The sequence below is a fragment of the Meridianimarinicoccus zhengii genome, assembly GCF_003254465.1.
Taxonomy (GTDB): domain Bacteria; phylum Pseudomonadota; class Alphaproteobacteria; order Rhodobacterales; family Rhodobacteraceae; genus Meridianimarinicoccus; species Meridianimarinicoccus zhengii.
On the sequence record NZ_QDFI01000012.1, the window covers coordinates 1 to 57,671 of the forward strand.

49 protein-coding genes (1 of these 49 running past the window's edge) are annotated in these 57,671 nt (G+C 65.9%); 35 read left to right on the forward strand and 14 right to left on the reverse strand.

What is annotated here, in order from left to right:
• Nucleotides 1–130 precede the first annotated feature (130 nt).
• The 4 genes from DDE13_RS05715 to DDE13_RS05730 all read right to left on the reverse strand — a co-directional run bounded on the left by DDE13_RS05715 (nt 131) and on the right by DDE13_RS05730 (nt 7,508).
• Complete coding sequence (locus tag DDE13_RS05715) at nt 131–1,186, reverse strand: hypothetical protein (protein WP_111402348.1); 1,056 nt, start codon at nt 1,184–1,186, stop codon at nt 131–133.
• Nucleotides 1,161–2,567 (reverse strand): MBOAT family O-acyltransferase, encoded by a 1,407-nt coding sequence (locus tag DDE13_RS05720; protein ID WP_111402350.1) that lies wholly within the window; start codon nt 2,565–2,567, stop codon nt 1,161–1,163. The genes DDE13_RS05715 and DDE13_RS05720 overlap by 26 nt, the downstream gene beginning before the upstream one ends.
• A gap of 624 nt (nt 2,568–3,191) precedes the next feature.
• Complete coding sequence (locus tag DDE13_RS05725; RefSeq protein ID WP_111402352.1) at nt 3,192–6,347, reverse strand: efflux RND transporter permease subunit; 3,156 nt, start codon at nt 6,345–6,347, stop codon at nt 3,192–3,194.
• Between the two features lie 12 nt (nt 6,348–6,359).
• Nucleotides 6,360–7,508 (reverse strand): efflux RND transporter periplasmic adaptor subunit, encoded by a 1,149-nt coding sequence (locus DDE13_RS05730; RefSeq protein ID WP_111402354.1) that lies wholly within the window; start codon nt 7,506–7,508, stop codon nt 6,360–6,362.
• 125 nt (nt 7,509–7,633) lie between these two features.
• On the opposite strand from DDE13_RS05730, the gene DDE13_RS05735 reads away from it, so the two are divergent.
• Nucleotides 7,634–8,299: a TetR/AcrR family transcriptional regulator gene (locus tag DDE13_RS05735; RefSeq protein WP_111402356.1), complete on the forward strand. Its 666-nt coding sequence runs from the start codon at nt 7,634–7,636 to the stop codon at nt 8,297–8,299.
• Nucleotides 8,300–8,433: 134 nt separating this feature from the next.
• Here DDE13_RS05735 and guaD read toward each other — a convergent pair whose 3' ends face one another.
• From guaD to xdhA, 5 genes are all read right to left on the reverse strand, one after another.
• Complete coding sequence (gene guaD / locus DDE13_RS05740; RefSeq protein ID WP_111402358.1) at nt 8,434–9,771, reverse strand: guanine deaminase; 1,338 nt, start codon at nt 9,769–9,771, stop codon at nt 8,434–8,436.
• A 68-nt stretch (nt 9,772–9,839) separates the two neighbouring features.
• Nucleotides 9,840–11,441 (reverse strand): xanthine/uracil/vitamin C permease, encoded by a 1,602-nt coding sequence (locus DDE13_RS05745; protein WP_111402360.1) that lies wholly within the window; start codon nt 11,439–11,441, stop codon nt 9,840–9,842.
• Between the two features lie 45 nt (nt 11,442–11,486).
• Nucleotides 11,487–12,368 carry a xanthine dehydrogenase accessory protein XdhC gene (gene xdhC, locus DDE13_RS05750; protein ID WP_111402362.1) on the reverse strand — a complete coding sequence of 294 codons (882 nt, stop codon included), beginning with the start codon at nt 12,366–12,368 and terminating at the stop codon, nt 11,487–11,489.
• 4 nt (nt 12,369–12,372) lie between these two features.
• The gene (gene xdhB / locus DDE13_RS05755; protein ID WP_111402364.1) at nt 12,373–14,691 is read right to left on the reverse strand and encodes a xanthine dehydrogenase molybdopterin binding subunit; all 2,319 of its coding nucleotides are present in this window, start codon (nt 14,689–14,691) and stop codon (nt 12,373–12,375) included.
• Nucleotides 14,692–14,710: 19 nt separating this feature from the next.
• Nucleotides 14,711–16,174, reverse strand: a complete 1,464-nt coding sequence (gene xdhA, locus DDE13_RS05760; RefSeq protein WP_111402366.1) for a xanthine dehydrogenase small subunit — start codon at nt 16,172–16,174, stop codon at nt 14,711–14,713.
• Nucleotides 16,175–16,340: 166 nt separating this feature from the next.
• Between xdhA and DDE13_RS05765 the strand changes: the two genes are divergently transcribed.
• Nucleotides 16,341–17,243, forward strand: a complete 903-nt coding sequence (locus DDE13_RS05765) for a LysR family transcriptional regulator (RefSeq protein WP_111402368.1) — start codon at nt 16,341–16,343, stop codon at nt 17,241–17,243.
• Between the two features lie 87 nt (nt 17,244–17,330).
• Here DDE13_RS05765 and DDE13_RS05770 read toward each other — a convergent pair whose 3' ends face one another.
• Nucleotides 17,331–18,248: a PfkB family carbohydrate kinase gene (locus tag DDE13_RS05770; RefSeq protein ID WP_111402370.1), complete on the reverse strand. Its 918-nt coding sequence runs from the start codon at nt 18,246–18,248 to the stop codon at nt 17,331–17,333.
• A gap of 179 nt (nt 18,249–18,427) precedes the next feature.
• Here DDE13_RS05770 and DDE13_RS05775 point away from each other — a divergent pair, with 179 nt between their 5' ends.
• The 16 genes from DDE13_RS05775 to DDE13_RS05850 all read left to right on the forward strand — a co-directional run bounded on the left by DDE13_RS05775 (nt 18,428) and on the right by DDE13_RS05850 (nt 34,807).
• Nucleotides 18,428–19,489: a LacI family DNA-binding transcriptional regulator gene (locus DDE13_RS05775; protein ID WP_111402372.1), complete on the forward strand. Its 1,062-nt coding sequence runs from the start codon at nt 18,428–18,430 to the stop codon at nt 19,487–19,489.
• Nucleotides 19,486–20,418 carry a substrate-binding domain-containing protein gene (locus tag DDE13_RS05780; RefSeq protein WP_111402374.1) on the forward strand — a complete coding sequence of 311 codons (933 nt, stop codon included), beginning with the start codon at nt 19,486–19,488 and terminating at the stop codon, nt 20,416–20,418. The genes DDE13_RS05775 and DDE13_RS05780 overlap by 4 nt, the downstream gene beginning before the upstream one ends.
• Nucleotides 20,419–20,495: 77 nt before the next feature.
• Nucleotides 20,496–21,230 (forward strand): ATP-binding cassette domain-containing protein, encoded by a 735-nt coding sequence (locus tag DDE13_RS05785; RefSeq protein ID WP_235868603.1) that lies wholly within the window; start codon nt 20,496–20,498, stop codon nt 21,228–21,230.
• Nucleotides 21,227–22,240, forward strand: coding sequence for an ABC transporter permease (locus DDE13_RS05790; RefSeq protein ID WP_111402378.1), 1,014 nt, complete (start codon nt 21,227–21,229; stop codon nt 22,238–22,240). The genes DDE13_RS05785 and DDE13_RS05790 overlap by 4 nt, the downstream gene beginning before the upstream one ends.
• A 2-nt stretch (nt 22,241–22,242) precedes the next feature.
• Nucleotides 22,243–23,088 (forward strand): BtpA/SgcQ family protein, encoded by an 846-nt coding sequence (locus DDE13_RS05795; protein WP_111402380.1) that lies wholly within the window; start codon nt 22,243–22,245, stop codon nt 23,086–23,088.
• Complete coding sequence (locus tag DDE13_RS05800) at nt 23,085–23,735, forward strand: TenA family protein (protein WP_111402382.1); 651 nt, start codon at nt 23,085–23,087, stop codon at nt 23,733–23,735. Before DDE13_RS05795 ends, DDE13_RS05800 begins: the two co-directional genes overlap by 4 nt.
• Nucleotides 23,728–24,795: a phosphotriesterase family protein gene (locus DDE13_RS05805; RefSeq protein WP_111402384.1), complete on the forward strand. Its 1,068-nt coding sequence runs from the start codon at nt 23,728–23,730 to the stop codon at nt 24,793–24,795. The genes DDE13_RS05800 and DDE13_RS05805 overlap by 8 nt, the downstream gene beginning before the upstream one ends.
• The gene (locus DDE13_RS05810) at nt 24,792–25,556 is read left to right on the forward strand and encodes a glutamine amidotransferase (protein WP_111402386.1); all 765 of its coding nucleotides are present in this window, start codon (nt 24,792–24,794) and stop codon (nt 25,554–25,556) included. Before DDE13_RS05805 ends, DDE13_RS05810 begins: the two co-directional genes overlap by 4 nt.
• 229 nt (nt 25,557–25,785) lie before the next feature.
• Nucleotides 25,786–26,919, forward strand: a complete 1,134-nt coding sequence (locus tag DDE13_RS05815) for a transporter substrate-binding protein (RefSeq protein WP_111402388.1) — start codon at nt 25,786–25,788, stop codon at nt 26,917–26,919.
• Nucleotides 26,916–27,506 (forward strand): transcriptional antiterminator, encoded by a 591-nt coding sequence (locus DDE13_RS05820; protein WP_111402390.1) that lies wholly within the window; start codon nt 26,916–26,918, stop codon nt 27,504–27,506. The genes DDE13_RS05815 and DDE13_RS05820 overlap by 4 nt, the downstream gene beginning before the upstream one ends.
• Complete coding sequence (locus tag DDE13_RS05825; protein ID WP_111402392.1) at nt 27,503–28,399, forward strand: ABC transporter permease; 897 nt, start codon at nt 27,503–27,505, stop codon at nt 28,397–28,399. The genes DDE13_RS05820 and DDE13_RS05825 overlap by 4 nt, the downstream gene beginning before the upstream one ends.
• The gene (locus DDE13_RS05830; protein WP_111402394.1) at nt 28,396–29,316 is read left to right on the forward strand and encodes an ABC transporter permease; all 921 of its coding nucleotides are present in this window, start codon (nt 28,396–28,398) and stop codon (nt 29,314–29,316) included. Before DDE13_RS05825 ends, DDE13_RS05830 begins: the two co-directional genes overlap by 4 nt.
• Before the next feature lie 38 nt (nt 29,317–29,354).
• Nucleotides 29,355–30,977: an ABC transporter substrate-binding protein gene (locus DDE13_RS05835; RefSeq protein ID WP_447248480.1), complete on the forward strand. Its 1,623-nt coding sequence runs from the start codon at nt 29,355–29,357 to the stop codon at nt 30,975–30,977.
• 3 nt (nt 30,978–30,980) lie between these two features.
• Nucleotides 30,981–31,922 carry an acetamidase/formamidase family protein gene (locus tag DDE13_RS05840; RefSeq protein WP_111402396.1) on the forward strand — a complete coding sequence of 314 codons (942 nt, stop codon included), beginning with the start codon at nt 30,981–30,983 and terminating at the stop codon, nt 31,920–31,922.
• Complete coding sequence (locus DDE13_RS05845; RefSeq protein WP_111402398.1) at nt 31,919–33,685, forward strand: ABC transporter ATP-binding protein; 1,767 nt, start codon at nt 31,919–31,921, stop codon at nt 33,683–33,685. Before DDE13_RS05840 ends, DDE13_RS05845 begins: the two co-directional genes overlap by 4 nt.
• A 465-nt stretch (nt 33,686–34,150) precedes the next feature.
• On the forward strand, nt 34,151–34,807 hold the full coding sequence (locus tag DDE13_RS05850) for a FadR/GntR family transcriptional regulator (protein ID WP_162630874.1): 657 nt from the start codon (nt 34,151–34,153) through the stop codon (nt 34,805–34,807).
• Between the two features lie 2 nt (nt 34,808–34,809).
• On the opposite strand, the gene DDE13_RS05855 is transcribed toward DDE13_RS05850, so the two are convergent.
• Genes DDE13_RS05855 through DDE13_RS05865 form a run of 3 tightly spaced genes read right to left on the reverse strand, consistent with a single transcriptional unit; the run spans nt 34,810 to nt 38,407 of the window.
• The gene (locus tag DDE13_RS05855) at nt 34,810–35,820 is read right to left on the reverse strand and encodes an ABC transporter ATP-binding protein (RefSeq protein WP_111402402.1); all 1,011 of its coding nucleotides are present in this window, start codon (nt 35,818–35,820) and stop codon (nt 34,810–34,812) included.
• Nucleotides 35,820–36,827, reverse strand: a complete 1,008-nt coding sequence (locus DDE13_RS05860; RefSeq protein ID WP_111402404.1) for an ABC transporter ATP-binding protein — start codon at nt 36,825–36,827, stop codon at nt 35,820–35,822. The genes DDE13_RS05855 and DDE13_RS05860 overlap by 1 nt, the downstream gene beginning before the upstream one ends.
• Complete coding sequence (locus DDE13_RS05865) at nt 36,824–38,407, reverse strand: ABC transporter substrate-binding protein (protein ID WP_162630875.1); 1,584 nt, start codon at nt 38,405–38,407, stop codon at nt 36,824–36,826. Before DDE13_RS05865 ends, DDE13_RS05860 begins: the two co-directional genes overlap by 4 nt.
• Nucleotides 38,408–39,110: 703 nt before the next feature.
• Between DDE13_RS05865 and DDE13_RS05870 the strand changes: the two genes are divergently transcribed.
• A complete protein-coding gene (locus DDE13_RS05870) occupies nt 39,111–39,398 on the forward strand; it encodes a hypothetical protein (protein WP_111402408.1) in 288 nt (95 codons plus the stop codon).
• Nucleotides 39,395–39,733, forward strand: coding sequence for a type II toxin-antitoxin system RelE/ParE family toxin (locus tag DDE13_RS05875; protein WP_235868604.1), 339 nt, complete (start codon nt 39,395–39,397; stop codon nt 39,731–39,733). The genes DDE13_RS05870 and DDE13_RS05875 overlap by 4 nt, the downstream gene beginning before the upstream one ends.
• 160 nt (nt 39,734–39,893) lie before the next feature.
• Here DDE13_RS05875 and DDE13_RS05880 read toward each other — a convergent pair whose 3' ends face one another.
• The gene (locus DDE13_RS05880) at nt 39,894–40,172 is read right to left on the reverse strand and encodes a hypothetical protein (RefSeq protein WP_111402410.1); all 279 of its coding nucleotides are present in this window, start codon (nt 40,170–40,172) and stop codon (nt 39,894–39,896) included.
• 289 nt (nt 40,173–40,461) lie between these two features.
• On the opposite strand from DDE13_RS05880, the gene tssA reads away from it, so the two are divergent.
• The 15 genes from tssA to icmH form a co-directional block, all read left to right on the forward strand.
• Nucleotides 40,462–41,478 (forward strand): type VI secretion system protein TssA, encoded by a 1,017-nt coding sequence (gene tssA, locus DDE13_RS05885; protein ID WP_235868605.1) that lies wholly within the window; start codon nt 40,462–40,464, stop codon nt 41,476–41,478.
• A 62-nt stretch (nt 41,479–41,540) separates the two neighbouring features.
• The gene (tssB, locus tag DDE13_RS05890; protein WP_111402414.1) at nt 41,541–42,056 is read left to right on the forward strand and encodes a type VI secretion system contractile sheath small subunit; all 516 of its coding nucleotides are present in this window, start codon (nt 41,541–41,543) and stop codon (nt 42,054–42,056) included.
• Nucleotides 42,057–42,058: 2 nt separating this feature from the next.
• Nucleotides 42,059–43,552 carry a type VI secretion system contractile sheath large subunit gene (tssC, locus tag DDE13_RS05895; protein WP_111402416.1) on the forward strand — a complete coding sequence of 498 codons (1,494 nt, stop codon included), beginning with the start codon at nt 42,059–42,061 and terminating at the stop codon, nt 43,550–43,552.
• A gap of 84 nt (nt 43,553–43,636) precedes the next feature.
• Nucleotides 43,637–44,128 (forward strand): Hcp family type VI secretion system effector, encoded by a 492-nt coding sequence (locus DDE13_RS05900; RefSeq protein ID WP_111402418.1) that lies wholly within the window; start codon nt 43,637–43,639, stop codon nt 44,126–44,128.
• 71 nt (nt 44,129–44,199) lie between these two features.
• Complete coding sequence (locus DDE13_RS05905) at nt 44,200–45,027, forward strand: type VI secretion system accessory protein TagJ (RefSeq protein WP_111402420.1); 828 nt, start codon at nt 44,200–44,202, stop codon at nt 45,025–45,027.
• Entirely contained in the window at nt 45,020–45,517 is a 498-nt protein-coding gene (tssE, locus tag DDE13_RS05910; RefSeq protein ID WP_111402422.1) for a type VI secretion system baseplate subunit TssE, read from the forward strand. The genes DDE13_RS05905 and tssE overlap by 8 nt, the downstream gene beginning before the upstream one ends.
• Before the next feature lie 6 nt (nt 45,518–45,523).
• Nucleotides 45,524–47,398 (forward strand): type VI secretion system baseplate subunit TssF, encoded by a 1,875-nt coding sequence (gene tssF, locus DDE13_RS05915; RefSeq protein ID WP_111402424.1) that lies wholly within the window; start codon nt 45,524–45,526, stop codon nt 47,396–47,398.
• Entirely contained in the window at nt 47,362–48,447 is a 1,086-nt protein-coding gene (tssG, locus tag DDE13_RS05920; RefSeq protein WP_111402426.1) for a type VI secretion system baseplate subunit TssG, read from the forward strand. The genes tssF and tssG overlap by 37 nt, the downstream gene beginning before the upstream one ends.
• Nucleotides 48,444–51,155 carry a type VI secretion system ATPase TssH gene (tssH, locus tag DDE13_RS05925; RefSeq protein ID WP_111402428.1) on the forward strand — a complete coding sequence of 904 codons (2,712 nt, stop codon included), beginning with the start codon at nt 48,444–48,446 and terminating at the stop codon, nt 51,153–51,155. Before tssG ends, tssH begins: the two co-directional genes overlap by 4 nt.
• 97 nt (nt 51,156–51,252) lie before the next feature.
• Entirely contained in the window at nt 51,253–53,397 is a 2,145-nt protein-coding gene (locus DDE13_RS05930) for a type VI secretion system Vgr family protein (RefSeq protein WP_111402430.1), read from the forward strand.
• A gap of 10 nt (nt 53,398–53,407) precedes the next feature.
• Nucleotides 53,408–54,022 (forward strand): DUF6931 family protein, encoded by a 615-nt coding sequence (locus tag DDE13_RS05935; RefSeq protein WP_111402474.1) that lies wholly within the window; start codon nt 53,408–53,410, stop codon nt 54,020–54,022.
• Complete coding sequence (locus DDE13_RS05940) at nt 54,019–54,309, forward strand: PAAR domain-containing protein (protein ID WP_111402432.1); 291 nt, start codon at nt 54,019–54,021, stop codon at nt 54,307–54,309. Before DDE13_RS05935 ends, DDE13_RS05940 begins: the two co-directional genes overlap by 4 nt.
• Nucleotides 54,309–55,727: a type VI secretion system-associated FHA domain protein TagH gene (gene tagH, locus DDE13_RS05945; protein ID WP_111402434.1), complete on the forward strand. Its 1,419-nt coding sequence runs from the start codon at nt 54,309–54,311 to the stop codon at nt 55,725–55,727. Before DDE13_RS05940 ends, tagH begins: the two co-directional genes overlap by 1 nt.
• A 22-nt stretch (nt 55,728–55,749) precedes the next feature.
• Nucleotides 55,750–57,090 carry a type VI secretion system baseplate subunit TssK gene (gene tssK / locus DDE13_RS05950; protein ID WP_111402436.1) on the forward strand — a complete coding sequence of 447 codons (1,341 nt, stop codon included), beginning with the start codon at nt 55,750–55,752 and terminating at the stop codon, nt 57,088–57,090.
• A 19-nt stretch (nt 57,091–57,109) separates the two neighbouring features.
• A protein-coding gene (icmH, locus tag DDE13_RS05955; RefSeq protein ID WP_111402438.1) for a type IVB secretion system protein IcmH/DotU crosses the window boundary here: on the forward strand, nt 57,110–57,671 show its beginning. The gene runs 836 nt beyond the window's last position; the window shows 562 of its 1,398 coding nt (coding positions 1–562); it begins with the start codon at nt 57,110–57,112; its stop codon lies beyond the right edge, outside the window.

Below are 57,671 nucleotides of genomic sequence, written 5' to 3' on the forward strand. Positions count from 1 at the left end.
GCTGAAAACTGTCGCGGCAATCGTCAGAGCGGCCAGCCAGAAGTTTGTTCAGCCTGAACTACCGCGGGCCGACGGCAAGTGCCGAAATCCCAGGCATGCCGATTTGGCCCGGCCTTTCAGGGGCCGCCCGTCAAGGCAGGGACAGGAAGGGCATGAGACGGCGGGTAAAGACCTCTGCCCCATGTGCGTTGAGATGCCGATTGTCAGCGAACCAGTCCAGGCGCTTTCCGTCAACGTCCCTGTCCCACACCGCCGATCGCGGGATCACCAGAGCACCCGCATTCCCGAGCGCTTCGATTGCTCGGTCAAGTGCGAAGTCTCTGTCAATAATCGAAGACAGGCCGGCCGCACGTGTCGCGTTGTCCAACGCGTCTTCATAGGGCGGGACGAAAGGCGCCCCCGCAATCACGATCAGTTCGACCTTCGACCCGGACGCCAGGACCGCGATCCGCTGCAAGGCAGCAATCGAACGATCCAGAATTTCAGGATCTTGATCGACTGCCACCTTGACCAGACGCATGATGAAATCCGTCACTTGTTGAATCTCCTCGACTCCGGCTGGATCAGGAAGTTGCGGAAATTCGAACTGCGCCCAGGGCGACCGTCCCGGCGGATCAAGGACGTTCATTACAGCCGCATGAAACGCTCTTGAATTGGACGAAAGGGGTATCTTGCGAGGGGGGAGGAAGTTGGCTTCCATCCATCCCCAGATGTCGCCGTCTATCAGGGCAAATGGAGAGCTGCTTGTCGTGAGTATGTAGGCCGCATCGCGGGGCGCCGGGTTGACCGCCTTGAAATCCTGCCGTGCACCGTTGTCCTGATAGAGCTGGTTCGCATCAAGTACCATGAATACGTATTCCGGAGAACCACCACGACGCAAGAACTGCTCAAAGATCTCCGCGGCCTCGAAAAGATCAGCCGCCGGGAGCCACAAGGGGACATGCGTGAGCCCGAGCAGGCCAAAATCGATATCGACGTTGTAGGATGCCCCGATCGTGACAGCGGACACATCGAGGCGATCCGCCGATTGGATAGAATTAAGTCTGTTGGGCATGATGGGGAACACGGTGTCCCGATAAAACCAAATCAGCGACTTGAGTGCCGCAAGCAGGACCACCGCGAACAGGATCGTGCGGAACGGCGAGAACGACCTGGCGGCTTCAGAACTGAAAATAGACAAAGGCATCGCTCTCTCCCTTTTCGTTCGAAAACGCGACTATGAACAGAATTAGTCCAAGATAGAGCAGCCAACGCCACACAACAGATGGGGGAACCTCGTCCAGCAAAGTGGGCCTCAGTCGGTGACCGAACCATAGCAGGGTCCCAAGAAACGCAGAAAAAAGCTCGGGCTTGTGACGAATTTCATCGGAGAGGATGTCATCAAGGCTTAACTGCAAGAGTTGCCCATATACGTTCAAAGCATGCGAAACCGATGGAGAAAGAAAGAGCGTTCCGAAAATCGCGCCGAGAAAAAGGGTTCGACCAATCCGCACCAGTCTCCAGAAATCTCCGGATGGCAGGGTCCAACCGTTCCGTGCACACAGGGTTTCGATTACAATGGTCAGGCCGTGCAGGAAGCCGAAGAGGATGAATGTGATATTGGCGCCATGCCAAAGCCCCACTATGATGAAAGTAAATAATATCAGACCGTATCGGCCCGCCCGGGACGACACAAGATTTGCAAGCGGTGCATGGAGATAGTCGAAAATCCACTTTGTCAGCGTCAAGTGCCAGCGCTGCCAGAAGTCGCGAATGGTCGTCGCAGTCATTGGAGACCGGAAATTATGGGACAGCTCTATGCCAATTAGGCGGGAGGAACCGCGCGCAAGATCCGTATAGCCAGAAAAATCGGCATAGATATAGAAGATCGACAACGCAGCGGCGATGATGAGACTGATCGCATTCGCACTCGGGTCGCCTTCATACACCTCGGCAAAAAATGGTGTCAGACCGGCCACGATTACAAGTTTCTTCACAAGTCCGGATAGGATCAGCAGGCAACCACTTCGGAATCTCGTCCAGTCGAACGGGCGTTGTGCGCGAAGCTGGGGCAACAGATCCCGAGCCCGTTCGATAGGTCCGGCGATCAGCTGCGGAAAATAGGCAACGTAAAGGAAAAAGTAACCCGGATGTCGTTCCGGGAGCTGCTTTCCCCGGAAAACATCGATCGTATAACCCATTGACTGAAGGGTGAAAAAGGATATCCCGATTGGCAGTATGAACTGGTCTGCCGTGGTCACGAAGCCACCACTGGTCAGATAGCCAAGGCCATCCTGAAATAGGATGCGATACTTGAAATATCCCAGCAGAATGAGATTTGTGGCGATACTTGTCGTCAACAGTCCGACGCGGAGAGCCTTGCGTCTTGTGTAAAACAGAGAAAGCCCGCTCACATAGTCGACGGTTCCGGACACAAGTAGGAGCCAGACCAGACCGAACTGGGACGTCGCATAAAAGATATAGCTTGCGGAGACCAGAACGATCCAGCGGGTCCATACCGGCAGCAAGAGATACGACAGGAAGACGACACAAAGCAGGATGGCATATTCATATGTGTGAAACAGCATGCGGCGCCCCTGACTGAAAATTCCTCTTCAACAAAGGACAGCCATCCTCCGGGATGCGCGAAGTCATGCCAATTTTTTGCGAAGGTGAATACGGCATTAGGTACGGTCAGTGGAAGTCATACAAGACGGTTCGCGTGCGCGAACGTTGACCGTCGTGTGCCATCACAAACGGGCATTCACAACTCCATCTATGCGGGATCTATCCTGCGCGGCGTACGCGACGATATCTCCCGAGTGCACCATAATGGCCTGAGGCCATGTCTCGCAACGTCCATTCCGCAGGCAACGTTCCGAACATTCTGGCGCGTTTCCGCGAACCACCGCCACTTCTGAACAGTGCAACGCCGGGTGCGCTGTAGCTGGACAGCGAGCCTGAGCGCAAGCATCCTGTCCGAAGCATCTATCTCCTGGTCCAAAAAGCTGCCGATCGCGTCTCTGCTGAATCCACCACCCACGACGAATGACCTGGCTAAGCGTGACACAGGTCAACTTGCCGCTCGGCTTCTCGTTTCACCGGGTTTAGGGCCAGACGGTCCCCATGGATTCGATCCGTGGACATAACCTGGTTTCGGAACGAAGCACTGACGCGTCCAGCATCGGGAACCCGGATTCCTTTGGTCAACGCTAGGAGAGCGAGTCCCGATGCTGGCGTTCTTCACCCGCGGTGGCGTCCGCGGTGCGATCCTCTCCGGCGCGCCGGAACATCCGGGTGACGATCACGAAGAAAAGCGGCACGAAGACGATGCCAAGCACGGTCGCCGAGATCGTACCGCCCAGTACGCCTGCCCCGATGGCGGTGCGCCCGCCGGCGCCCGCGCCGCTGCTCAGCACCAGCGGAAGCACGCCCAGCGAGAACGCCATCGACGTCATCACGATGGGCCGGAAGCGCTGGCGCGCGGCCTCCACCACGGCGTGGATGACGCGCTCGCCCTGCTCGTGGCGGTCGCGCGCGAACTCGACGATCAGGATCGCGTTCTTGCCGGTCAGGCCGATCACGGTCAGCAGGCCTACCTGGAAGAAGACCCCGTTCTCGAACCCGCCCAGCCACGCGCCGATCAAAGCGCCGAGCACGCCGATGGGCATGGCGAACATCACCGCGAAGGGGATCGACCAGCTTTCGTAGAGTGCCGCGAGCGACAGGAATACCGCCGCCAGCGACAGCGCATAGAGCAGCGGCGCCTGGTTGCCGGACTGCCGTTCTTCCAACGACAGGCCCGTCCACGCAATGTTGTAACCGCCGCCAAGATCGGCAACGAGCCGCTCCATTTCTGCCATCGCCTCCCCGGTGGAGACGCCGGGCGCAGGCGAGCCCTGGATCTGGATCGCAGGAATGCCGTTGTATCGGTAAAGGCCCTGCGCGCCGTAATCCCACGACCCGGTGGCGAAGTTCGAGAACGGCACGAGCCCGCCCGAGGCGTTGCGCACCCGCCATTTCTCGATGTCGGACGGGGTCGCTCGTGCCCCGGCCGCACCCTGCACGTACACGCGCTTGATGCGGCCCTGGTCGAGGAAGTCGTTGACATAGGCACCGGCCCAGGCGACGCGCAGCAGGTCGCCCACGTCGGTCGGCGTCACGCCCATCGCGCCGGCCTTGCGCCAGTCGATGTCCAGGTTGAATTGCGCCGCATCTTCCAGCCCGCTGGGCCGGGCCGAGGCGATCAGCGCGCTTCGCGACGCGGCCCCCAGAAGCTGGTTGCGCGCCGCCACGAGTTCCTCGTGGCTTTGCCCTCCACGTGCCTGAAGGTAAAAGTCGAAGCCCGAGACATTGCCAAGCTCGATCACCGAAGGCGGCACGATCGGGAACACCATGGCGTCGCGGATCTGGCTGAATGCGCCAAAGGCGCGACCGGCGAGCGCCTGCACACTTTCGTCCGGCTCGGTGCGTTCCGACCAGTCCTTCAGCTGCACGAAGGCCAGGCCCATGTTCTGGCCCTGCCCCGCGAAACTGAATCCGACGACACCGAACATGCTGTCGACGACGCCGTCTTCCTGCGAAAGGTAATAGGCTTCCACCTCTTCCAGCACATCGAGCGTGCGCTGTGCGGTCGCGCCGGTCGGCGCCTGGATCAGGGTGAAGAGGATTCCCTGGTCCTCTTCCGGCAGAAAACCTGTCGGCGTGCGCGCGAACAGCAACGCCATCCCCGCGGCCAGCAGCAGGTAGACCACGCCGACGCGGACGGGGCGGTTGACGCTCCACCGCACGGTGGCGGCATAGCCCGCCAGAACCGCGCCGAAGCCGTGGTTGAACCATCCGAAGGGCCCGCGGCGGGCGGCGTGGACCTTGGGCTGGAGGATCGAGGCGCACAGCGCCGGGGTCAGGGTGATCGCCACGACCACCGACAGCGCCATTGCCGACACGATGGTGATCGCGAATTGCTGGTAGATCACGCCGGTTGATCCGGGAAAGAACGCCATCGGCACGAACACCGCCGACAGCACCAGCGCGATGCCGACCAGCGCGCCGGTGATCTGGCCCATCGACTTGTGGGTCGCCTCGCGGGGGCCAAGCCCCTCTTCCTCCATGATCCTCTCGACGTTCTCGACCACCACGATGGCGTCGTCCACCAGCAGGCCGATCGCCAGCACCATGGCCAGCATGGTCAGCGTGTTGATGGTGAACCCGGCCGCTGCCAGCACCCCGAACGTGCCCAGAAGGACCACGGGCACGGCAAGGGTCGGGATCAGCGTGGCGCGCAGATTCTGCAGGAACAGCAGCATCACCAGGAACACGAGCCCGATCGCTTCGAACAGGGTCTTCACGACCTCCTTGATCGAGATCTCGATGAACGGTGTGGTGTCGTAGGGGATGACGTAATCGACGCCATCGGGGAAGAAGCGGGCGAAATCCGCCATCCGGGCCTTGACCCGGTCCGCGGTGTCCAGCGCATTGGCGCCGGGGGCGAGGCTGATCGCCATGCCCGACGCCGGGTCGCCGTTGAACCGTGATATCGTGGCGTAATTGTCCGCCCCGATCTCGACCTCCGCCACGTCGTCGAGCAGCACGAGCCCGCCATCGGTTTCCGCACGCAGCACGATCTGGCGGAAATCCTCGGGCGTTCTCAGCAGCGACTGCGCGGTGATCGTCGCGTTGAGTTGCTGGCCCTCCAGGGTCGGGCGCGCACCGAAAGCGCCGGCGGAAATCTGGGCGTTCTGCGCGGACACGGCGGCGACGACGTCCGACGGTGTCAACTCGAATGCCGCAAGCCGGGACGGATCGAGCCAGATGCGCATCGCGTACTGGGCGCCGAAGACCTGCACCGAGCCCACGCCCTCGATGCGGCTCAACTCGTCCACGAGATTGGTGACCATGTAGTCGGACAGGTCCACCTGCTCCAGCGCGCCGTCGGTGGAAATCAGGCCGATCACCATCAGGAAGCCGGCCGACGATTTCTCGACCGTCACGCCCTGGCGTTCCACGACGTCGGGCAGCAGCGGCAGCGCCTGGCTGAGCTTGTTCTGGACCTGCACCTGCGCGATGTCGATATCGGTGCCGGTCTCGAAGTTTAGCGTGATCTGCGCGCCGCCTGCCGACGTGGATTGCGACGAGAAGTAGCGCAGCCCGTCGATGCCGGTCATCTGCTGCTCGATCACCTGCGTGACGGTGTTGGCCACCGTGTCGGCCGATGCGCCGGGATACGACGCGCTGACCGACACCGAGGGAGGCGCGATCTGGGGGTACTGTGCCACCGGAAGCGTGCGGATCGCCAGAAGCCCGATGCCCATGATCAGGATCGAGATCACCCACGCGAAGACCGGGCGGTCGATGAAGAAACCTGCCATCGTCTCGCCTCTCTACTGCGCCGTCGCCGACGTGTTGCCGGATGCCGCGCGCGGCTGCGCGGCAACGGTCGCGCCGGGAGAGGTCTTCTGGAACCCGGCCACCATGACGCGTTCCCCGTCCGACAGGCCCTCCGATACGACCCAGTCGCTGCCGCGATCCTGCAGGACGGTCAGGCGGCGTTCGACCACCGTGTCATTTTCGTCCACCACCCATGCCACGGGCCGACCCCGGCGGTCGCGCTGCACCGCTTCCTGCGGGACGAGGAAGGCATCCTCGACCACCTCGACCGGCAGTTGCACCTGCACGTACATGCCGGGCAACAGCAGCGTCGCGGGGTTGTCGAACTGCATCCGCAGGGTCACGACGCCGGTCTGCGGGTCGACATTCGGCTCGGCCGCGGTGAGCGTCCCGGTTTCCCCGAAGTCCGAACCGTCGGCAAGCGTCAGGCGCACCGTCTGGTCGCCGCCGGCAAGCTCCGCCTCGGCCTCGCCGCGCTGCCAGCGCAGCAGGTCGGCGGCCGATTGATTCACGTCTACGTAAACGGGATCGATGTCGCGGATCACGGCGAGCGGCTGGTCCTGACTGGCGGTCACGAGCGCGCCGGCGCTGGTCTGCGCCAGGCCGATGCGGCCTGACAGGCGCGCGCGGATCGTCGTGCGCGAGAGTTCGATCTCGGCGGTCTTCAGCTGCGCGCGCGCCACCTCCAGCGCGGCGGCGGCGGAGTCGCGGGCCGCGATCGCGTCGTCATAGGCCTGTTCGCTGGCGACGTTCCGCGCCTGCAATGCGTTGATCCGTTCCGCCTCGCGCTCCGCGGCGTCGAGTTGCACCTGCGCCTGCGTGACACCCGCGCGGGCCTGCGCCACGGCGGCCTCGTAGCTTGCCGGATCGATCGTGAACAGCGGATCGCCTGCCGACACCTCCGCGCCCTCGCGGAACAGGCGTTCGGTGATGATGCCGTTCACCTGCGGCCGCACCTCCGCCTCGGCCGAGGCCGCGACACGACCCGGCAGCGTGCTGGTCAGCGTAACATCCTGTGCCGCGACGCTGACGACGGTGACCGGCGTGGGCTGGCCGGATTGTTGCGCGTGGGCCGGCGCCAGCCCCAGCGCGAAGACGACGAAGACGGGTACAAGGACAGTCTTTGGACGGAATCGGAACATGGCGGGCCCAGGGGCAGGGGTCATTGGTGGGCGCACCAATGCCGATTGCAAAACTCTGCCGTTTCCTTATTGGCCGCCGGATGGTAACGCAAGCGCCGGATCGAGTGGCGTCTCGGGGGATTGCGATGAACAGTACGCCGCCGCGGCGCAGTGCGGCCTGCGCAGGACTGACGCCAGGGCCCGGCCGCCCCGTTGCCTTGCCGCCCGAGACGCGGCGCACACGAATTTTCGAGGCACTCGAAGCGGTCTATACCGATACGGGTCTCGACGGCGCGAGCATGGACGCCATCGCGCGACGGGCGGGCATGTCCAAACGCACGCTCTATGCAATGTTTTCCGGGCGTGACGACCTGCTGCACGCGTATCTCGACCGGGTCGGCGGCGGCTTCGTGCGCCGTCTCGATGCGTCGGAACGGTGCCTGCCGTTGGCCGAACGGCTGAACTGCTTGCTGACGCCGCGTGCCCAGCCTGCCGGTTATGGCCTTCCGGTGGAGATCCTGCGTGCGATCATCGCCCAGGTGCCAACCCGGCCGGAAATCGGACGCGATCTCGTCATGCGGCTCGCCGCCGCAAATCGTCGTGTGGTGACCGAAGAACTGGATCGCGCGGTTGCCGACGGCGCTTTGACGCGTATCGACACGTCCGCGGCCGCCGATCTGCTGCTCGATATGGTGCGCCCGTGGCCGGTCGAATGTCTGCTCGACCCAACCTGCATCCCAGACGCGGACGGCCTATCGGCGCGCCGTGCGCTGGCCGTGTCGGTCTTCCTGGGAGGGGTTAGCGCAAATTAGCCGGCTGCGCGCACCCGGAGAAAGTACCGGCACCCACAAGACCGCAACGTAGCGGCTTTGGGCTTTGGGCTTTCAGCCGGGACCAGCAGCTTAAGAAAGGCTGTGCGCCACCCGGATCTGACGCGCGAGAAGTCTCAAGGGCGCGGCGTGCACGGCTCCGACCCGTTGCGATCCGCTGAGCCGGGAAATTGCGGCAGGCCACCGACATAGACCTGCGCGATGGCGCGGTCGTCGCCCATCATCTGCAGGATGAACAGCTCTTCCGCCAGTGTCGTCGCGCGTTCGGACCGGAGCGCCATCGCCGCGGTCGCACAGGCGTCGAGCACCACGATGTCGGCCTCGGTCCCTTCATCGAGCGTTCCGATACGGTCCTCGAGGCCCAGAACCACGGCATTTCCGCGCGTGATCCAGTGGAACGCCCGCAGCGGGTGCATGGACTGGTTCTGAAGCTGCAAGACCTTGTACCCTTCGTTCAGCGTCTGAAGCATGGAATAGCTGGTCCCCGCCCCGACATCCGTCGCGATGCCGTTGGTGATGCCGCGCCCGCGCAAACCGGCATCGTCGAACAGGCCACTGCCAAGAAAGAGGTTCGAGGTCGGGCAGAACACCGGATGCGATCCGGTTTCGGCCAGCGCGTCGATCTCGCGGGGGGCGAGGTGGATCGCATGCCCTAGCAGCGTCCGCGGGCCAAGCAGCCCGTGGCCCTCGTAGATATCGAGATAGTCGCGCGCATCCGGATAGAGTTCCGCAGTATAGGCGATTTCCGCGTGGTTTTCGGACAGGTGGGTCTGCACGTGGCAATCGGGATGCTCCGCGACGAGCGCGCGGGTCATTTCCATCTGGTCGGGGCTGGAGGTGATCGCGAAACGCGGCGTGATGACGTAGCCGTTTCGGCCCTTCCCGTGCCAGCGCGCGATGAGGGCCTTGCTGTCGTCATACCCGGATCGCGGCGTGTCGCGCAGCCCGTCGGGCGCGTTGCGGTCCATCAGGACCTTGCCGCCCAGCATCCGCATCCGGCGACGCGTCGCCTCGGCGAAGAACGCGTCGACGCTTGCGCCGTGGACGGAACAATAGGCGACAGCCGTCGTCGTGCCATGCGCGACCAGCTGGTCAAGAAACGCCGCCGCCATCCGCGCGCAGTGATCCGCGTCCGCGAAGCGGGTTTCCTCGGGGAAGGTGTAATTGTTGAGCCAGTCCAGAAGCTGCGCGCCCCAGGACGCGATGACCTGCACCTGCGGAAAATGGATATGCGTATCGATGAACCCGGCCATCATCAGGTGCGGACGATGGTCCACGCACAAGGCATCGGGCGCGTGCGGCGCGATATCGGGGAACGCGCCGGACCGGACGATCAGGCCGTCCCGCAGCAGAAGCGCCCCGTCCTCGATATAGGTGTAAGCGTCGGTGTCATTTCCGTCCGCCGGTTCGCGGTGAAACGTCAGCAACCGGCCGCGCAGCAGGGTTTCGGTCATGCAGACCTCTGGATTGCGGGTTTCGGATCAATCCGGGGCAACCGGGCGGCCGCCCCGGGGTGCAGGGTTCAGGCCCGGGGTGCCGGCATGCCGTCATCCAGGAAATCGGGTTCGTCCGGCACGATGATCCGGTTTTCCAGGTCCTCCTTGGGCGCAACACGCGGGTAGAGATACAGGAAACCGCCGACGATCAGGTAGCCGATGGTGATCCCGTCCAGTTGCGGCATCTGCAGCGTGAAGGAATGGATGATCCCCACCGACGACATCGCCGCCGCCGCGATGGCAAAGGCACCGGCCATGCGGAAGCGCCCGTCGATCACGTCGGCAACGATGGCGCCCCAGACAAGCCCGGTGATGATCGCCCCCTGGCTGAGCGCCAGGTGCCCCTCGTAATGCGCGCCTTCCATCAGGAGCGCCGCCGTCAGACCGTCGTCGCCCAGCGACGGAAGCCCTTCGACCCCGGTGCTGCGCAGCGCATTCATCAGCGATCCCCACTTGACCATGAGAAAGGCCGAGATGTGCGGCAGGATCGCGAAGGACACGGCGGCCATGTGCATCGGCTTCACCGCCCACGCGGTGTTCGTGATCAGGCTGACCGACACGAAGACCAGCACCGGCGCCGCCGCGGCGATCGGGATCAACCCGGCGAGGAACGACAGGAAGCCGAAGAACGCCGCTACCGCGATAACCAGCGCCACGCCGACGATGTAGCCCGCATGGGCATCGAGACGCTTGTAGGCGGGGTGGCCGATATAGACCGTCGTCGGAAAGGGCGACCCGAAAAGCGCCCCGATCATCGTGCCCGCGCCGTCCGTGACCTGACACAGGCCGACCGGATAGGCATCGCCCGCGGCCTCGGCGGATTCGACGTTGTTCATCGTTTCGATGAAGTTGTAGATCTGCACCGGGATCAGAACGAGAAACAGCTCGGGATTGGCGAACAGGTACTGGATGCCGACGACCAGATCACCGAAATACGGTACCGGCGGGTAGAAGCCGATCCCGCTGGTGTCCAGCGACGCCTTCCCGAGCACGATGGCGATCAGCGTGCCCGCACCGATGGCAACGAGCCCGGCCGGAACGTTGCCCGGCAGGCGGAACCGCCCGATCAGGCCCCAGAGAATGAACAGGAGCGACGTGAAGCCGATGATCGGGTTCTCGAAAATCTCGGCCAGCGGCACCGACCCGATGAAGACCAGCGCGATGCCGCACAGCGTGCCCAGCATCCCCGCCCGCGGCGTGATGCGCTTGAGAAAAGGACCGACCAGCGCGCCGAGCGCCGCGACGATACCCCCCATGAAGCCCGCGCCGATGCCCACCTGCCAGGCCAGCAGCGGATCGTCGGTCGCCCAGTAGATCGGCCCGATGACCCCGAACAGGTAGACGAACATCACCGGCGTCGAGATGCCATACGGCAGCGCGGTGACATCGCGCCCATGTTTCTGCGCGGCCCATTTCGCAAGCCAGGTATAAACCGCGACACCGGCCAGAATGGCGATGGCGGCACCGGGAACGATCCGCCCGAAGACGATGTCGGCCGGCATCTGGAAGACGAACTGGCAGACCCCCGACAGGATCAGCAGGTTGACGAGGTTGTCGGTGAACAGCGCCCAGAAAGCGCTGAAATCGCTGCGTGCGAACAGCTTGTAGTGATAGGTCCTCCCGTCCATGACGGACTCCTCCTCTGATGTGACCGATCCGCCGGCTGACAGATGTCAGGCCGACAGTCCCTCCCGGTCGGTTGGTTTGCCCCTTGCGGGCGGTCGATGTGCCTTGCGCGGTGCGGATGCGGCAGCGGTTGCGGTCAGCGTGGCGACCACCTCGGCCACCACGAACGCCGCGATGACGTCGGGCCGCTTGTCGTCGCTTCCACCCGCCCCGATGGGGCAGGTCAGGTCGTCGATGCCCAGCCCGTCGCACTGTGTATTGACCCAGTTGCGGAATTTGGCGCGCTTGGTGGCCGACCCGATCATGCCGACATAGGCGGCATCCCCGCGTTCCAGCGCGGCCGAGGTCAGCAGGAAATCCAGCGCATGGTCATAGGTCAGCACGACGAAGGCGCTGCCCGCCGGGGCGCTCCAGATGTCGATCTCGGGAATGGCGCTGAGACGGGTTTCGACCGCAGCATCGCACAGCGCGATTTCCGCCGCACGCGTATCCACAAGGATACAGCGCACGGGCAGATGTTGCAGCAGCCGGGCCAGCGCCCGTCCGACATGCCCGGCCCCCATGACGTATACATGGGGCCTGTCGTTGTCCTGCGCGTCCATTCGCTGGCGGGCCGCAGCCTTGTCGGACCCGCGCATCCGCGACAGCGACAGTTCCACGCGGCCACCGCAGCATTGCCCGATCTCGGGGCCAAGCGGCACGTCCATGTCCCGGTACAGCGCCCCGTCGCGCAGCATGTCGCGGGCGGCCTGCACCGCCATGTGTTCAAGCTGCCCGCCGCCGATCGTGCCGAACAGACCGGTCGCCGAGACGTACATCTCGGCACCCGCGTCACGCGGCGACGAGCCACGCACGCGGGTCAGGGTCACGTGGATCGCGGCGTCGCTTGTCTCGAAGAACCGCGCCAGACCTGTGAGGGAGGGGTTCATCGCCTCACCCCCCATTCCGGAGACGGGCAACCGCCATCAGGACACGTTCGGGCGTCGCGGGTGCGTCGAGCCGCGGACATTCCCGGTAGTCCGCCACGGACGCCACCGCCATTGACAGCGCCTCGAACACCGAAATGCCCAGCATGAATGGCGGTTCGCCCACGGCCTTGGACCGCTTGATCGTCAGTTCGCGGTTTTCCGACCAGTCGGCGAGGTTCACGTTGAAGACACGCGGCCGATCCGACGCGAGCGGGATCTTGTAGGTCGACGGCGCATGGGTGCGCAGCCGCCCGGCATCGTCCCACCACAGTTCCTCGGTGGTGAGCCATCCCATGCCCTGGATGAACGCCCCTTCCACCTGCCCCTTGTCGAGCGCCGGGTTCAGCGACCGGCCGACATCGTGCAGGATATCGGTGCGTTCGACCCGGTATTCGCCGGTCAGCGTGTCGATGGTCACCTCGGAACAGGCCGCGCCATAGGCGTAGTAATAGAACGGCCGCCCCTGCCCCCGCGCCCGTTCCCAGTGGATCTTGGGGGTCTTGTAGAATCCGGCCGCCGATAACTGGACCCGTGCGAGATAGGCCTTCTTGATGAAGGCATCGAAGGTCAGTGCCTCGTCGCCGACATGCACCCGGTTGGCGGCAAAGCGCACCCGTTCCGGCGCCACGCCCCAGTGATCCGCGGCAAAGGCGATCAGGCGCGACTTGATCTGTTCGACTGCATCCAGCGCCGCCATGCCGTTGAGGTCGGTGCCGCTCGACGCGGCGGTGGCCGAGGTGTTGGGCACCTTCTCGGTCGTGGTCTTGGTGATCTTGATCCGCTCGAAATCCACCTGGAACGCTTCGGCCACCACCTGCGCCACCTTGGTGTTCAGGCCCTGCCCCATCTCGGTGCCGCCGTGATTGAGATGGATGGACCCGTCATTGTAGACATGCACCAGCGCCCCGGCCTGATTGTACCATGTCGCGGTGAACGAGATGCCGAACTTGACCGGCGTCAGCGCGATACCCTTCTTCAGCACCGGCGAGGTGTCGTTGAACGCGACGATGTCATTGCGGCGCTGCCGGTAAGCGGCGCCCTCTTCCAGCTCCATCACCAGGCGATCGAGGATATTGTCCTCGACCGCCTGATGATAGGGCGTCAGCGTCCGGCCTTCACCGCTATAGAAATTGGCCTTGCGCACATCCAGCGGGTCCTGACCGGTCGCATAGGCGATCTCCTCGATGATCCGTTCGGCCGCGATCACACCCTGCGGGCCACCGAAGCCGCGAAAGGCGGTGTTGGACACGGTGTTCGTCTTCATCGGGCGGCTGGTCAGGCGCACATGCGGATAGAAATAGGCGTTGTCGGCGTGAAAAAGCGCGCGGTCGGTGACCGGGCCGGACAGGTCGGCGGAATACCCGCAGCGTGCCGCGAACGTCCCGCCCACAGCCTCGATCCGGCCCGCGTCGTCGAAGGCGACATCGTAGTCGATCACGAAATCATGGCGCTTGCCGGTCGCGGTCATGTCCTGATCGCGGTCGGGACGGATCTTGACGGCGCGGTTCCATTTCTTCGCGGCCATCGCGGCGACGGCGCAAAAGAGGTTCATCTGGCTTTCCTTGCCGCCGAACCCGCCGCCCATGCGCCGCACGTTCACCACCACGGCATTCGACGGCACGCCAAGGACATGGGCCACCATGTGCTGCGCTTCGGACGGGTGCTGGGTCGAGCAATGCACGACGATGTCGTCATCCTCCCCCGGCATGGCAAAGGCGATCTGCCCTTCCAGATACATGTGATCCTGACCGCCCACGGTCATGCGCCCGGTGATCCGGTTCCGGGCCCCGGACAGGGCCGTGTCCACATCGCCGCGTTCCAGCTTGAGCGGGGCGGTCACATGCGGATACCCGGCCTCCTGCGCGGCGATGGGGTCGAGCGCATGGGGCAGCACATCGCAGTCGATCCGCGCCAGTTCCGCCGCGCGCCGCGCGGCATCGCGGGTTTCGGCCACCACGGCAAACAGCGGCTGGCCGTGAAATTCGATCCTGTCGGTCGGAAAGACCGGCTCATCGTTCTGGCCCGTGGGGCTGATGTCGTTCACGCCCGGCACGTCGTCTGCCGTCAGAACGCCGACGACGCCCGGAAAGGCCAGCACGTCCGTCAGATCGATGCCGTTCAGCCTCGCGTGCGCCACGGTCGACACGCCGAGATAGGCGTGCAGCGTGCCTTCGGGCTGGCCGATGTCGTCGGTGTAGTCCGCCCTGCCCGTCACATGCTTGATGGCGCTGTCGTGGATGCGGTCGGTATGCGCCGCGCCGGAAACGAAGTGCGTATCTTTCATGGTCTCGCCCTTTCCAGTTTCACGCGGTTTCAAGCCGAACGGGCGCGGCGGTCGCCGTGTCCTGTTCCAGGTAGAAACGGCGCAGCAGGTTCTGCGCGCTCAGCATCCGGTACGCCGCCGACGCCCGCCAATCGCTGAGCGGTCTGAAATCCTGCTCCAGCGCCTTTGCGGCGGCGTCGAACGCGGCCTGCGACCAGACCTGTCCCTGCAACGCCTGTTCGGCTGCCGTGGCACGCTTGGGCGTGGCTGCCATGCCACCGAACGCGATCCGGCTGCGGGTGATGCGCCCTTCCGCGACGGTGACCTGGATCCCGACCGCAACCGACGAGATATCTTCGTCCCGGCGCTTGGAGATCTTGTAGGCGGCGTTGCGGTCGTTCTGCGACGGGATCGGGATGCGGATCGTTTCGACGAACTCGCCGGCGGCGCGATCCTGCTTGCCGTACTCGATGAAGAAATCCTCCAGCGCGACCGTCCGGCGCACATCGCCGCGCCGCAGGACGATCTCGGCCTCGAGCGCAATCAGCACGGGCGGCGTGTCGCCGATGGGCGATCCGTTGGCGATGTTGCCGCCCACAGTACCCATGTTCCGCACCTGCCAGCCCGCGATACGATCCCAGTAGCCCGTCAGGTGCGGCAGGTGTTCGGAAAGGGCGTCCTGGCAGTCGGTATAGCTCGCACCGGCGCCGATGGTCAGGACGTCCCCCTCCATGGCGATGGTCTTCAGCCTGTCGAGATGCCCGGTGAAGATGGCCGGGCCGATGTTGCGCAGGAACTTCGTCACCCACAGGCCGACATCGGTGGCCCCGGCGACGATGGTCGCGTCCGGATACGTCAGAAGGCACGCGGCCAGGTCATCGACGCTGGCGGGAAGAATGCTCAGGTTGTCCGCCGGGCCGGACACCACCCTCGCGTCGCTTTGCAACCGCTTGAGCCGCGCTGTCATGGCCGCCCGCTCGGTATTCAGATGGTCCGCGGCTGGCGTGCCGTAGCGGCTGACCGCGACCGCCGCGCGAACGATTGGCTCATAGCCGGTACAACGGCACAGGTTGCCCTGCAGCGCGGTTTCGACCTGCGCCGCGGTCGGTTCCGGTGTCTGCATCCACAGCGCGTAGAGCGACATGACGAAGCCCGGCGTGCAGAACCCGCACTGGCTGCCGTGATGGTCGATCATCGCCTGCTGCACCGGGTGCAGCCGCCCGTCCGGGCCGCTCAGATGCTCGACGGTCACAACATGGCATCCATCCACCGAGGCGAGGAAGCGGATGCAGGCATTGACCGGCGCATAGACAAGTCCATCCCCCGTCAGCCGCCCCACGAGAACCGTGCAGGCGCCGCAATCCCCCTCGGCGCAGCCTTCCTTGGTTCCGGTCAAGCGGCGGTTCAGCCGCAGGAAATCCAGCAGCGTCTGGCTGGCGGCGACGTCGGGGACGGATACGTCCGTGCCGTTGAGGATGAATCGGATCTCGGTGCGATATGTCATGGTGCCCTCCCGTGGTCCCGGAGCGCAGCGCCGGGCACCAGTTGACCCTAGGGCGATTGTTTGAGTCGAAAAATCGCCGTAACCGGCAAATACTTTCAACAGATCATTGAAAAACGCTCATCGCTGCCGCACTCTCAGGGTGTCCCCGAACGGCACGAGGAACCCCATGTCCTATATCGAAAGCCTTCGGGTGTTCGTCCGTGTGCTGGAACTTGGCAGCATCACCTCCGGTGGCCGCGATCTGCGGCTTACACCTGCCGTGGCAAGCAAACGGCTGAAGGAGTTGGAGAAACGCTTGGGCGTGCGGCTGTTCAACCGCACCACCCGGTCGATGACACCGACCGAGGCCGGCACCGTCTTCTATGAGGAGGCCAAGGCCGTCCTGTTGGCGCTGGAAAACGCCGAGGCGCGCGTGGCCAGCTTTTCTGCCACGCCAAGGGGGGCTATCCGCGTCACCGCGCCGTTGGGCGTCGGGCGCCGGGTCGTCGCGCCGTTGGTGCCGGGTTTCTCGGACAAGTATCCCGAAACCGAGATCCGCATGCGCCTGTCCGACCGCAAGGTGGACATTCTCGCTGACGGGCTCGACATCGCGTTCTTCATCGGCGCGCCGAGCGATTCAAACATGAAGCTGCGCAAGATCGCCGATTGCCAGCGGGTGCTCTGCGCCGCCCCGTCCTACCTGTCGCAGTTCGGAACCCCGCGAACCCCCGAGGACTTGCTGCATGGCGGGCATAATTGCCTTTTGCTGCGCTATCCGCGCTCGCCCGAGTATTTCTGGACCGTGCAGACCGACATGGGGCCGCAAAAGCTGGAGGTTCGCGGCAAGTACGACGCTGATGACGGCGATGTCCTGACCGACTGGGCGCTTGCGGGGCGCGGCATCGTCAACAAGCCGCGGTTCGACGTGCGCGACCATCTTGCATCGGGCCGTCTCGTGGAAGTGCTGCCGGACACGCCGCCCACGCCGACCATTTTCGGATGCCTTTATCCCCACAAGAAACTGCAGGATCCGAAGATCCGGCTTTTCGTCGAACACATCTCGCGATCGAGCAAGGGCATGTTCGCCTGACCGAGCGAACTGCAGCTGGCCTGTCCGGCGGCCACCCTACGGGCGAAGCCGCAGTCGGGCGGTCAAGGGTCGCCCGACGCGGTCGCGTCAACGCGGCGTATCCGTTCGACCCGACATGATCCGGGCAAGCCGGTCGGCATCCGGGAACGAAGGGACCGTGCCGAAGCCCCGAACGGTATGGGCGGCGGCAAGGGTGGCATTGGTCAGGGCGTTCTCGTCGATATCCGTGCCGCGCCGCAATGCCGAACCGACGGCCACGGCCTCGAAACAGTCGCCCGCGCCGGTCACGTCCACGACATCGACAGGCCGGGCGGGCACATGCACGGTGCCGTCGCGACTGCCAAGCATCGCCCCCCCGGCGCCCAAGGTAAGGATGACCTGCTCCGCCCCAGACGCCCGCAACGCGGCTATGGCGGCCTTTCCGGACAAACCTGTCAGCCCGTGGGCTTCGGTTTCGTTGACAAAGAGCGCGGCCAGACCGGGGATGACCCTGGCAAACGCAGGGTCGAAAGGTGACGGGTTCAGAATGACCCGTGCCCCCCGCGCGCGCGCCGCCGCCACGATGTCGACGGTGACGTCAATGTCGAGATTGCCCTGAAGCAGAAGGGCATCGCCCGCCTGCATGTCCCCGACATGCGCGGCAACGTCATCGAATGTCAGGCTTCGGGCGCAGGCATTCGTGGTGACGATCACGTTCTCGCCGTTGTCCTGCGCAAGGATGATCGAGCGGTCGCTGGGGATGTCGTCGCGTTCGACCAGCGCCGTATCGACCGGTTCGCCTGACAGGGCAGCCCGGATCGCAGCGCCTTGCCAGTCCGTACCGACGGCCGCGACGAAGCGCGTGGGCACGCCCGTCCGCGACAGCGCGATGGCCTGGTTCGCCCCCTTGCCGCCCAGTCCGGCATGGCGCGCCTGCCCCAGGACCGACTCGCCCGCCGATGGCAGGGTCCGCACCCGGAGCACCTCGTCGATGGCGGCGTTCCCGAAGACGAATGCTCGGCGCATCTGTTGCGTCCTTTCCTGTCAACGCGGCGGTTCGGACCATGCCGCTGCCTGAATTTCGGGCAATAGCCCCCGATCTGGCAGTCCGGTCGACACATGGCTTGACCGACCTGCGCCGCTGCTTTAGTAAAGCGGTTTAGTAAATGCGTTTACCTAAGCATCGTGCACTTGGGAAGGGGCGAATGCCGGCAAGCCTGAAAGATGTCGCCCGAAAGGCGGGGCTGTCTCCGGCAACCGTGTCGCGGCACATGAACGGCACGCTCGAACTGCCCCCTGAAACGCGGGCGCGGATCGAACGCGCGGTGCGGCAACTCGGCTACCGGCCCAACCCCCACGCGCGGCGGCTGAGCCTCGGGCGGTCGGACACGATCACCCTGATCGTGCCGGACATCGCGAACCCGTTCTTCGCGACCCTCGCCGCGTCGGTCGAACGCACGGCATCGGAACGGGGGATGATCGTGCAATTGCACGCCACCTCGAACGTGGAGGCGCGCGAGATCGCGCTGCTTGAACTCGCCACCGACAACCGTGCCGATGGCGTCGTGTTCTGCACCAATCGCAGGCCCAGTCCCGATGTTGCCACGGCGATGGCCGCCCTGCCCCGTGTCGTCGTCGTGGACGAAGCGGTTCCCGGCGCGCGCGCCCCGCAGATCTATGCGGACAACGCGCAGGGCGGTTACCTTGCGGGCCATCACCTCGCAGGATGGGGACACCGGCGCGTCGCCTATATGGGCGGCGGACAGGCGCTCATGTCCACACGGCAGCGCGCGGAGGGGCTGGAACGCGGCCTGCGCGACGGCAGCGGCGGCGAGACGGTCGCCGTCAGGGTCATGTCAGGGCAGCACGATGTCGCGTCCGGACGCGCGCTTGCCACAGATCTGCTCGACGGGCGCGACAACGCGACGGCGATCTTCGTCGGCTCGGACGAAATCGCCATCGGCGTGATCGAAACCCTGCGCGCGCGGAACGTGCGCATCCCGCGCGACATGTCGCTCGTCAGTTTCGACGGGGCACGCGCGCTGCACCTTTACGACCCGCCGATCACGGCGGTGCGCCAGCCCGCGCAAAGACTGGGTGCGCGGGCGGTCGAGCTGCTGCTCGACGGCGACTGGAAGGATCAGGCCCTGCCGGACCTGGTCGAATACCTGCCGGTGGACCTGATCGAACGCGCGTCCGTCGCGGCGCCGAACACGACAAGAAACGACCAACCAGAACCAGACCGACAGAGGAGTGTGACACCATGAAGACCGGACTGAAATCCGCCTTGCTCGCAACGGCGGCGACACTTGGGCTGACCGCGGGCGCGGCCGGGGCCGAGACCTTTGCGCTTGTGCAGATCAACCAGCAGGCGCTGTTCTTCAACCAGATGAACGCGGGCGCCACCGCCGCTGCCGAAGCGGCGGGCGACGAGCTGGTGATCTTCAATGCCAACAACGACCCGGCGGCACAGAACAGCGCGATCGAGACCTATATCGCGCAGGGCGTGGACGGGATCGTCGTGGTCGCCATCGACGTGAACGGGATCATGCCCGCCGTCCAGCAGGCCGCGGACGCCGGAATTCCCGTCGTCGCAGTGGACGCGGTGTTGCCCGACGGCCCCCATGCAGCGCAGGTCGGCGTGGACAATGTCGAAGCGGGCGGCATGATCGGCGACTATTTCGTCGACTACGTGGCCAGTGACATGGGTGGCACGGCGACGCTGGGGATCGTCGGCGCGCTCAACTCCGCCATCCAGAATATCCGGCAGGACGGGTTCGAGGCCAGCATCGAAGGGGTGGACGGCATCACCGTCGCGGGCATCGTGGACGGCCAGAACGTGCAGGACGTGGCGCTTGGCGCGGCCGAGAACCTGATCACGGCCAACCCGAACCTGAACGCGATCTATGCGACGGGCGAACCCGCGCTTCTCGGCGCCATCGCCGCCGTGGAAAGCCAGGGGCGCACCGGCGACATCAAGGTGTTCGGCTGGGATCTGACCGCGCAGGCGATCCGCGGCATCGACGCGGGCTACGTGGAGGCGGTGATCCAGCAGGACCCGGCCGAAATGGGCGCGACCGCCGTGCGCATCCTGGACGATCTCGTCGGCGGCGGCAGCACGGAGGCGGTGGTCTCCGTTCCCGTGACCATCGTCACGACCGAGAATGTCGACGACTTCCGGAGCATCTTCGAGTGATGTCCACGCAATCGCAGCACGGCGCGATTGCCGGGCCGGGGGGCGTCATGCCCTCCGGTTCCGAGTCCGCGCCAGGCATGACACCGCGCATCAGCTTGCGCGGCATCCGCATGAGCTTCGGATCGATCGAGGCACTGCGCGGTGTCGATCTTGACGTGTATCCCGGCGAATGCGTGGGGCTGATCGGCGACAACGCGGCGGGCAAGTCGACCCTGACGAAGATCATTTCCGGCACCTACGTCCCCGATGCAGGCACCATCGCGGTGGACGGCGAAGAGGTGCGTTTCGCCAACCCCGCCGATGCCCGCGCCCGCCACATCGAGATGGTGTTCCAGGACCTCAGCCTGTGCGACCATATCGACGTGATGGGCAACCTTTTTCTCGGCCGCGAGGTCGCGCGCTGGTCGTTCCTCGACCGTGCGACGATGAAGACCCGCGCCCGCGCCATGCTCGACGATCTCGACATCCGCATCCCGCGCCTGAACGCCCGCGTCGAAAAGCTGTCCGGCGGCCAGCGGCAGGCCATCGCCATTGCGCGCGCGGCGTCGTTCGATCCGCGGGTTCTCATCATGGACGAACCCACATCCGCGCTCGCCGTGGCAGAGGTGGAGGCGGTGCTGCGCCTGATCAACACCCTGAAAGCGCGCGGTGTCGCCGTGATCCTCATCACCCACCGCCTTCAGGACCTGTTCGAGGTCTGCGACCGCATCGCCGTCATGTACGAAGGCACCAAGGTCGCCGAGCGCGCCATCGCCAAGACCAGCCTCGAGGATCTCGTGAAGCTGATCGTCGGCAAGGGGGAGGCGATATGAGCGTCCAGTACACCGAGCGCGGACAGGGATCCGCCATCGCCGATTTCCTGTCGGAGCATGCGCAGGTACTGTCCATCGCGGGCTTCTTCATCGTCTGCGTCGTGTTCTTTTCCGTCATGGCCAGCGCCTTCCTGACGCCGGTGAACCTGCTCAACATCTTGCGGCAGGCGGCGCCGATCCTGGTCGTCGCGGTGGCCATGACCTTCGTCATCATCACCGCGGGGATCGACCTGTCGGTCGGCTCGCAGGTGGCGCTCATCAACGCGGTGGCGGCAATCGCCCTGTCGGGCGGCTGGCTTCCCTGGCCGTTCGTGGTTCTGGCGATGCTGGCACTTGGCGCGCTGATCGGGCTGTTCCAGGGATGGTTCGTGGCGTATCAAGGCATTCCCGCCTTCATCGTCACGCTGGCGGGGCTGTCGATCCTGCGGGGCTTTGCGCTTTACCTGACACAGGGCTATTCCATCCCGATCCCCGACCTGCCGGGCTTTCTGTTTATCGGGCGCGGGCAGATCGGCGGCATTCCGTTCCCGGTGATCGTGTCGGTGGCCATCGCCGTACTTGGCACCGTCGTCCTGTCGCGCACCGTGTATGGCCGCCGCGTCGTCGCCACCGGCTCCAACACCGAGGCCGCGCGCCGCGCCGGGATGCCGGCGCGCGGGACCATCGCGTCGGTCTACATGCTGACGGGCATCGCCAGCGCCGTCGCGGGGCTTCTGATCGCGGCACGGCTCGGGTCCGGGTCCTCCAATGCCGCCGTGGGGTTCGAATTACAGGTGATCGCGGCGGTGGTGCTGGGGGGCACGTCGCTGTTCGGCGGGCGGGGCACGATCCTCGGCACGCTGCTGGGGGCGCTGACCATCGCTGTCATCGGGAACGGCCTGATCCTCATGCATATCTCGCCCTTCTTCACGCAAATCGTCACCGGCACGATCATCCTGATCGCCATCTGGCTCAACACGCGGATCTTCACCGCCAATTTCCGCTTCGGCGGCAAGCGCAGGAAGGGCTGACCATGGCGCAGATATCCGACCGCCCACAGAACGCCATCCGCGAGATTTTCGGGCGCGACAAGGCGCTGATCGGGATGATCCATTGCCCGCCCTTCCCCGGCGCGCCGCGCTATCGCGGCACGTCGCGGGACGACATCCTGTCCTTCTGCCTGCGCGATGCCGAACGGCTTGTCACGGGCGGGATGCACGGGCTGATCGTGGAAAACCACGGTGATATCCCGTTCTCCAAGCCTGACGATATCGGGCCGGAAACCTCGGCTTTCATGTCGGTCGTCGCCGACCGGATCGGGCGGGAATTCGGCGTGCCCATGGGGATCAACGTGCTGGCCAACGCGCCGATCCCGGCCTTCGCCATCGCCGCAGCGTCCGGCGCGGCCTTCATCCGCGTGAACCAGTGGGCCAACGCCTATGTCGCCAACGAGGGTTTCATGGAAGGCCGCGCCGCCGAGGCCCTGCGCTACCGCGCCCAGTTGCGGGCCGAGGGCATCCGGGTGTTCGCCGACAGCCATGTGAAGCACGGCAGCCACGCGATCACCGCCGACCGCAGCGTGACCGAACTGACCCGCGATCTGGCGTTCTTCGACGCGGACGCGGTGATCGCCACCGGCCAGCGCACGGGCGATAGCGCGGCGCTGGACGAGATCGACACGGTGTGCGCGGCAACCCATCTGCCCGTGCTCGTGGGCTCGGGCGTGACACCCGACAACATCGTGCCGATCCTCGAACGGGTGGATGCGGTGATCGTCGCCTCGTCGCTCAAGGAAGGCGGCGTCTGGTGGAACCCGGTGGAGGCCGCCCGTGTGAGCGCCTTCGTGAAGGCCGCGCAACCCGCGTTGGAGCAGCCATGACCCGGATATCCGACCGGATCCTGGCCGACAACGACGCGGTTCTGTCCCGGATGCTGGACCATCCCTTCGTGCGGCAGATCGCGGCGGGCACACTGCCCGTGCAGGGCTGGCACCGCTATCTCGTCTACGAGGGCGCCTTCGTGGACACGGCGGTTTCGATCTTCGCCTATGCGACCGCCAAGGCACCCGACCTGCACAGCAAGCGCTGGCTGATCGGGGTTCAGGATGCGCTGGTGCGCGACCAGATCCCCTATTTCGAGGACAGCTTCGCCACGCTGGGGATCGACCGCCACATAGCGATCCCACCATCGGTGCGCGCCTTCGACGACGGGATGCTCGCCATCGCGCGGGACGGCGATTTCGCAGATATCGTCACGGCGATGTTCGCCGCCGAGTGGATGTACTGGACATGGTGCAGCCGGGCCGCGGCCCATCCCATCGCGGACCCGCATATCCGCCGCTGGATCGACCTGCACGCGGATGACGGCTTCGCGGCGCAGGCACGGTGGCTGAAAGACACCATCGACCGGGTGGCAGCGCCCGCCGATCTGGCCCGCTTGAGCTCGATCTTCGGGCGGGTGACCGAACTGGAAATCGCCTTTCACGATGCGCCGCTGATCGGCATGACGGAGCCCTCCGATGCATGACACCCCCAGCCCGACCGTCGCCACCGTGACCGGCCCGGTGCCGCGCGTCGCCCTTGGCGTCACGCTGATGCACGAGCATATCCTGAACGACTGCACCTGCTGGTGGCGCGGGCGGGACCCGGATTTCGCGTCGCCCATACGCGACCTGCCGGTCAGCGCGTCGATCCTGTCGCAACTCAAGCATGACCCTTTCGCCAGCCGCGACAATTGCGGGCTGGACGACGAAGCGATGGCCGTGGCCGAACTGCTGAAGTTCCGGGCCGAAGGCGGTGGCACCGTGCTCGACCCAACGTGCCGCGGCATCGGCCGGTCGCCCGAAGCGCTGGTGCGGATCGCGCAGGCGACCGGGCTGAACATCGTGATGGGGTCGGGGTACTACCTGCACTCGTCCCACCCGCCGGAACTGGCCGCCATGACGGCCGAGGACATCGCGGCTGAACTGGTCCACGAACACCGCCGCGGGGTCGGGCCGGAGCATGTGCCCATCGGCATCATCGGCGAGATCGGCGTGAGCGCCGATTTCACGTCCGAAGAACGCAAGAGCCTGCGCGGCGCGGCCATCGCGGCGCTGGACACGGGCCTGCCGCTGATGATTCACCTGCCGGGCTGGGAACGGCTCGCGCATGACGTTCTGGACGCGGTCGCCGGCGAGGGACAGCCGCTCGACCGGGTAATCCTGTGCCACATGAACCCGTCCTGGGACGATGGCGATTACCAGCGGTCGCTGGCCGACCGGGGTGCCTTCCTTGAATACGACATGATCGGGATGGACTACTGGTACGACGACCAGCAGGTGCAATGCCCGTCCGACGCCGATTGTGCTGCGGCCATCGCGGCGCTGGCGCGCGGCGGGTATCTCGACCGTTTGCTGCTGTCGCAGGACGTGTTCCTGAAGATGATGCTGACCGCGTTCGGCGGCAACGGCTACGCCCATGTGCAGCGCCACTTCCTGCCCCGGCTTCTGCGGGCCGGGCTGAGCGAGGCCGATCTCGACCGGCTCATGATCGCCAATCCCGCCGCCGCCCTGTGCGCCTATACAACACCGGAGACGACACCATGACGAAACTGCTTCTCGTGGGCGAAAGCTGGGTCAGCGCCGCGACCCATTACAAGGGCTTCGACCAGTTCGGCAGCACGACCTTCCACACCGGCGCGGACCGCTTCGTCGAAGGCATGGCCCGTGCGGGCATCGACGTGACCTACATGAAGGCCCACGAGGCGGCGGAGGCATTCCCCTATACCGCCGAAGACCTGTCCGCGTGGGACGTGGTGATGCTGTCGGATATCGGGGCGAACACGCTGCTGCTGCCGCCAGCGGTCTGGCTGCGCGGAGAGCGTGTACCCAACCGGCTGAAAGCGATCGAGGCTTACGTGCGCGGCGGCGGCGGGCTAATCATGGTCGGCGGCTACCTGACCTTTCAGGGCATCGACGGGCGCGGGCGCTGGCACCGCACCCCGGTCGAATCCGCGCTGCCCGTGACCTGCCTGCCCGTGGACGACCGGGTCGAATTGCCCGAGGGCGCGGTGCCCGAGGTGGTGACACCCGGCCATCCGATCCTGTCCGGCGTCCCGTCCGACTGGCCCTACCTGCTGGGCGTGAACGAGATCGTGCCGAAGGCCGAGGGCGCGGAGGTCGTGCTGCGCCTGCCCGCGGATCAAGGCGGCCTGCCGCTGCTCGTCACGGGTCAGCACGGCGCGGGCCGGTCGGTCGCATGGGCGTCCGACATGAGCGAACACTGGCTGCCGAAACCGTTCCTCGACTGGCCGGGCTATGACGCGCTGTTTGCCAACATGGTCCGCTGGGCCGCCGACGGGACCTGATCCCCGCGGCCGGCAGGGGGGGACACAGAGCGCCGCTTTTCTGAGCGACCGCACGAATAAAAGGCATTACCTGCGTGTCATCGGCGGTGCCGGTGACGGCGGCACTGGACACAGGGCACGGCGCTGGTAATGTCACAGGACACATGGCTTGAAGAGCCAAAGGCAACCGCGCCCCGTCCGACCTCCCCGCAGGAGGTCACGGGGCTTTTTTTATGGACCCGTCCCGGCGATGACCTTGCGACTTGGCCTCATGTTCTCGACGACCGGCAGTTACGCGGCGCTCGGGCAAAGCGCGCTGGCGGGTGCGCTCGGCGCGATCGAGGCGCTTGGACAGCGCCATGGCCATGTCATCGCACCCGTGGTGGCGGATCCGGGCGGGGACATCGCCGCCTATGACCGGATCGCGCGGGGCCTGCTGGAAAGCGGCGTGCGCCATATCGTCGGCGCGATCACGTCGTCTAGCCGGAAGGAGCTGATCCCCCTGCTGGAACGCTATGGCGGCCTGCTGTGGTATCCCTGCCCCTATGAAGGGTTCGAAAGCAACGATCACGTCGTCTATCTGGGTGCCTCGCCCAATCATCATGTCGTGCCCGTCGCCGACTGGATCGCGGCGCAGGGGCTGCGGCAGGTCTATCTTGTCGGGTCAAACTATGTCTGGGGCTGGGAAACGCTGCGGCTGGCGCGCGAATGTCTCGTGGCACGCGGGCTCGACATCGTGGGCGAAAGATTCGTGCCGCTTGGTGCGGTGACGCCGGACCACATCATCGATGAAATCGCGGAACAGCGGGCGGATTGCGTCGTGGACAGCCTGATCGGGCCCTCCAATGTCAGCCTGCTGCGCGGGCTCGACGCCCGCAGGACATCGGGCGCCGACCCCGTGCAGGTCGTGAGCTTCAATCAGACCGAGGCGGATCTGGACGACATCGGGACCGCGGCGAACGGGTTACTGGCGGCGGGCAGCTTCTTCGAACCCGACGCCGGTGACGATCTCCGTACCGCGGCCCGGCGCCATGCGCCGAACGGGCGGGTGTCGTCATTCATGGCCACGTCCCACGCCGCCGTGGAAATCCTGTTCGCAGCCGCGCAGCAGGCCGGGACGGACGATCCCGCAGCCGTGTTCCGGGCGGCGACCGCGGCGCCGGTCCCCACCGTCATGGGCGATATCGCCATCGATCCGGTTCTGCGGCACGCGATGCTGACCCCGAAACTGTCCATCGCCGAACAGGGCCGGTTCAGGATCGTGCAGCGCGCCGACGGCCCGATCCCTGCCGACCCTTACATGACCGGCCAGCCGCCAACCCCCACCCGCGCCAGCCCCGACCCGTGGCCCAACCCGAGGCCCAATCTGAGGATCGTCTCATGAGAAGCGCGCCGATACACAATTTCCGCGGAAACACAGCGATCGTCCTCGTGCGCTCGCCCGAGATCGGTGCGCGGATCAAGGACCGCTGCGACCGGCTGGGCGTAAAATCGCATGTCCGGAGCACGGATCTGGACAGCGACACGGCTGCCATCGCGGATATCCTCGTGATCGACATCGATACCGCCGACGATGCCATGCTGCCATGGCCGCGCGGGGCAGCGCCGGTGCCGGTGATCGGGCTGATCGGGTCGGAAAGCCCCGGGCGGCTGGCCTGGGCGCTGGCACAGGAGATCGACGCCTTCCTGCCGGTCGCCGGACTTGGCAACCTGTTCTCGGCTATGGTGATCGCGCACGAGATTTTTGCCCGGAAGGCGGATCGCGCGGCCCGCGATGCGGAACAGGCCCGCCGCCGCGGCGGGCGGCTCGACGTGATCCGCGCCGTGCTGTCGCTGATGCAGGACGGGCGGGACGAGGCGCTCGCGCTGAAACAGTTGCGCGCCATGGCCATGGTCGAACAGATCAGCCTCGAAGAGGCCGCCGTGAAGTTGCTGCACGACCGGGGACTCGCCGGGGGCAAGCGGGCATGAGCGTGGCTGAGGCCTTTCGCCCGCGGCAGCGGGGGCGCGTGCGCGCGGTCCTGCTGGAACTGCTGCGGCGGCCCCGTGCGGCCTTCGGGCTTGCCGTGATCGCGCTTATGGTCGTCTGCGCGGTGTTCGCGCCCTGGATCATGCCGCACGACCCCTTCGCGCAAAGCTTCGACGGGCTCGATCTGATGGGCGGGCCGCTGCCGCCGGGCGGCGCCTACCCGCTGGGCACCGATCTTCTGGGCCGGGATCTCGCGTCGCGCCTGATCCTCGGCACGCGCACGTCGCTCATCATCGGGGTGGTGGCGAACGGCACGGCGGTGATCCTCGGCGCAGGCGTCGGCATCGCGGCGGGGTATTTCGGCGGCTGGACCGCGGCGATCCTGATGCGCTTCACCGACCTGATGATGGCCTTCCCGGCGCTGCTGCTGGCGATCGTGCTGGCGGCAATCTTCCAGCCCAGCCTGATGATCGTCGCGCTGGTGATCGCCATGGTCAACTGGGTGCAAATGAGCCGCGTGATCTATACCGAAACCCGCAGTCTGGCCGAGCGGGAATTCATCCAGGTCCAGCGCGCCATCGGCTCGTCCCCCCTGCGCATTCTCGGCAAGCACATCCTGCCGCATCTTCTGTCGTCGATCATCGTGTTCGGCACGCTTGGCATTTCCACCACCGTCCTGCTGGAGGCGACACTGAGCTTCCTTGGCGTGGGCGTGCAGCCGCCGATGCCGAGCTGGGGCAACATCATCTTCGAGAACCAGACCTATTTCTCCACCGCGCCGTGGCTGGTGTTCTTTCCGGGCCTGCTGATCGTGCTGCTGGCGCTGGCTTTCAACCTTGTGGGCGACGCGCTGCGCGATGTCCTCGACCCGACGCTGAAGGGACGCCACGGATGAGCGGCTATCTGGTCCGGCGCCTGGTCGAAAGCGCGCTGATCCTGCTGGGGATCACCTTCGTCACCTTCGTGCTGCTCTACCTGCTGCCGGCCGATCCCGCGCGCCAGATCGCCGGACGGTCGGCCACGGCGGAAACCGTCGCCAGTATCCGCGACCAGCTCGGGCTGAACGATCCGCTCCTGCTGCAGTATGTCCGCTATCTCGGGAACCTGCTCCAGGGCGACATGGGCCGGTCCTATCTTCAGCGGGCGGAGGTGGCCGACCTGATCGCGTCGCGCCTGCCCGCGTCGCTGCTGCTGATGGTGTCCGCCATCGTGACCGAACTGATCCTCGGTCTCACCATCGGCGTCATCGCCGCCCTGCGCCGCAACCGTCCCGCGGATCACGGGTTGATGATCTTCAGCTTCGTGTCGATCTCGGCCCCGCAATTCGTGATCGGCATCCTGCTGCTCTATGTCTTCGCCGTGCAGCTGGGGTGGTTCCCCATCGGCGGCTACGGCACCTTCGCGCACCTCGTGCTGCCGTCGATCACGCTCGGGTTTCTTGGCGCGGGCTGGTACAGCCGCATGATGCGGTCGTCCATGATCGACGTGCTGGGGCAGGATTTCGTGCGCACGGCCCGCGCCAAGGGCCTGTCGAAGCTGCGCATCATCACCCGACACGTGATGCCCAACGCGATCCTGCCGATCATCGCCATGATCGGCATCGACATCGGGCTGTTCATGTCGGGCATCGTCGTCGTCGAATCCGTCTTCGGCTGGCCCGGGATCGGCCAGCTTGCGTGGCAGGCGATCCAGCGCGTGGATATTCCCGTCATCATGGGCGTCACGCTGGTGTCGGCCACGGCCATCGTGCTCGGCAACCTGATCGCCGATCTCGTGGCACCGCTCATCGATCCCCGCATCAAGACCAAATGAAAACCGACAGAGGAGAAAGACACATGAAAAGCATGATGATGACCCGATTGATGGCCGGTGTCGCCGGTCTGGCGCTCGCCGCAGGCGGTGCGCTTGCGCAAGTGGACGAGGACGCGCCGCAGGGCGGCGAGATGGTCGTGACCTACCAGGACGACGTGGCCACGCTCGACCCCGCGATCGGGTATGACTGGCAGAACTGGTCGATGATCAAGTCGCTGTTCGACGGGCTGATGGGCTATGAGCCTGGCACGACGACGCTGCGCAACGAACTGGCGGCCAGCCACGAGATTTCCGAAGATGGCATGGTGCATACCTTCGTGCTGAAGGACGGCATCATGTTCCACAACGGCCGCGAGATTACGGCGGAGGATGTGAAATACTCGCTCGAGCGCGTGACCAACCCCGAAACGCGCAGCCCGGGCGCCGGCTTCTTCGGCATGATCGCGGGCTTCGATGAATGGAACGCGGGCGAAGGTGAGGGGCTGAGCGGCGTCGAGGTGATCGACGACAAGACCGTGCAGATCACCCTGTCCCGGCCCGACGCGACGTTCAGCCATGTCATGGCGCTCAACTTCGCGTCCATCGTGCCGCGCGAGGCGGTCGAAGCCTCGGGCGAGGATTTCGGGCGTGAACCCGTCGGCTCCGGCGCATTCCGGCTGGCGGAATGGGTACCCGGCCAGCGGCTCGTGTTCGAACGGTTCGAGGATTATCACCGTGCGGGCGTGCCCAAGCTGGATCAGGTGACCTTCAACATCGGGCTGGACCCGACCGTGGCCCTGCTGCGGCTGCAAAGCGGCGAAGCGGACGTGCCGGGCGACGGCATCCCGCCCGCGCAGTTCCTGCAGGTCATGAACGACCCCGCACAGGCGGAGAACGTGGTCGAAGGCGGCCAGCTTCACACCGGCTACATCACGCTCAACACGCAGATGGCGCCGTTCGACAACGTGGAGGTGCGTCGCGCCGTGAACATGGCGATCAACAAGGACCGGATCGTCCAGATGATCAACGGGCGCGCCGTGCCCGCCAACCAGCCGCTGCCGCCCACGATGCCCGGCTATGCCCCCGACTATGAAGGCTATGCCTACGATCCCGAAGCGGCGCGCGAGATGCTGGCCGAGGCGGGCTTCCCCGACGGGTTCACCACCGAGCTTTACGTGATGAACGTTGACCCGAACCCGCGCATCGCGCAGGCCATCCAGCAGGACCTGGCGGAGATCGGCATCACCGCCGATATCCGGAGCCTTGCGCAATCCAACGTCATCGCGGCGGGCGGCGAGGCCGACCAGGCGCCGATGATCTGGTCGGGCGGCATGGCCTGGATCGCGGATTTCCCCGATCCGTCGAACTTCTACGGGCCCATCCTCGGCTGCGCGGGCGCGGTGCCCGGTGGCTGGAACTGGTCGTGGTATTGCAACGAGGAGCTCGATGCGCGGGCGGCGGAGGCCGATGCCATGGCCGACCCGGCCATGGCCGAGGAACGCGAGGCCGCGTGGCGGTCGATCTATGTGGACATCATGGCCGACGCGCCCTGGGTGCCGGTGTTCAACGAACAGCGGTTCACGCTGGTGTCCGACAACATGGCCGGCGACGACAGCCTGTTCGTGGACCCGGTGCACATCCCGGTCAACTACGACTACATCTACTCGGCCACGGCGGAATGAACGATGTGCAAGGCTTGTGACTATACCATTCACGGCCGCCATCACCACGGGTGGGATCATTCGATCCCGCCCGCACAGGTGGTGGCACCCGGCAGCCGTGTCTATTTCCACTGTCTCGACAGTTCCGGCGGGCAGTTTACCCGCGACAGCACGACGGCGGATGTCCCGAACCTCGATTTCGGCAAGATCAACCCCGTGACCGGGCCGGTCTATGTGGACGGGGCCGAGCCGGGCGACATCCTGAAGATCACACTGGAACAGTTCCACCCGTCCGGCTTCGGCTGGACGGCGAACATTCCCGGCTTCGGGCTGCTTGCCGACCAGTTCAAGGAACCGCATCTGAAGGTGTGGGACTACGATCCCGACACGCTGGCGCCGTCGCTGTTCTCGGACATCGCGAAGGTGCCGCTGAAGCCCTTTGCCGGGACCATCGGGCTTGCCCCGGCCGAACCCGGCCTGCATTCCGTTGTGCCGCCACGACGTATGGGCGGCAATCTCGATATCCGTGATCTGGCCGCGGGGTCGGTCCTTTACCTGCCGGTGGAGGTCGAGGGCGCGCTGTTCTCGGTCGGGGACACGCACGCGGCGCAGGGCGACGGCGAGGTCTGCGGAACCGCCATCGAAAGCCCGATGGATGTCGAGATCACGCTGGATCTCATCAAGCAGGAGCCACTCGCCTTTCCGCGGTTCTCGACGCCGGGACCGGTCACGCGGCATCTCGACGCCAAAGGCTACGAGGCCACGACCGGCATCGGGCCGGACATGATGGAAGGCGCCCGCGCCGCGGTGTCGGGCATGATCGACCTGCTGGGCAAGCAGCACGGCCTGTCGGCGGAGGATGCGTATCTGCTCTGCTCGGTCGCGGGAGATCTGCGCATCTCGGAAATCGTGGACATGCCCAACTGGGTGGTGTCGTTCTATTTCCCGCGGGTCGTATTCGAATGACGCGAGACAATGACAGCGGACGGGGCGACGACGCGCGCCCCGTCCTGTCGGTGCGCGACCTGACGGTGCAGGTCGCGACCGGCGCGGGCGGCAAGACCGTTCTCGACCACCTGTCCTTCGATCTGCATCGGGGCGAAACGGTCGCCCTGGCCGGTGAAAGCGGATCGGGAAAGTCCATGACCGCCCTTGCGATCATGGGGCTGTTGCCGCGCCCCATGGCGCGGATCACCGAAGGCACCATCCGGCTGGGCGACCGCAACATCGCGGGGTTGTCGGACCGGGCGTATCGCGCCATCCGCGCGCGGCGGATCTCCATGATCTTCCAGGAACCGATGACTTCGCTGAACCCGCTGATGACCGTCGAGCGGCAGTTGTGCGAGGTACTGCTGGAACATGACATGTGCACCCGCGACGCGGCCCCGGCGCGAGCGTTGAAGCTGCTGCGCGACCTGCGCCTGACCGACCCCGAGCGGCGGCTGAAACAGTACCCGCACGAATTGTCCGGCGGCATGCGGCAGCGCGTGATGATCGCCATCGCGCTGGCCTGCGAGCCCGAGATCCTCATTGCGGACGAACCGACCACCGCGCTCGATGTCACCGTCCAGGCCGAGATCCTCGACCTGATCCGGCTGTTGCAGAAGGAACGTGGCACCGCCGTCCTCATGATCACCCATGACATGGGCGTGGTGGCGGAAATGGCCGATCGGGCCATCGTCATGCGCGCGGGCCAGCCGGTGGAGGCGTCCTCGGTCGAACGCCTGTTCAGCGCACCCAGTTCCGAATACGCCAAGGGACTGCTCGCCGCGGTGCCCCGGCTTGGCGCCGCGCCTCCCCGCCCCCCGCGCAGCCCGGGGCAAAAGGTCGTCGAGGTTTCGGACCTGAGCGTGCGCTTCGACGTGAAAGGCGGCATCCTGAACCGGCCCGTCGCGCGGCTGCACGCCGTCGAGGGCGTGTCCTTCGATATCCGGGTGGGGGAAACGCTTGCGCTGGTGGGCGAATCCGGGTCCGGCAAGTCTACCATCGGCAAGGCTCTGCTGGGCCTCGTGCCGTGGGAGGGCGCGGTGCGGATCGACGGCAGGCACACGAAGGGTCTGTCGCGCCGATCCATGCGGCCCGTGCTGCGCGACATCCAGATGGTGTTCCAGGATCCCGGCGCATCGCTGGATTCGCGGATGACGGTGGGCGAGCAGGTCGTGGAACCCCTACGCGTCCATGGGCTGGCCAGCGGGTCGGAACTGACGGACCGCGCGGAATTCCTGTTCCGCCGGGTGGGCCTGTCCGCCGACATGCTAGGGCGCTTTCCGCACGAATTTTCCGGCGGGCAGCGCCAGCGGGTCTGCATCGCCCGCGCGCTCAGCCTGTCGCCGAAGGTGATCGTCGCCGACGAAAGCGTCTCGGCACTGGATGTTTCGGTGCAGGCACAGGTTCTCGATCTTCTGCAGGAATTGCAGGACGAGGACGGGCTGTCCTATCTCTTCATCACCCATGACATGGCCGTGGTGGACCAGGTAGCCGACCGCATCATGGTGATGCGCCTCGGTCAGGTCATGGAAGAGGGGCCGCGCGACGCCGTCCTGCGCGACCCGCGTCATCCCTATACCCGCAGGCTTCTGGCGGCGGTTCCGGTGCCCGATCCGACACGGCTGCGCCAGCCGCAGCCCCCGGCGCCGGAATCGCAAAGCCCGATGCTGCCGCTTGGGGCAGTCTTTCCGCGCGTACGTCTGGAACAGGTGTCGGGCGAACATCGCGTCGCCGTCGCCTGACGCAGGTTCCCGCACCACACGGCAACGCGATGGCACGCGGCTACCGGTGAAAGCCGTGAACGCCCTTTGCGCAGCCAAGGCCGCAAATCCTGCGACCCGGTTGACCACGGCACGCGCTGCCGCGGGGCGCTGGATAGGGCGCGGCCTGCCCTGTCCAGATGTCCGATTGGCCGGTCAGCGGTGTCCCGGTACAACCATTGACCCACGGCCGAAGCCGAAAGCTGGCAAGCCGCAGCACGGCGGAGGGGGGACAGGTCCACGCAACCCCGCCAAACCGCCACAAGACGGCGCGCCTGCGACGATCGTGCGGGTATGACTGATCTGTCATCTGTTGACCTCAAATGCGCAAACGACCATATGATCGATCAATTCGTTTCATGCTCGACAGGTGTGCCGATGAACTCTGAACCCCCTGCCGAATCCTCTCTGGCGCAACGGCGGACCAGGAATTCGGCGGTCGGGTACGTGCTTGACTGCATCAAGAAGGCCATCGTCCGCCGGGAACTCAAGCCCGGCGACATGCTGCCGTCTGAGACGGAACTCAGCGCGCAGCTCGGTGTCGGAAAGACCTCGATCCGCGAGGCGCTCAAGATGCTGCAGGCCGTGGGCGCCGTCGATATCCGGCACGGCCTTGGAACGGTGATCCGGAACGAACCCGGACCCGACATGCTGACGCCGCTGGTCTTTCAGTTGCTTCTGAAGGATGGCACGTCCGCCGAGCTTCTGGAGTTCCGCAAGCTGCTTGAGCCGAATTACACGGTTCTGGCCCAGGAAAAGGCGACCGAGGCCGACATCGCTGCGCTTGGGCGCTTGGTCGAGCGGCTTGAAAAGCGGATCGCCGAAGGCACGCAGACGGTGGAGGACGATCTCGGGTTCCATCGCGCGATCCTCCAGGCGACCCGTAATCCCTACATGATCACGATGGGCAGCACGATCCTGGAACTGTTCCGAAGCTCCATCGAGAAATCGATCCGCGAAATTCCGAACGTCGCCGCATCCGATCACAGGGCGATCTATGTCGCGTTCAAGTCGCGCGACCCGGCCCTGCTGCGCGCAGCCATCGAGAAAAGCTACGAGGGCTGGTCGCGCAGCCTGAACGCCCAGGACCGCGAGCAGACCTAGGTTCAGCGCCGAATACAGGCCTTGAAGTGACCCGGCGCCACTTGTTCGAGCGGTGGAACCACCTTGGCGCATTCGTCCGTGGCAATCGGGCAGCGGGTCCGGAACACGCAGCCGGACGGGGGGTTCATCGGGCTGGGAATGTCACCCTGAAGCGGGGCCCTGTTGCGCCGGGCGCGCGGGTCCGGGACCGGCACGGACGCGAGCAGAGCCTCGGTATACGGATGGCGCGGACTGGAATACAGGGCATCGACAGGTGCGATTTCCATGATCCGGCCGAGATACATAACGATCACGCGGTCGCTGATGTGCTTCACCACCGCCAGATCATGGGCGATGAACAGCATCGTCAGCGACAGGCGCGACCGCAGATCGTCAAGCAGGTTGACGATCTGGGCCTGCACGGAAACATCGAGTGCGGACACCGGTTCGTCGCCGACGATGAAGCGCGGCTCGACCGCAAGCGCACGCGCGATCCCGATGCGCTGGCGCTGCCCGCCGGAAAACTCGTGCGGGTAACGACGCATGTGTTCGGGCCGCAAACCGACCGCAAGCAGCAGTTCGCCGATCCGGTCAGCGCGGGCACTACCGGGCGCAAGGCCGTGCGTGCCAAGCGCTTCGCCGATGATTCGACCGACATTCATGCGCGGGTTCAGGCTGCCATAGGGATCCTGAAATATGATCTGCATCTGCTTGCGATAGGGACGCATCGCGGCGGTCTCGAGCGGCACGAGATCGACCCCGTCAAAGAAGATCTCGCCCGATGTCGGCTGCTTCAACCGAAGGATGGTGCGCCCGACCGTCGTCTTTCCAGATCCGGATTCGCCGACGAGGCCAACGACCTCGCCGGTGCCGATCGTGAAACTCACGTCGTCCACCGCCTTGACGCCGATCGCACGACCGGGCGGAACGCCGCGCTGCAGCGGGAAGTACCGCCGCAGGTTCCGGATATCGAGCAGCGGTTTGCCCATGGTCGGCGCACGTGTTTCGGCGGTCGCGGGATCGACATGGATCATCAGCCTGCCTCCTTGCGGACGATGTCACCCCAGCGATGGCATCGGACCATATGGCCACCGCCCGTGTCTTCGAGGACGGGCATCTGGCGCCGGCAGGCGTCCATGGCGTAGCCGCAGCGCGGCTCGAAGGCGCAGCCGAGCGGGCGCATCAGGGCGTTGGGGACATTGCCGGGAATGGTGCGCAGCTTGCCCGAAGCCGGGCCAGCCGTGTCGACACGCGGGACGGAATCCAGAAGCCCCATCGTGTAGGGCATGAGCGGCTTCACGAACAGGTCGTCCACCGTCGCCTCTTCGACCGTGCGTCCGGCATACATCACGACCACACGATCCGCCATTTCCGCGATCACGCCAAGATCATGGGTTATGAACAGGATCGACATTCCGATGTCGCGCTGCAACTGGCGCATCAGGTCGAGGATCTGCGCCTGTATCGTCACGTCGAGCGCGGTCGTCGGCTCGTCGGCGATCAGCAGCCGGGGCTTGCAGGCGAGCGCCATGGCGATCATCACCCTTTGGCGCATGCCCCCAGACATCTCGTGGGGGTAATTCCGGGCCCGGCGGGCCGGCTCGGGGATGCCGACCAGTTCGAGCATCTCTACGGCGCGCCGGTCGGCTGCCTTTCGGTCAAGCCGCTGGTGCAGCCGCACCACTTCGGCGATCTGCCGCCCGACCGTGTGCACCGGGTTCAGGCTCGACATCGGTTCCTGGTAGATCATCGCGATGGCGTTTCCGCGGATCCGGCGCATCTCAGGGTCGGACATGCCAAGCAGGTCCATCCCGCCGAACCGGATGGCCCCGCCGGGCGCCATCGCGCCTGATGTCCCCAGCAGGCGCATGATCGCAAGGCTGGTCACGGACTTGCCGGAGCCGGATTCCCCGACAACCCCCAGCGTCTCGCCCTCGTCTATGTGGAAGCTGACCCCGTCTACGGCCCGCACGACGCCTTCGTCCGTCCGGAAATGAACCTTCAGGTCATCGACATCGAGAAGAACATTCCCCGCAATCATGATCGCGCCCCGGTGCCGCTGGCAGACGCGCCGTCGGACATGCGGATCGACCAGAAATCCTCGTTGTGGCCCCCCGGATAGGGCCGGAAATGCGCCACGCGGTCGCTGACCGCGACATGGCGCGGCATTTGCCAGAACGGCACGCTGATCGCCTCGTCATGGGTGATCGCCTGCAGCGCATGACCAAGGTCGCGTTGGCGATCCGGATCGGTGGTCTGTTGCAGCTTGCGGTACAGCCGCACGAACCGGTCGGCCGCCGGGCCGGTCCAGTTGGTGGAATTGGCCTCCCTTTCAGGGTGGATCGGCCAGAGATCTGTTTCGGCGGTCATCTCCACCCCGGCATGGCCATGCCCGTGCAGGCCGCCAAGGGTTCCCGCGACCTGCCCGGGCAAATACTCCGTCGCCCAATCGCGTTCGCGCACGGCCTCCACCGCTATGCCGACCGCTTCGAGATAGGGCACGACCGCGGTGGCCAGCGCGCCGCAGGCGGGTGCCGCGCTCCAGTCTATCGTCAGCGCGAAGCCGTCGGCATGGCCCGCATCGCGCAGCAACGCCCGGCTGCGGTCCGGATCATGGTTGTATGGCCGGAGCGACGGGTTCGCGTTCGGAGGATTGACGAGGCTGGCAATCCGAACCCCCTGCCCGCCCGTCAGCGTCTGCCGCAAGGCTTCGACATCGATCGCGTGATTGATCGCCTGCCGCACCCGCCGGTCCGATAGTGCCGGATGCGCCGCCTGGTTGATCATGAACGAAAGCCGCGTCGTGCTGGGCGACGTCACCACGCGCAGGTTCGGGGCCTCTTCGAACACGCGGACCATTTCCGACGGGATCGGCGCGATATCCACCGTGCCCTGCAAGAGTTCCGCAACCAGAGTCGACGGTTCGGGAATGACCCGCAGGATGAGCCGGTCGAAGTTCGGCGCCGGATAGCCGCGCGGGTCCTTGAACGCGTCGTTGACCTCGAGGATCAACCGGTTGTCCGGCTCGTGCGACACGAAGCGGAACGGACCGGCGCCCACCGGATCAAAAGCCGTTTCCGAAATTCTCTCCCATGGCGGCGCGTCGGCATAGTGGCCCGGTTCGACCACGTAGCCATCGGCGCGCAGCAAGCGGGCGGGAAAGATGGCAATCGGCTCGGTCGTGTGCACATCAACCGTAAGGTCATCCACGATCTCGACCGACTCGATGGGTGCGCTTTTCATGTAGCGGCCCGAGGGAAAATCGGCTTGCCGGATCCGATCGAACGAGAACTTGACCGCTTCCGCGTTCAGCGGGGCGCCGTTGTGAAAGCTCATCCCCTCCCGAAGCTTTATACGCCAGATGTTCGGGTCGACAGGATCGATCGCCTCGGCCAGAAAGGGCTTGTATCCCACTTCGCCGGTCTTGCCGTCGAAGTTGAAAGTCAACGCTCCGAAGATCGCGAGCGTCGAGGTATGATCGGAGAATCCCTGAACCTGTGTCGGTTCAAGCGTCGCAACATCGTTCGGCGTCGCGTAGACAACATCGACAGTGGATTGCGCATGTGCGCCGCCCATGGTCGCCACGAAGGCAGCCACTGCAGCAAGCGGACGAATGACCATAGTTCTCCCCCCCTTTGGCCCAATTTCGCCGCCGCGACTCTCTGGTTGCGTTTGGCGAAAAGCATGAGTGCAAGCTTCACTCATCAGTTGACTGATATCACCTGTCTCGACGTTGCGTCAAGATGTATCAAGTTCGCATCGCGGATGGATCGTCGTGGCAGCTGGTCGCCAGCCCGCGCAGGTCACGCCCTTCTTGACCGCCGATGAATATCGGACGCGCCGACCCTGAATTGGGCCGCGCCCGGCAAGCCTCATGGAAACCGGAGCAGGATCAAGAATGAACGCCCCTATCGGCGCGGCTCGATCGACCAATACACCACGGCGTCAATTTATCCTGCCAGTACCGGACATTCCGGACTTTCATGGCATCCGATGTCGCACTCCGGCTGTCGACGGGCGGTCTGCGGGATACCCGACGGCTGAAAGAGAGGAAGCCGCCCACATCGCACTGCGGATAAGCGGGCACGCCGCCGCGCTTGTCCAACTTGGCACGGCGGCGACAAGGCGAAATCGCCAGGCGCGGAGCCGCCCGTTTCGCCATGCGAGGCGAGCGCCGACACGCGCCTGCGCCCGGCATAATTGCCCCAGCCCCGAGGCTGCACCCCCTGCCGCATCCCGCCAACCTGTCCGCGCATTCCGGGCCGGAACCATGGACACCGGCCCTGGATGACGGTACGATACTGGAGCACCAAGGGAGAACGCCATGGGGGTTCACAAGCAGTCCGTCAGCTTCACGGAAGCCGCTTTTGCATACGCGAAGGAACTGGTCGACCGCGGCGACTACCCGAATGTCAGCGCCGCCGTCTCCGGCGAACTGGCCCGTGCCCGTGTCGCCCGCGAGCGGGAACAGACGCTGCTCGAGACCGAGGTGCGGCGACGCCTGCAAGTCCCCGTCGATCAGTGGGAGCCCGTGACCGATGTCGACGCGTTCACGGCGGACGCGCGGGCATTTCTGGCCGCAAGACATGCCGGCAAACCATCCCGGACATGATCCGGATCGAGCGGCACCCGCTCGTCCGGCGTGACCTGCGGGAGCTGGCGCGTCACGTGGCGGATGTATCCGGCGATCCGGGTGCCGCGGAACGTCGGCTCGACCAGGTCGACGCACTTGTCGCGGACATCCTGGCGAACCCGACCCTTGGCACGGGCCTGAGCGCGAACCTGCCGGGCTGGCGGGTGCGTCATGGCGGTGTGGACCGTAGGATCACGATCGTCTTCCGGCTCACGGGGGCCGGGGACTGCCTCCAAATCGCGCTGGTCGCTTTCGGCGGCCAGAACTGGGTCGACATGGCACCGGATCGATCCGACACCTTCGCGAAGGGCTGACCGAACGGCGGTCTGTGCGCGGCGGGGATGTGCATGAAGCCCACTCCGCGACCGTCTTGCGGGTGCCGCGTCACGCGCGGCCAGGGCATCCCGCGCCACGGGATGCGAAAGCCGCTGCCGCGCGCCACCTCCGCATAGCATGCATCGCCGCCCGACCGTGTCAGCAGCGGCCGACCCCGTCCGACTTGCCGGCGCTGACCACGGTACCGCCGCCATCGGTCACGATGCGGGTGAAACAGCTGTCCACGCCGTCTTCGCGCGCGGCGGCGCGCCAGATGTATTCCGTCTGCCCGTCGGCGAGCACATTCGCTTCGTCCGGCGGGCCGAGATCCGCGAAGACGGCGGTCAGCGGCGCGCCGGCATACTGCGCGTCGAGCGCATCCTGCGACGCACAGGCGAGTAGAAGAAAGAACGGTGCAATCAGGACTGCAATTCTCATGGTTGGGCCCCGGGATTTTCAGGGCGGCCACGACGTGCGGCGGCCCGGGGCTTTACCCTGCCCGACCGGGACCGAGCCGACAAGCGCCATGCGCGAAGCCCGGCCGTAGAAAAAACTTCTCAAATGTGCGCTTCGATACAGAGCAAACGGCCCGGTTCCGGCGATCACCGTGCTTGACGGAACGGAAAAAAAGACGCTGGATACCCTTGGAGTATGGATTGCAGGAATTGCGTCATGTCCCTGCGAAATGCATCAAGGTTTCGCAACTGCTGCGCCAGGGAGACCTAAGTTGCCGCTGAACCTTGTTGACCACGGCGCCCCAGCGCCGAGCGGCGAAGACCTGGAATACGAGAAGGTCTTCACCGATCTTCTTCTGGCCGCCCGGCCGGAAGAGGAACGGCAGGTCGGCAACGCGGTACAGGCGGGCGCAGAGCCAGATGCCAAGAAGATCGCCGACCATGCAGAGGCCGTGCTGGCGCAAAGCCACGACCTGCGCGCCGCGGTGCTTTTCGGGTACGCCGCCGCACGGCTGCGCGGCCTGCCCGGTCTGGCCGAGGCGACCGGGTACATCCGCGGCTGCCTCGAACAGTTCTGGGACACCTGCCACCCGCAGCTCGATGCGGATGACGACAACGACCCGACGATGCGCATAAATGCGGTCCTGGGACTTGTGGAACCGGCGACGGTGCTGCGGGCCGTCCGCGGCGCACCGCTGACCGAAAGCCCCGCCTTCGGGCGGATGTCGCTGACCGACATCGCCATCGCAGAAGGCGAGATGTCCGCGCCCGAGGGTATGGACAACCCGCCCGACGCCGCGCGCGTAAGCGCGGCGTTCCGGGATACGCCCGAAGACGCGTTGCGGGCCACGCTGGATGCCGCGCGCGCCGCCCTCGCGGATGTCGAGGCCATCGACGCCGTCTTCAACGAACGCACGCCGGGCCAAGGGCCGGAACTCGCGCCGCTCGTCAAGCTGCTGCGCCGCGCGACGACACGGCTGTCCGAAGTGATCGGCGACCCCGAACCCGCGCCGGAGGAGGACACAGTGGACGACACCGAAGACGCCCCGGCGGCGGCAAGACCGGCGCGTGCGGGCGGGGTGGGCGAGATCGCCTCGTCGCGCGACGTGGAGCAGGCGATCGACCGGATCATCAAGTACTACCGCGAGCATGAACCCTCCAGCCCGGTGCCGATGATCCTTGCACGGGCCAAGCGGCTGGTCGGGGCGGATTTCATGACCATCGTGGCAGACATGGCTCCGGGCGGGCAGGATACCGTGCGGATGATCAGTGGAACCGAAGACGGATAACGCGCCGGGCACGGGCAGGTCTACGCCCCGCCGGACAAGCAAACACAGACGGGAGAACGGACATGTCCAGCTCACAGAAATTCATCGCGCGCAACCGCGCGCCGCGCGTGCAGATCGAATACGACGTCGAGCTTTACGGTGCCGAGAAGAAGGTGCAGCTGCCCTTCGTCATGGGCGTGATGTCGGATCTGGCCGGCAAGTCCGAGGTGCCCCAGCCCGGCATCGCGGACCGCAAGTTCCTTGAAATCGACGTGGACAATTTCGACGACCGCATGAAGGCGATGAAGCCGCGCGTGGCCTTCACCGTGCCCAACACCCTGACCGGCGAGGGCAACATGTCCGTGGACATCACCTTCGAGAGCATGGACGATTTTTCCCCCGCCGCGATCGCACGCAAGGTCGAGCCGCTCAAGGCGCTTCTGGACGCGCGCAACGAGCTGTCGAACCTGATGACCTACATGGACGGCAAGCCGGGCGCCGAGGATCTTCTGACCGAGGCGCTGGCCAATCCCGAGCTTCTAAAATCGCTGGCGGCCGCCCCGGCGCCGTCCGAAGACAACGACACGCAGGAGGCGTGAGCATGGCTGAAGAAGCAACACAATCCGCCGAAGCCGGTGGCGCAACCGAGGTCCAGGAATCCGACTTCGCCAGCCTGCTGCAAAAGGAATTCCGCCCCCGCACGGACGAGGCGAAAAGCGCCGTCGAGGGCGCGGTCAAGACCCTGGCCGCGCAGGCACTGGAAAACACCGGGCTGATCTCGGACGATGTGCTCAACTCCATCTCGGCCATCATCGCCGAGATCGACCGCAAGCTGAGCGACCAGATCAACAAGATCCTGCACCACGACGATTTCCAGCAGATCGAAGGGGCATGGCGCGGCCTGCATCACCTGGTGAACAACACCGAAACCGACGAGATGCTCAAGATCCGGGTCATGAACATCTCGAAGAAGGACCTGCACAAGACCCTCAAGAAGTTCAAGGGCACGGCCTGGGACCAGTCGCCGATCTTCAAGAAGCTCTACGAAGAGGAATACGGCCAGTTCGGGGGCGAACCCTATGGCTGCCTTGTCGGGGATTATCATTTCAACCACAGCCCACCCGACGTGGAGTTGCTGGGCGAGATGGCCAAGATCGCGGCCGCGGCGCATGCGCCTTTCATCACCGGCGCCGACCCGTCGCTGATGAATTTCGACAGCTGGCAGGAACTGTCCAACCCGCGCGACTTGACCAAGATCACCCAGACGCCGGAATACGCCGCGTGGCGCAGCCTGCGCGACAGCGAGGACAGCAAGTATATCGGCCTTGCCATGCCGCGTTTCCTCGGCCGCCAGCCCTATGGCGCCAAGGGCGATCCGGTGGACGAATTCGCCTTCGAGGAAGACACCGGCAACGCGGAATCCGAGAACTTCACATGGGTGAACGCGGCCTATGGCATGGCCACGAACATCAACCGGTCGTTCAAGGAATACGGCTGGTGTTCGCGCATTCGCGGCGTGGAATCGGGCGGCACGGTGGCGAACCTGCCCACCCACACCTTCCCGACCGACGATGGCGGGCTGGACATGAAATGCCCGACCGAGATCGGCATTTCCGACCGGCGCGAGGCAGAACTGGCCAAGGCCGGGCTGATGCCGCTGGTGCACCGCAAGAACACCGACATGGCGGCCTTCATCGGCGCGCAGTCGCTGCACAAGCCGGCCGAATACGACGATCCGGACGCGACGGCCAACGCCAACCTCGCGGCGCGGCTGCCGTATCTTTTCGCGACGACGCGGTTCGCCCACTACCTGAAATGCATGGTTCGCGACAAGGTCGGCAGCTACAAGAGCCGCGACGACATGCAGCGCTGGCTGAAGAAGTGGATCGACCAGTATGTCGATTATTCCGCCGCGCATTCCTCGGAAGCCGAAAAGGCCCGCAAGCCCCTGGCCGCCGCCGACGTGGTGATCGAGGAAGACCCCGAGAACCCGGGCTACTACAAGTCCCGGTTCTTCCTGAAACCGCACTACCAGCTCGAAGGGCTGTCGGTGTCGCTGAGGCTCGTTTCGAAGCTTCCGTCGGAAAAATCCTGACCGCCTGTCGGGCGGTCCGCGACCGCCGCCCGGCATATCACCCCACCGTTCACGCAATGACTGACTGACAAAGGAGATACCGACATGGCACTCGACATGTTTCTCATCATCGAAGGCGAAATCGCGGGCGAGACCCAGGATGACAAGTACAGCGGCGAAGGCGGCATCGATCTGCTGGCCTGGTCCTGGGGCATGAGCCAGGCCGGTTCGTTCCACGTGGGTGGCGGCGGCGGCGCAGGCAAGGCAAACTTCCAGGACATTTCCTGCACCAAGTGGATCGACAAGTCGTCGCCGGTGCTGATGCTGTACTGCGCGAATGGCGACCACTTCCCGTCTGCCAAGATCGTCGTGCGCAAGGCGGGCAAGAAGCCGCTGGAATACCTGACCATCACCATGAAGAAGGTCCTCATCACCTCGGTCTCGACCGGCGGATCGGGGGGCGAGGACAAGCTTACCGAGAACATCTCGCTCAACTTCGCCGAGGTGCATGTCGACTACATCGAACAGACCGCGACGGGCGAAGAGGGCGAGAAGCCGAGCTTCAAGTGGGACATCGCGAAGAACGTTCCTTCCTGATCTGCTGATGCGACGGCCTGCCGCGCTGCGTGCGGCGGGCCTTTTTCTTCCCATGTTGACGGAGTGCGCCCGTGCCCGATGATCCGGTGGAACTGCTGAAGGCCAGCGATGTCGACGGCGCGCTGAAGGCGCTGCAGGACAAGGTCCGCGCGGACCCGTCGAACGCGGCGCTGCGCATCTTCCTGTTCCAGCTTCTGTGCGTGATGGGCGACTGGAAGCGTGCGGTCACGCAACTGAAACTGTCAGCCGAGCTTGATGCGCTGGCCGTGCCCATGGCGCAAACCTACCGCGAGGCGATCATCTGCGAAGTGTTCCGCGAGAAGGTCTTCGCGGGCGAGAAGGCGCCGCTGATCTTCGGCGAGCCGCAGCAATGGGTCGCCGACCTGATCGAGGCGCTCAAGGCGCTCGCGGCGGGCAACCCACAGGCGGCGGCAGAGATGCGCGCGAAGGCGTTCGACGCGGCCCCGGCCACCCCCGGCACGGCGGACGGGCAGCGGTTCGACTGGATCGCCGACGCGGACATGCGCCTTGGCCCGGTGCTGGAGATCATCGTGAACGGGCGCTATTTCTGGATGCCGTTCAATGCCATCGAGGTGCTGAAGATCGACCCGCCCGCCGACCTGCGCGACGCGGTCTGGACGGCGGCGACACTGAAGCTGGCCAATGGCGGCGAATGCGTGGGCCTGATCCCGACGCGCTATCCCGGCAGTGCCGCGGACCCGGACGGCGCGGTGCGCCTGTCGCGCGCGACGCACTGGGCCGACGCGGGGGCAGACACTTTCATCGGCACCGGTCAGCGGCTTCTGACCACGGATGCGGGCGACGTGGCGCTGATGGACCTGCGCAGCGTCGAGATGGACCCGGCACCTGCCGTGGAAGCGACGGCCGGGGATGGCTGACCGGACGATCACCGAACGGCTGCAGCCCGCGCTGCTGGATCGCCTGACCGACCTTGCCCCGCACAGCGCGACGGAAGCGCGCGACAGCCGGGTGATCGACCTGAACCGCCTGCGCGACATCATCCGGCGCGACCTGTCATGGCTGCTGAACACCAACAACCTCGACACCGTGATCGACGCAGAGATGTTTCCTCACGCGGCGAATTCCGTGCTGAACTATGGCGTGCGCGAGGTCGCGGGCGATTTCTCCACTGAGGAGCGGGCGAAGCGCATCCACGAGTCGATCCGCGCCGCCATCGAACGGTTCGAGCCGCGAATCCGTGAAGGCACCGTCGAGATCGTGGAACGCAAGTCCGAGGAAGGGCGGCGCGGCACCGTCGTGTTCGACATCGCCGCCGAGATGTGGGCGCAACCCTACCCGATCGAGCTTTACCTACGCTCGGAAGTGGACGTGACGACGGGCGAGCTGCGCCTCGAAGAAGGGTCCTGACGGGCGATGGATACGCGACTTCTGCGCCACTACGAGACCGAACTGGCCTTCCTGCGCGAGATGGGCGCGGAATTCGCAGAGTCGTTTCCAAAGATCGCCGGGCGGCTGGGCATGGACGGGGTGGAGGTGTTGGACCCCTACGTCGAACGGCTGCTGGAGGGCGTGGCCTTCCTGTCGGCACGGGTCCAGCTGGAACTGGAACTGCAATACCCCGCGCTGACCAGCCAGCTTCTGGAGATCGTCTACCCCCATTTCCTCGGGCCGACGCCGTCCATGATGGTCGCGCAGCTTGTGCCGGACATGGACAACGCGGCGCTGGAGGCGGGCTATACCGTGCCGCGCGGCACGCAGTTGCGCACGCGGCTGGTGGAAGGCACGCAGACCGCCTGCATCTTCCGCACCGCGCAGGACACGCAGCTCTGGCCCATCGAGATCGCCGAGGCGGAGTATATCGACGGGCGCGGCGAACTGGTGGCCGCGGGTGTCGTCGGTATGGCCGAGGCACGGGCCGCCATCCGCCTGCGCTTGCGCCGCGCGCACGGCCAGCCGATCGGCGAGCTGCCGTTGGACCGGCTGACGCTGTTCCTGGGCGGCGAAAGCGCGCGTGGCTGGCAACTGGCCGAACTGCTGTGCGCCGGATCGAGCGGCGTGGTCGCGCGCTCCACGGACCGGCGGGCCGACTGGGTCCTGCCGCTGGCCCCCCCCATCGCCCCGCGCGGCTTCGAACCCGAGGAGGCGCTGCTGCCCACGCCGCGCCGGTCCTTCGACGGCTACCGCCTGTTGCAGGAATACTTCGCCATGCCCGAGCGGTTCCATTTCGCCGAGATCGGCGGGCTGGCGCCTGCGCTGGCGCGTGCCGAAGGCCCGGAGATGGACCTGTATATCCTTTTGCGTGACGGCGCGCCCGGCATCGCCGCGGGCATCGCGCCGGGGGCGTTCCGGTTGCATTGCGTGCCCGCCGTCAACCTGTTCGAAAAGCGCTGCGACCGCGTGCACCTGCGCGTGGCCGATCACGAACACCATGTCGTCGTGGACCGCACCGCGCCGTTGGATTACGAGGTACACAGCGTCAGCAGCGTGACGGGCATCAGCGGCGATGGATCGCCCGACCAGCCCTTCCGCCCGTTCTATTCCGCCGATGAATTCACCGCCGCAAGCGGCGGGGCGAGCGCCTATTACACCCAGCGGCGGCGGATGCGCCAGCGCACCCAGAAGGAGCGTCTGAAGAACGCACGCACCAATTACCTCGGGTCGGAACTGTTCCTGTCGCTGGTCGATCCGGCGCAGGCACCCTATTCCGCAGCACTCTCGCAGCTTGCGGTGACCGCGACGGTGACCAACCGCGACCTGCCGTTGCTGCTGCCCGGAGGCGGTCGCAACCTGTTCTACCTGCCCGATGGCGGCCCGATCGCAGAGGTGCGCACGCCGGTTGCCCCGACCCGTCCGCGGCCCAGCCCGGCGCAGGGCGACACGGCCTGGAAGCTGATCAGCCACCTGAGCCTGAACTACCTGTCCATCGCGGATACCGAGCACGGCACCGGTGCCGAGGCCCTGCGCGAATTGATCGGGCTCTATGCCCCCGAAGGCGACCGCGTGGTGCAGCGCCATCTGGAAGGGATCACGGGCGTGACCAGCCGCCCCATCGTGCGCTGGATGAAGGACGACGCGTTGTCGACCGCCGTGCGGGGTCTCGAAATCACCCTGCTCTGCGACGAGGATTTCTTCGAAGGCAGCGGCGCCTATGTGCTCGCCGCCGTGCTGGAGCGATACCTGCGCCGGCATGTCACGATCAACAGTTTCACCGAAACGGTCCTGAAGACCCAGCAACGGGGGGAGATCGCCCGATGGCGGCCGCAAGCGGGCCTCGGGCGGATGATCTGAGCCATTACGACCGGCTCTGTCAGACGCCCGAGCGCTATCACGTCTATCTTGCCCTGCGGGTGCTGGAAGCGCATTTCAAGGACCGGCCCCGCCTTGGCGAGTCGCGCCTGCCGCGCGAAGACGCCGTACGTCTTGGGCAGGAGGCGACGCTGGCCTTCCAGCGCGGCACCATCTCGGCGTTCCGCCCGCCCGACGGCACGCGCCCCGGGCGGCTGACCAACCTGTTCTTCGGGCTGTTCGGCCCGCACGGCCCGCTGCCGCAGCATCTGACCGAATACGCGCGCGAACGGCACCGCAGTTCGAACGACCGGACTTTCGTGGCCTTCGCGGACATGCTCACGCATCGGCATATGGCGCTGCTCTACCGGGCCTGGGCCTCCGGCCAGCCCACGGCGAGCTTCGACCGCGGCAGCGGCGGGGGCATGGAACGGCGCATCGCCGCGCTGACCGGCCACCGCGGCGTCGCGCTGCAGAACCGCGACGCGATGCCGGACATGGCCAAGCGCCATTTCGCGGGCCGCCTGTCCCAAGGCGTGAAGACCGCCGGGGGGCTGGCCGCGATGCTGTCGGCCTTCTTCTCGGTTCCGGTGAAGGTGGAGGAGTTCGTCAGCTCGTGGCTTGAACTGGAACCCGGCGACCGCTGGCAGCTTGGCGCGCGCGCCGGGCTGGGCCAGGACACCGTGCTGGGCAGCCGCGTGCCGTCGCGCAGCGCCAAGTTCCGCATCCGCATCGGCCCGCTGTCGGGCGACGCCTATCGCCGCCTTCTGCCCGGCGAGCCGTCGCTGGCACGGGTGGCGGCGGTGGTGCGCAACGCAGTGGGCGACGCGCTTGACTGGGATCTCAACCTCGTGCTGCGCGCCGCGGACGTGCCCGCTGCACAGCTCGGCGCAGATACCCGGCTGGGGCAGACAAGCTGGCTGGGCACGCGCCCGGGCGGTGGCGATGCGGACGATCTGTTCCTGACGCAGCAGGACCATTTCGACGCGGATCGAACCGAGGACAAGACCGGGCCCTGTGCGGGACGGATGCAAGGGAGCATGGACCAATGACGGAAATCAGCCGCGTCGCGCTGTTCGGAAAACTCAACCGCACCGGGTACCAGGCCGTCGAAGGGGCGACGGTGTTCTGCAAGATGCGCGGCAACCCCTATGTGGAAATCGTGCACTGGCTGGCACAGATCCTCCAGGGTCAGGGCAATGATGTCACGCTGATCATGCGCCACTACGACCTCGATCCCGGCAAGGTGTCGGCCGACATGACCCGCGCGCTGGACGCCCTGCCGCGCGGTGCGAGCACGATCAGCGACCTGTCCTCGCATCTGGAAGACGCGATGGAACGGGCTTGGGTGTTCGGGTCGCTGATGTACTCGGCCAATGCCGTGCGCACGGGGCATCTTGTTCTGGGCATGCTCAAGACACCGGGACTGAAGAACATCTTCACCGGCATCTCGTCCGAGTTCGGGCGCATCAAGACCGACGATCTGGCCGAGAATTTCCACACCATCACCGATGGATCGGTGGAAGACGGCCTCGGCCCGCAGGACGGGTCCCGCACCGGGGGCGGTGCCGCCGCGCCGGGCGAAACATCGAACGCCATGGCCGGCCAGCAGGGCAAGCAGGAGGCGCTGAAACAGTTCTGCACCGACCTGACCCAGCAGGCCCGCGACGGCAAGATCGACCCGATCGTCGGGCGAGACGAGGAAATCCGCCAGATCGTAGACGTGCTGATGCGGCGGCGCCAGAACAACCCGATCCTGACCGGTGAGGCCGGGGTGGGCAAGACCGCCGTGGTCGAGGGCTTCGCGCTGCGCATCGCGCGCGGTGACGTGCCCCCGGCCCTGCAGGAGGCGCGGCTGCTCGCGCTCGACGTGGGCTTGTTGCAGGCCGGCGCGTCGATGAAGGGCGAATTCGAGAACCGCCTGCGCAGCGTCATCGACGAGGTGCAGGCCAGCACCGTGCCCATCGTGATGTTCATCGACGAGACGCACACGCTGGTCGGCGCGGGTGGGGCCGCGGGCACGGGTGACGCCGCGAACCTGCTGAAACCGGCACTGGCGCGCGGCACGCTGCGCACCATCGGGGCCACGACCTTCGCCGAATACAAGAAATACATCGAAAAGGACCCGGCCCTGACCCGGCGATTCCAGGTCATCCAGGTGGACGAACCGGACGTGCCGCGCGCGATCCGGATGATGCGCGGCATCGCGTCGATGCTGGAACACCACCACAAGGTGCAGGTTCTGGACGAAGGGATCGAGGCAGCGGTGAAGCTGAGCGCGCGCTACATCCCCGCACGGCAATTGCCGGACAAGTCGGTCAGCGTGCTCGACACGGCCTGCGCGCGGGTGGCGATCAGCCAGCATGCCGTGCCCGCCGAGGTGGATGACAGCCGCAAGCGGATCGATGCGCTGACGACCGAGCTGGAGATCATCGCGCGGGATGAATCCGCGGGCTACGACGTGGAGGCACGGCGGGCCGCGATCTCGGACCTGAAGGGGCAGGAGGAAGAGCGGCTCGCCAAGCTGACCGAACGCTGGGAGGCGGAGAAGGCCGTCGTGGAGTCGATCCTCGACTTGCGCGCGCAATTGCGTGCGGCAGGGGCTGCGGTGGACAACGCCGATCCGGAGGCCGCCGCGGTGGAGGCTCCGGAAGGAACCGAACCTGTGGATACCGCCTCACTTCTGGCGGAACTGCGCGCGAAGAACGTCGAACTGGCCGAGATGCAGGGCGAAAGCCCGCTGATCCTGCCCATCGTCGATGCGCAGGCCGTGGCCAGCGTCATCGGCGACTGGACGGGCATCCCCGTGGGCCGGATGCTGCGGGACGAAATTGCGACCGTGCTGGATCTGGAAACCCATCTCGCCAAGCGCGTGATCGGGCAGGACCACGCCATGAAGATGATCGCCAAGCGCATCCAGACCAACCGCGCGGGGCTCGACAACCCCGACAAGCCGGTGGGCGTGTTCATGCTGGCGGGCACCTCTGGCGTCGGCAAGACCGAGACCGCGCTGGCGCTCGCCGAGGTGCTGTATGGCGGGGAGCACAACGTCATAACCATCAACATGTCCGAGTACCAGGAGGCGCACACGGTGAGCAGCCTGAAGGGCGCACCGCCCGGATACGTGGGTTACGGCGAGGGCGGCGTTCTGACGGAAGCGGTGCGGCGCAAGCCCTATTCCGTGGTGCTGCTGGACGAGGTCGAAAAGGCCCATCCCGACGTGCACGAGCTGTTCTTCCAGGTGTTCGACAAGGGCGTGATGGAGGATGGCGAAGGCCGCCGGATCGATTTCCGCAACACGCTGATCCTGCTGACCTCGAACGCGGGGTCCGACCTGATCATGGACATGTGCGCCGACCCGGACCTGATGCCCGAACCGGATGGCATCGCCAAGGCGCTGCGCGATCCGCTGCTGAAGATCTTCCCCGCTGCACTGCTGGGCCGGCTGGTGACGATCCCCTACTACCCGCTGTCGCCCGACATGATCGGCGAGATCACCAAGCTGCAGCTCAACCGCATCAAGAAGCGCGTGAGCGCGGCCCATGGCGTGCCGTTCAGCTATTCGGACGCGGTGGTCGACACCATCGTGTCACGGTGCCAGGAGCTGGAATCCGGCGGCCGGATGATCGACGCCATCGTGACCAACACGATGCTGCCCGACATCTCCGCCGAGTTCCTGAAACGGATGATGGAAGGCGAAACGGTGGAGCGGGTCGCCATCGACGTGACCGACGGGGAGTTCACCTATGCGTTCGACTGACGGCGCGCGGGTGCGGCAGGCAGGGCGATCATCCGTTGGGGCCGCCGCACGGGTGCGTTAAGGTGACGCCGGGGGACCGGACAGAGGGGGCAGGAACATGGCCGACAGCAAGGTGGACCCGATGAAATACCCCATCCGGATGGAGGGCGACTACCCGGACGAAGGGCTGTTCCTGGTCGGCGCGGTGGTGGAGGAAGGGCTCAGTCGCCTGACCCACATCACCGCGGAATTCGTCTGCGCCAATCGCGGGCTCGACCTGAAATCGGTGCTCGGCACGAAGATGCGCGTCGTCATGGACCCGCCTGTCGGCCCCAAGCGTGTCTTCCCCGGCACCTGCGTGTCGGTGGAATACCTCGGCTCCGACACCGGCCCCGCGCATTTCTGCGCCGAGATCCGGCCGTGGCTGTGGTTCCTGACCCGGTCCAAGGAATGCCGCATCTTCCAGGAGATGAGCGTACCGGACATCGTGCAGCAGATCCTCGGCGATTACGGCTTTTCCAGCGATCTGGACCAGCGCCTGTCGCAGACCCACGACGCGCGCGGCTATGTCGTGCAGTACCGCGAGACGGATTACGATTTCATCTGCCGCCTGATGGAGGAGGAGGGGATCTATTTCTACTTCGTCACCGATGGCGACCGCGAGAAGATGGTGCTGGCCGACGATGTCGGCGCCCACGACCCGGTGGAGGGCGAGACAGCCATCGAATACATCGCGCGCGAGTCCGGGCAGACCCGCCAGCAGCCGCACATCTTCGACTGGCGTAGCGGGGAGCGGGCCACAAGCGGGAAGGTCACGCTGGACGATTACGATTTCGAACGCCCCAAGGCGGACCTGACATCCGTCAGCGCGATCCCCAAGGGCGGGCACGCGCACAAGGACCGGGAGGTCTACGACTACCCCGGGCACCACCGCGACACGGGCGTCGGCGAGCGTAACGCCCGCGTGCGGATGGAGGCAGAGGCCGTGCGCCATCAGACCGCCCACGGCATGGCCAATGTCACCAATCTGGGCGTCGGGCGAACCTTCACCCTGAAGAACCACCCGCGCAAGCCCGACAACATCAGCCGCATGATCACCGGCGCGGTGCACAAGCTGCAACTCGTGGGCACCGATCTGCCACCGCCCAGCCTGCGCGGCACGCTGCACGGCCAGCTTGCAGAACTGGCGGAGGGCGACGATCCCTACCAGGTCGCGTTCGAAACGATCCCCGCGAGCGCCCAGTACCGCGCTCCGCTGCGCACCCCCTGGCCGGAAATCGCTGGCGTGCATACTGCCATCGTCGTCGGACCCAGCGGCGAGGAAATCCACACCGACAAATACGGGCGCATCAAGGTCAGGTTCCACTGGGACAGGCTGGGCAAGAACGACGACACGGCGTCGTGCTGGGTGCGCACCATGATGCCCTGGACCGGCAAGGCCTGGGGCATGATCGCCGTTCCACGCATCGGCCAGGAGGTGGTGATCCATTTCGAGGAGGGCGATCCCGACCGCCCCATGGCGATCGGGATGCTGTACAATGCCGACACGATGCCCCCTTACGCCCTGCCCGCCAACCAGACGCAATCGGGGATCAAGACCAACACCTCCAAGGACGGCGGCGGCTTCAACGAACTGATGTTCGAGGACAAGAAGGACAAGGAACTCGTCCGCTTCCAGTCCGAGCGGGACTACGAACAGATCGTCAAGAACAACGCCACGATCAGCGTCGGGCTGGACCACAAGGACAAGGGCGACATGGAACTGACCGTGCATCGCCACCTGACGGAAACCGTCAAGACCGGCGATCACACGTTCAAGGTGGCCGCAGGCAGCCAGAAGATCGACGTGAAGAAGGACAAGACCGAAACGGTGGAAGGCAAGAGCGACCTGACCGTGACCGGCAACGTGACCGAAACGGTCAAGCAGGGCAATGTGGCCCGCAACGTGAACACGGGCAACGTGACCGAGACGATCAAGATGGGGAACGTGGCCCGCACGCTCAACATGGGCAACGTCACCGAGACGCTGAAGCTGGGCAACTACACGCTGGAGGCGAAAGTCGGCAAGATCGAGGAATCCGCGCTGCAGGGCATCACGCTGAAATGTGGCGGTTCGTCGATCAAGATCGATCCGATGGGGGTGACGATCAAGGGCCCGATGGTCAAGATCCAGGCGGACGCGATGTTGCAGGTGAAGGGGACGATGACCCAGGTGCAGGCGCAGATGCTGATCCTGAAGGGCAGCCTCACGATGATCAACTAGGGGCGTGAACATGTCGGACCGGTTCGAAGGCTTGAAGAAACTTCCACGCGCGCCCGCGTTGCGCCAGCTTGCGCTCGCCAACCTGAAGCTCGACACGGTGCTGGCCGCGCCTGCCTCGGCGCCGGTGGATGCTGTTCTGGCGGAACTTGATGCGTCGGGCGCCTATCTGGACATGCTGCGCGTCCTGGCCGCGGCGCTGCCGGTGCGCGAAGGCATCTGGTGGGCCTGCCTTGCGGGCGAGGATATCGCGCCCGACCCGAAGTCGCCGCCGCCACCTCTCGCCGCAGCGCAGGCCTGGGTTCTGAAACCGGGCGATGCCACCCGCGACAAGGCCCGGCAGGCAGCGGAACTGGCCGAGCCGGACGACGACACCGTGCTGTGCGCAACCGCCGTCGCCATGCATGACGGCAAGCTGGGCAGCGGCGATCTGGCCGCATATGACGCGCCGCCGGGCACCGCGGCGATGGCGATCCTGGGCATGAACCTCTTGTCGCTGGGCAGCGTCGAGGCCGAAGCGTTCGAAGACCGCAAGACCCGCCTGATCGACCGGGCGCTGGACATCGCGCGCGGCGGCAACGGGCGGCTGGGCACCGCACCCGCCGCCGTGGGGGAGGCTGCGCCATGATGCCCTGCGCCCGCATTCTCGACCCGCATGTCTGCCCGATGGTCACGGGGGTCGTGCCCCATGTGGGCGGACCGGTCGGGCCGCCCGGCGTGCCCACGACGCTGGTCTGCATGATGCCCGCCGCCCCGCTGGGCAACATGGCGATCTGCGTCGGCCCGCCCGACACGATCATCAAGGGGTCGGCCACAGTCCTGACCGGCAAGCGTCCGCAGGCCCGGCTGACCGACAACTGCGCCCATGGCGGGCTGATCGTCATGGGCGCTCCGACGGTTCTGGTGGGTGGTTAATGGCGGTGACGGTGCATTTCCAGTCCACGGGCATGGTGCCGGGCGACGGGCGTCCGGTGCGCATGGTCGGCGGATCCATGACAATCGGGCGCAGCCCCGACAACGATCTCGTGCTGCCTGACCCGGAGAAATCCATCTCCAAACGCCATTGCGCGATCGAGGTCAGCCACGGCGCAGTCACCGCCATCGACATGTCCACCAACGGCACGTTCCTGAACTATGCCAAGGTGCCGGTGGGCGAGGTGCCCGCGCCGCTGAACGATGGCGACGTGCTGACCATCGGCCCCTATGAACTGCTCGTCGAGATCACGGAGGACGCCGCGGCCGGTGCCGGGCGCGGACCGGCGGCGGCGCAGGCAGCGGCCTATCCGGGGACCGAGGACATTCTCGGCGGATCGGACGATGGCGGCGATTTTCTCGACGATCTGCTGGGCGAGGGCGCGGCCCCGAAAGGACCATCCAGCGTGCAGCGCCCCGATGACGCCGATGCGGATGGCCTTCTGCCGCCGTTGGGTGAGGACGCGGATGACCTGCTGGGCCCCGCGCCCGCGGCGGATCAGTATTCCGGGGCCAGCCAGGGGGATCATTCCTCGGCGGCACAGGATCATTTCAGCCCTTCGGGCGTGACGCAGGACATAATCCCCGAGGATTGGGACCCAGACGACCTGCTGGGCGACGAGCCGCTGACCCCGCCCGGCACTGCCCCGGCAGCCGAGCCGGATGCAGCGCCCATTCCCGACGACCCCTTCGCGGAGGTACCATCGGAAACCGTGCCACCGCGCAAGGTTCCGCCCGTCGATCCGGCACCGCCGCCGGCCACGGACCCGGCACCCAGCCATGATGCCGCGGCGAGGGCTTTTCTGAAGACCGCAGGGGCGGAACGGCTGAACGTGCCCGACGCGGATCTGGTGCCGACCCTGTCACGCATGGGCCACGTGATGCGTATTCTCGTGAAGGGACTGCGCGAGGTCCTGATGACCCGCACCTCGATCAAGTCGGAATTCCGCATCCAGCAGACGGTGATCGGCGTGGGCGGGAACAACCCGTTGAAATTCTCGGTCAGTCCCGAACAGGCGATCGAGGCGATGGTGCGGCCGCCGGAGACCGGGTATCTCGACCCGGTGGACGCGGCCGAGCAGGCCCTGCAGGACATCAAGGCGCACGAGATCGCGATGATGACCGGCATGGAAGCCGCGCTCAAGGACGTGCTGCGCCAATTGTCGCCCGCGGAGCTGGAAAAGAAGATGCAGACCGGCGGCGGGATCGGCGGGCTTCTGAAGGGACGCAAGGCGCGCTACTGGGAAGTTTATGAACAGATGTATGCCGAGATCGCGGACCGCGCCGAGAACGATTTCCACGAGATGTTCAGCCGCGAATTTGCCCGCGCCTATCAGGCGCAACTGGAAAGGCTGAAATGACAATGCCGAGCGAGGACGCCTGATGTCGTGGGAAAGCAAGGTTCTGTGGACCGAGGGCATGTTTCTCCAGCCCCACCATTTCCAGCAGTCCGACCGGTATCACGAGGCGCTGGTTAGCGGGCTGGCGGCCCGGATCGCGCCCTATGCCTGGGGCCTTTCGGCGATCGAGATCGACACCGAGCTTTTGAAGGTCGGGCAGTTCAGCCTTCGCACGGTTTCCGGTCTCACGCCCGACGGGGCGGTGTTCCGCGTTCCGGGTTTCGACGACCATCCCCCCGCGCTGGACGTGCCGTCGGGCGTGAAGGATTGCGTCGTCTACCTGACCGTGCCGCAGCGGCGCCAGGGCGCGCTGGATGTGGACATGACCGGGTCGGAACTGTCCGCAGCACGGCTGCGCCCGGCCGAGATGGATATCGCCGACAGCACCGGACGCGGGCGCAAGGAAACGCGGCTCGCGGTCGGCAAGATGCGGCTGCAATTCGCGCTGGAGGTGGACGACCTTGCCGACAAGCTGTCGATCCCCATTGCCCGTATCATCGAGGTCCGCGCCGACCAGGAGGTCGTGCTGGACAGCGCTTTCGTGCCCTCGTGCCTCGACATTCGGGCGGCACCGCCGCTCAAGGGGTTCGTCGATGAACTGACCGGGCTTCTGGCGCACCGCATGACCGCGCTGTCGGGGCGGCTGACCGCCGGCGCGGGGGCAAAGGGCAGCGCCGAGATCCAGGATCTTCTGCTCTTGATGACGATCAACCGGACGCTGCCGGTGCTGCGGCAGATGGCGGAGCAGGACAACCTGCATCCGCTGGTCCTGTTCCGCGACTGCGTGTCCCTCGCAGGGGAATTGTCGAGCCTGCTGTCCCACGAGAAGCGGCCCAACACCTATCCCGCCTACCAGCATCACGACCTGACGGCCACCTTCCATCCGGTCATCCGCGATCTGCGGACATACCTGTCGGCGGTTCTGGAACAGACCGCGGTGTCGATCCCGATCGAGGAACGCAAGTTCGGCATCTGGGCCGGGCGGCTGGCCGACCGCAAGCTGATCGGCAACGCGAGTTTCGTGCTGGCGGTGTCGGCGGACATCCCGGCCGAACGGGTGCGGCGGCATTTCGCGGGCCAGGCCAAGATCGGCCCGGTGGAGGAAATCCGCCAACTGGTCAACTCCGCCCTGCCGGGGATCGGGGTGTCGGCGCTGCCGGTCGCCCCGCGACAGATCCCCTACAATTCCGGATCGGTGTATTTCGAACTGGACGGGTCGAGCCCCTACTGGGGCAAGATGACGACCTCGGGCGGGATCGCGGTGCATGTATCGGGCGAGTATCCGGGGCTGAGCCTGGAATTGTGGGCGATCCGGCGAAACTGAACGAAGGGGGCGCAGGTCCATGTCGAACAATGACCCGTTTGCCGAACCCGAGGATGGCGAAAAGACCGTGATCCGGCCCAATCCGGGCGGGCGGCGACCCGCGGGCGTGGCCAGCCCGGCACCCGCGCCGGCCGCACCCGGTCCCCAGGCGGGAACGGCCGCCCAGGCGCCGGAGCCGGCCCCGGCCGGATCACAAGCGCAAGGCGGCGCCACCGATATCGCCAGCGGCGCCACGGGGATGAACCCGCTCAACGCCGCCGCGGCGACGCTTTTTTCGCTGGTCAGCCGTATCCGCAACCGCGCACAGCATCCCGACCCGGACGCGCTGCGCCGCTCCGTCGTGGCCGAGATCCGCGCCTTCGAAAGCCGGGCCACGCAGGCGGGCACCGACGAGCGGTCGGTCAAGGTCGCCCGCTATGCCATCTGCGCGACACTGGACGACGTGGTGCTGAACACGCCCTGGGGCGGGGCGTCGTCCTGGTCCACGCAGTCCATGGTCGGCACGTTCCACCGCGAAACCGTGGGCGGTGACAGGTTCTACGACCTGCTCGCGCGGCTGGAAAAGGATCCGGCCGCCAATA

Coding starts and splice junctions, on each gene's coding strand:
- DDE13_RS05715 (WP_111402348.1), bottom strand. CDS start 1,186: ATGCCTTTGTCTATTTTCAGTTCTGAAGCCGCCAGGTCGTTCTCGCCG.
- DDE13_RS05720 (WP_111402350.1), bottom strand. CDS start 2,567: ATGCTGTTTCACACATATGAATATGCCATCCTGCTTTGTGTCGTCTTC.
- DDE13_RS05725 (WP_111402352.1), bottom strand. CDS start 6,347: ATGGCAGGTTTCTTCATCGACCGCCCGGTCTTCGCGTGGGTGATCTCG.
- DDE13_RS05730 (WP_111402354.1), bottom strand. CDS start 7,508: ATGTTCCGATTCCGTCCAAAGACTGTCCTTGTACCCGTCTTCGTCGTC.
- DDE13_RS05735 (WP_111402356.1), top strand. CDS start 7,634: ATGAACAGTACGCCGCCGCGGCGCAGTGCGGCCTGCGCAGGACTGACG.
- guaD (WP_111402358.1), bottom strand. CDS start 9,771: ATGACCGAAACCCTGCTGCGCGGCCGGTTGCTGACGTTTCACCGCGAA.
- DDE13_RS05745 (WP_111402360.1), bottom strand. CDS start 11,441: ATGGACGGGAGGACCTATCACTACAAGCTGTTCGCACGCAGCGATTTC.
- xdhC (WP_111402362.1), bottom strand. CDS start 12,368: ATGAACCCCTCCCTCACAGGTCTGGCGCGGTTCTTCGAGACAAGCGAC.
- xdhB (WP_111402364.1), bottom strand. CDS start 14,691: ATGAAAGATACGCACTTCGTTTCCGGCGCGGCGCATACCGACCGCATC.
- xdhA (WP_111402366.1), bottom strand. CDS start 16,174: ATGACATATCGCACCGAGATCCGATTCATCCTCAACGGCACGGACGTA.
- DDE13_RS05765 (WP_111402368.1), top strand. CDS start 16,341: ATGTCCTATATCGAAAGCCTTCGGGTGTTCGTCCGTGTGCTGGAACTT.
- DDE13_RS05770 (WP_111402370.1), bottom strand. CDS start 18,248: ATGCGCCGAGCATTCGTCTTCGGGAACGCCGCCATCGACGAGGTGCTC.
- DDE13_RS05775 (WP_111402372.1), top strand. CDS start 18,428: ATGCCGGCAAGCCTGAAAGATGTCGCCCGAAAGGCGGGGCTGTCTCCG.
- DDE13_RS05780 (WP_111402374.1), top strand. CDS start 19,486: ATGAAGACCGGACTGAAATCCGCCTTGCTCGCAACGGCGGCGACACTT.
- DDE13_RS05785 (WP_235868603.1), top strand. CDS start 20,496: ATGACACCGCGCATCAGCTTGCGCGGCATCCGCATGAGCTTCGGATCG.
- DDE13_RS05790 (WP_111402378.1), top strand. CDS start 21,227: ATGAGCGTCCAGTACACCGAGCGCGGACAGGGATCCGCCATCGCCGAT.
- DDE13_RS05795 (WP_111402380.1), top strand. CDS start 22,243: ATGGCGCAGATATCCGACCGCCCACAGAACGCCATCCGCGAGATTTTC.
- DDE13_RS05800 (WP_111402382.1), top strand. CDS start 23,085: ATGACCCGGATATCCGACCGGATCCTGGCCGACAACGACGCGGTTCTG.
- DDE13_RS05805 (WP_111402384.1), top strand. CDS start 23,728: ATGCATGACACCCCCAGCCCGACCGTCGCCACCGTGACCGGCCCGGTG.
- DDE13_RS05810 (WP_111402386.1), top strand. CDS start 24,792: ATGACGAAACTGCTTCTCGTGGGCGAAAGCTGGGTCAGCGCCGCGACC.
- DDE13_RS05815 (WP_111402388.1), top strand. CDS start 25,786: ATGACCTTGCGACTTGGCCTCATGTTCTCGACGACCGGCAGTTACGCG.
- DDE13_RS05820 (WP_111402390.1), top strand. CDS start 26,916: ATGAGAAGCGCGCCGATACACAATTTCCGCGGAAACACAGCGATCGTC.
- DDE13_RS05825 (WP_111402392.1), top strand. CDS start 27,503: ATGAGCGTGGCTGAGGCCTTTCGCCCGCGGCAGCGGGGGCGCGTGCGC.
- DDE13_RS05830 (WP_111402394.1), top strand. CDS start 28,396: ATGAGCGGCTATCTGGTCCGGCGCCTGGTCGAAAGCGCGCTGATCCTG.
- DDE13_RS05835 (WP_447248480.1), top strand. CDS start 29,355: ATGACCCGATTGATGGCCGGTGTCGCCGGTCTGGCGCTCGCCGCAGGC.
- DDE13_RS05840 (WP_111402396.1), top strand. CDS start 30,981: ATGTGCAAGGCTTGTGACTATACCATTCACGGCCGCCATCACCACGGG.
- DDE13_RS05845 (WP_111402398.1), top strand. CDS start 31,919: ATGACGCGAGACAATGACAGCGGACGGGGCGACGACGCGCGCCCCGTC.
- DDE13_RS05855 (WP_111402402.1), bottom strand. CDS start 35,820: ATGATCCATGTCGATCCCGCGACCGCCGAAACACGTGCGCCGACCATG.
- DDE13_RS05860 (WP_111402404.1), bottom strand. CDS start 36,827: ATGATTGCGGGGAATGTTCTTCTCGATGTCGATGACCTGAAGGTTCAT.
- DDE13_RS05865 (WP_162630875.1), bottom strand. CDS start 38,407: ATGGTCATTCGTCCGCTTGCTGCAGTGGCTGCCTTCGTGGCGACCATG.
- DDE13_RS05870 (WP_111402408.1), top strand. CDS start 39,111: ATGGGGGTTCACAAGCAGTCCGTCAGCTTCACGGAAGCCGCTTTTGCA.
- DDE13_RS05875 (WP_235868604.1), top strand. CDS start 39,395: ATGATCCGGATCGAGCGGCACCCGCTCGTCCGGCGTGACCTGCGGGAG.
- DDE13_RS05880 (WP_111402410.1), bottom strand. CDS start 40,172: ATGAGAATTGCAGTCCTGATTGCACCGTTCTTTCTTCTACTCGCCTGT.
- tssB (WP_111402414.1), top strand. CDS start 41,541: ATGTCCAGCTCACAGAAATTCATCGCGCGCAACCGCGCGCCGCGCGTG.
- tssC (WP_111402416.1), top strand. CDS start 42,059: ATGGCTGAAGAAGCAACACAATCCGCCGAAGCCGGTGGCGCAACCGAG.
- DDE13_RS05900 (WP_111402418.1), top strand. CDS start 43,637: ATGGCACTCGACATGTTTCTCATCATCGAAGGCGAAATCGCGGGCGAG.
- tssE (WP_111402422.1), top strand. CDS start 45,020: ATGGCTGACCGGACGATCACCGAACGGCTGCAGCCCGCGCTGCTGGAT.
- tssF (WP_111402424.1), top strand. CDS start 45,524: ATGGATACGCGACTTCTGCGCCACTACGAGACCGAACTGGCCTTCCTG.
- tssG (WP_111402426.1), top strand. CDS start 47,362: ATGGCGGCCGCAAGCGGGCCTCGGGCGGATGATCTGAGCCATTACGAC.
- tssH (WP_111402428.1), top strand. CDS start 48,444: ATGACGGAAATCAGCCGCGTCGCGCTGTTCGGAAAACTCAACCGCACC.
- DDE13_RS05930 (WP_111402430.1), top strand. CDS start 51,253: ATGGCCGACAGCAAGGTGGACCCGATGAAATACCCCATCCGGATGGAG.
- DDE13_RS05935 (WP_111402474.1), top strand. CDS start 53,408: ATGTCGGACCGGTTCGAAGGCTTGAAGAAACTTCCACGCGCGCCCGCG.
- DDE13_RS05940 (WP_111402432.1), top strand. CDS start 54,019: ATGATGCCCTGCGCCCGCATTCTCGACCCGCATGTCTGCCCGATGGTC.
- tagH (WP_111402434.1), top strand. CDS start 54,309: ATGGCGGTGACGGTGCATTTCCAGTCCACGGGCATGGTGCCGGGCGAC.
- tssK (WP_111402436.1), top strand. CDS start 55,750: ATGTCGTGGGAAAGCAAGGTTCTGTGGACCGAGGGCATGTTTCTCCAG.